The sequence below is a fragment of the Rhodoferax sp. GW821-FHT02C08 genome, from assembly GCF_059421805.1.
Genome location: NZ_JBWKVR010000007.1, coordinates 1 through 55,792, shown reverse-complemented (window position 1 = coordinate 55,792; position 55,792 = coordinate 1). Strand labels below are relative to the sequence as shown.

Annotated in this window: 57 protein-coding genes and 1 pseudogene (1 of these 58 cut by a window edge); 27 read left to right on the top strand and 31 right to left on the bottom strand. The window is 59.2% G+C overall.

All coding sequences use genetic code 11. The annotated features are described in order from the left end of the window. The 21 genes from AC07VY_RS10765 to nagZ all read left to right on the top strand — a co-directional run. Positions 1-44: the final stretch of a YceD family protein gene (locus tag AC07VY_RS10765; RefSeq protein WP_495097503.1), read on the top strand. The gene continues 505 nt to the left of window position 1, outside the view; the window shows 44 of its 549 coding nt (coding positions 506-549); its start codon lies beyond the left edge, outside the window; the stop codon is at positions 42-44. Positions 45-265: 221 nt separating this feature from the next. Next, positions 266-448: a 50S ribosomal protein L32 gene (gene rpmF, locus AC07VY_RS10760; RefSeq protein WP_005794249.1), complete on the top strand. Its 183-nt coding sequence runs from the start codon at positions 266-268 to the stop codon at positions 446-448. A gap of 107 nt (positions 449-555) precedes the next feature. Further along, positions 556-1,608 carry a phosphate acyltransferase PlsX gene (gene plsX, locus AC07VY_RS10755; protein WP_495075387.1) on the top strand — a complete coding sequence of 351 codons (1,053 nt, stop codon included), beginning with the start codon at positions 556-558 and terminating at the stop codon, positions 1,606-1,608. Next, positions 1,605-2,585, top strand: coding sequence for a beta-ketoacyl-ACP synthase III (locus AC07VY_RS10750; RefSeq protein WP_495097504.1), 981 nt, complete (start codon positions 1,605-1,607; stop codon positions 2,583-2,585). Before plsX ends, AC07VY_RS10750 begins: the two co-directional genes overlap by 4 nt. 51 nt (positions 2,586-2,636) lie before the next feature. After that, complete coding sequence (gene fabD, locus AC07VY_RS10745; protein WP_495097505.1) at positions 2,637-3,611, top strand: ACP S-malonyltransferase; 975 nt, start codon at positions 2,637-2,639, stop codon at positions 3,609-3,611. Next, the gene (fabG, locus tag AC07VY_RS10740; protein ID WP_495097506.1) at positions 3,608-4,354 is read left to right on the top strand and encodes a 3-oxoacyl-ACP reductase FabG; all 747 of its coding nucleotides are present in this window, start codon (positions 3,608-3,610) and stop codon (positions 4,352-4,354) included. Before fabD ends, fabG begins: the two co-directional genes overlap by 4 nt. A 117-nt stretch (positions 4,355-4,471) precedes the next feature. After that, the gene (gene acpP, locus AC07VY_RS10735; protein WP_490592454.1) at positions 4,472-4,711 is read left to right on the top strand and encodes an acyl carrier protein; all 240 of its coding nucleotides are present in this window, start codon (positions 4,472-4,474) and stop codon (positions 4,709-4,711) included. A 135-nt stretch (positions 4,712-4,846) separates the two neighbouring features. Continuing rightward, complete coding sequence (gene fabF / locus AC07VY_RS10730) at positions 4,847-6,091, top strand: beta-ketoacyl-ACP synthase II (protein WP_495097507.1); 1,245 nt, start codon at positions 4,847-4,849, stop codon at positions 6,089-6,091. Positions 6,092-6,591: 500 nt separating this feature from the next. Further along, on the top strand, positions 6,592-7,236 hold the full coding sequence (rpoE, locus tag AC07VY_RS10725; protein WP_495075392.1) for an RNA polymerase sigma factor RpoE: 645 nt from the start codon (positions 6,592-6,594) through the stop codon (positions 7,234-7,236). A gap of 42 nt (positions 7,237-7,278) precedes the next feature. Next, positions 7,279-7,947, top strand: coding sequence for a sigma-E factor negative regulatory protein (locus AC07VY_RS10720; RefSeq protein ID WP_495075393.1), 669 nt, complete (start codon positions 7,279-7,281; stop codon positions 7,945-7,947). A 25-nt stretch (positions 7,948-7,972) separates the two neighbouring features. Next, positions 7,973-9,007 carry a MucB/RseB C-terminal domain-containing protein gene (locus AC07VY_RS10715; protein WP_495097508.1) on the top strand — a complete coding sequence of 345 codons (1,035 nt, stop codon included), beginning with the start codon at positions 7,973-7,975 and terminating at the stop codon, positions 9,005-9,007. 54 nt (positions 9,008-9,061) lie between these two features. Then, the gene (locus AC07VY_RS10710) at positions 9,062-10,531 is read left to right on the top strand and encodes a DegQ family serine endoprotease (protein WP_495097549.1); all 1,470 of its coding nucleotides are present in this window, start codon (positions 9,062-9,064) and stop codon (positions 10,529-10,531) included. 506 nt (positions 10,532-11,037) lie between these two features. Further along, positions 11,038-12,846 carry a translation elongation factor 4 gene (lepA, locus tag AC07VY_RS10705; protein ID WP_495097509.1) on the top strand — a complete coding sequence of 603 codons (1,809 nt, stop codon included), beginning with the start codon at positions 11,038-11,040 and terminating at the stop codon, positions 12,844-12,846. Beyond that, positions 12,846-13,811, top strand: a complete 966-nt coding sequence (gene lepB, locus AC07VY_RS10700; protein ID WP_495075397.1) for a signal peptidase I — start codon at positions 12,846-12,848, stop codon at positions 13,809-13,811. Before lepA ends, lepB begins: the two co-directional genes overlap by 1 nt. A gap of 24 nt (positions 13,812-13,835) precedes the next feature. Next, the gene (locus tag AC07VY_RS10695) at positions 13,836-14,192 is read left to right on the top strand and encodes a DUF4845 domain-containing protein (protein WP_495075398.1); all 357 of its coding nucleotides are present in this window, start codon (positions 13,836-13,838) and stop codon (positions 14,190-14,192) included. Position 14,193: 1 nt separating this feature from the next. Continuing rightward, positions 14,194-14,895: a ribonuclease III gene (rnc, locus tag AC07VY_RS10690; RefSeq protein WP_495097510.1), complete on the top strand. Its 702-nt coding sequence runs from the start codon at positions 14,194-14,196 to the stop codon at positions 14,893-14,895. A 68-nt stretch (positions 14,896-14,963) separates the two neighbouring features. Further along, the gene (era, locus tag AC07VY_RS10685; RefSeq protein ID WP_495097511.1) at positions 14,964-15,926 is read left to right on the top strand and encodes a GTPase Era; all 963 of its coding nucleotides are present in this window, start codon (positions 14,964-14,966) and stop codon (positions 15,924-15,926) included. A 3-nt stretch (positions 15,927-15,929) separates the two neighbouring features. Next, complete coding sequence (gene recO, locus AC07VY_RS10680) at positions 15,930-16,679, top strand: DNA repair protein RecO (RefSeq protein WP_495097512.1); 750 nt, start codon at positions 15,930-15,932, stop codon at positions 16,677-16,679. Beyond that, entirely contained in the window at positions 16,676-17,443 is a 768-nt protein-coding gene (locus tag AC07VY_RS10675) for a pyridoxine 5'-phosphate synthase (RefSeq protein ID WP_495097513.1), read from the top strand. The genes recO and AC07VY_RS10675 overlap by 4 nt, the downstream gene beginning before the upstream one ends. Continuing rightward, entirely contained in the window at positions 17,440-17,838 is a 399-nt protein-coding gene (acpS, locus tag AC07VY_RS10670) for a holo-ACP synthase (protein ID WP_495075402.1), read from the top strand. Before AC07VY_RS10675 ends, acpS begins: the two co-directional genes overlap by 4 nt. A 79-nt stretch (positions 17,839-17,917) precedes the next feature. Beyond that, positions 17,918-18,979, top strand: a complete 1,062-nt coding sequence (gene nagZ / locus AC07VY_RS10665; protein WP_495097514.1) for a beta-N-acetylhexosaminidase — start codon at positions 17,918-17,920, stop codon at positions 18,977-18,979. A gap of 105 nt (positions 18,980-19,084) precedes the next feature. Here the strand turns inward: nagZ and AC07VY_RS10660 are convergent, their stop codons facing one another. The 8 genes from AC07VY_RS10660 to AC07VY_RS10625 form a co-directional block, all read right to left on the bottom strand. Next, entirely contained in the window at positions 19,085-19,873 is a 789-nt protein-coding gene (locus AC07VY_RS10660) for an N-acetylmuramoyl-L-alanine amidase family protein (protein ID WP_495097515.1), read from the bottom strand. Between the two features lie 27 nt (positions 19,874-19,900). After that, positions 19,901-20,296: a lysozyme inhibitor LprI family protein gene (locus AC07VY_RS10655; RefSeq protein ID WP_495097516.1), complete on the bottom strand. Its 396-nt coding sequence runs from the start codon at positions 20,294-20,296 to the stop codon at positions 19,901-19,903. A gap of 175 nt (positions 20,297-20,471) precedes the next feature. Further along, complete coding sequence (gene lysS / locus AC07VY_RS10650) at positions 20,472-22,025, bottom strand: lysine--tRNA ligase (RefSeq protein WP_495097517.1); 1,554 nt, start codon at positions 22,023-22,025, stop codon at positions 20,472-20,474. Positions 22,026-22,089: 64 nt separating this feature from the next. Continuing rightward, the gene (locus AC07VY_RS10645) at positions 22,090-22,650 is read right to left on the bottom strand and encodes a sugar transferase (RefSeq protein WP_495097518.1); all 561 of its coding nucleotides are present in this window, start codon (positions 22,648-22,650) and stop codon (positions 22,090-22,092) included. Continuing rightward, on the bottom strand, positions 22,647-23,663 hold the full coding sequence (locus AC07VY_RS10640; RefSeq protein WP_495097519.1) for a UDP-glucose 4-epimerase family protein: 1,017 nt from the start codon (positions 23,661-23,663) through the stop codon (positions 22,647-22,649). Before AC07VY_RS10640 ends, AC07VY_RS10645 begins: the two co-directional genes overlap by 4 nt. Then, the gene (locus AC07VY_RS10635; protein ID WP_495097520.1) at positions 23,588-24,358 is read right to left on the bottom strand and encodes a glycosyltransferase family 2 protein; all 771 of its coding nucleotides are present in this window, start codon (positions 24,356-24,358) and stop codon (positions 23,588-23,590) included. Before AC07VY_RS10635 ends, AC07VY_RS10640 begins: the two co-directional genes overlap by 76 nt. After that, on the bottom strand, positions 24,355-25,251 hold the full coding sequence (locus AC07VY_RS10630; RefSeq protein ID WP_495097521.1) for a glycosyltransferase family 2 protein: 897 nt from the start codon (positions 25,249-25,251) through the stop codon (positions 24,355-24,357). The genes AC07VY_RS10635 and AC07VY_RS10630 overlap by 4 nt, the downstream gene beginning before the upstream one ends. Next, entirely contained in the window at positions 25,248-25,976 is a 729-nt protein-coding gene (locus AC07VY_RS10625) for a class I SAM-dependent methyltransferase (RefSeq protein ID WP_495097522.1), read from the bottom strand. The genes AC07VY_RS10630 and AC07VY_RS10625 overlap by 4 nt, the downstream gene beginning before the upstream one ends. A gap of 123 nt (positions 25,977-26,099) precedes the next feature. On the opposite strand from AC07VY_RS10625, the gene AC07VY_RS10620 reads away from it, so the two are divergent. Beyond that, the gene (locus AC07VY_RS10620; RefSeq protein ID WP_495097523.1) at positions 26,100-26,273 is read left to right on the top strand and encodes a hypothetical protein; all 174 of its coding nucleotides are present in this window, start codon (positions 26,100-26,102) and stop codon (positions 26,271-26,273) included. 74 nt (positions 26,274-26,347) lie between these two features. On the opposite strand, the gene AC07VY_RS10615 is transcribed toward AC07VY_RS10620, so the two are convergent. Genes AC07VY_RS10615 through AC07VY_RS10605 form a run of 3 tightly spaced genes read right to left on the bottom strand, consistent with a single transcriptional unit; the run spans position 26,348 to position 30,467 of the window. Next, on the bottom strand, positions 26,348-27,856 hold the full coding sequence (locus tag AC07VY_RS10615; RefSeq protein ID WP_495097524.1) for a flippase: 1,509 nt from the start codon (positions 27,854-27,856) through the stop codon (positions 26,348-26,350). Further along, positions 27,853-29,838, bottom strand: coding sequence for a polysaccharide biosynthesis protein (locus AC07VY_RS10610; protein WP_495097525.1), 1,986 nt, complete (start codon positions 29,836-29,838; stop codon positions 27,853-27,855). Before AC07VY_RS10610 ends, AC07VY_RS10615 begins: the two co-directional genes overlap by 4 nt. Continuing rightward, positions 29,838-30,467 (bottom strand): LON peptidase substrate-binding domain-containing protein, encoded by a 630-nt coding sequence (locus AC07VY_RS10605; protein ID WP_495097526.1) that lies wholly within the window; start codon positions 30,465-30,467, stop codon positions 29,838-29,840. Before AC07VY_RS10605 ends, AC07VY_RS10610 begins: the two co-directional genes overlap by 1 nt. A gap of 64 nt (positions 30,468-30,531) precedes the next feature. Between AC07VY_RS10605 and AC07VY_RS10600 the strand changes: the two genes are divergently transcribed. Beyond that, positions 30,532-31,086, top strand: a complete 555-nt coding sequence (locus AC07VY_RS10600) for a YggT family protein (RefSeq protein ID WP_495097527.1) — start codon at positions 30,532-30,534, stop codon at positions 31,084-31,086. A 12-nt stretch (positions 31,087-31,098) separates the two neighbouring features. Here the strand turns inward: AC07VY_RS10600 and accD are convergent, their stop codons facing one another. From accD to AC07VY_RS10505, 19 genes are all read right to left on the bottom strand, one after another. After that, on the bottom strand, positions 31,099-31,971 hold the full coding sequence (accD, locus tag AC07VY_RS10595; RefSeq protein ID WP_495075418.1) for an acetyl-CoA carboxylase, carboxyltransferase subunit beta: 873 nt from the start codon (positions 31,969-31,971) through the stop codon (positions 31,099-31,101). 56 nt (positions 31,972-32,027) lie between these two features. After that, complete coding sequence (gene trpA, locus AC07VY_RS10590) at positions 32,028-32,837, bottom strand: tryptophan synthase subunit alpha (RefSeq protein WP_495097528.1); 810 nt, start codon at positions 32,835-32,837, stop codon at positions 32,028-32,030. Continuing rightward, positions 32,834-34,117: a tryptophan synthase subunit beta gene (gene trpB / locus AC07VY_RS10585; RefSeq protein ID WP_495097529.1), complete on the bottom strand. Its 1,284-nt coding sequence runs from the start codon at positions 34,115-34,117 to the stop codon at positions 32,834-32,836. The genes trpA and trpB overlap by 4 nt, the downstream gene beginning before the upstream one ends. Next, entirely contained in the window at positions 34,095-34,805 is a 711-nt protein-coding gene (locus AC07VY_RS10580) for a phosphoribosylanthranilate isomerase (RefSeq protein WP_495097530.1), read from the bottom strand. Before AC07VY_RS10580 ends, trpB begins: the two co-directional genes overlap by 23 nt. Further along, the gene (gene truA, locus AC07VY_RS10575; RefSeq protein WP_495097531.1) at positions 34,802-35,584 is read right to left on the bottom strand and encodes a tRNA pseudouridine(38-40) synthase TruA; all 783 of its coding nucleotides are present in this window, start codon (positions 35,582-35,584) and stop codon (positions 34,802-34,804) included. Before truA ends, AC07VY_RS10580 begins: the two co-directional genes overlap by 4 nt. 33 nt (positions 35,585-35,617) lie before the next feature. Beyond that, complete coding sequence (locus AC07VY_RS10570; protein WP_495097532.1) at positions 35,618-38,155, bottom strand: motility hub landmark protein FimV; 2,538 nt, start codon at positions 38,153-38,155, stop codon at positions 35,618-35,620. Positions 38,156-38,344: 189 nt separating this feature from the next. Further along, positions 38,345-39,481, bottom strand: coding sequence for an aspartate-semialdehyde dehydrogenase (gene asd, locus AC07VY_RS10565; RefSeq protein WP_495075424.1), 1,137 nt, complete (start codon positions 39,479-39,481; stop codon positions 38,345-38,347). Between the two features lie 80 nt (positions 39,482-39,561). Further along, the gene (gene leuB / locus AC07VY_RS10560) at positions 39,562-40,650 is read right to left on the bottom strand and encodes a 3-isopropylmalate dehydrogenase (protein WP_495097533.1); all 1,089 of its coding nucleotides are present in this window, start codon (positions 40,648-40,650) and stop codon (positions 39,562-39,564) included. Between the two features lie 84 nt (positions 40,651-40,734). Further along, positions 40,735-41,391, bottom strand: a complete 657-nt coding sequence (gene leuD, locus AC07VY_RS10555) for a 3-isopropylmalate dehydratase small subunit (RefSeq protein ID WP_495075426.1) — start codon at positions 41,389-41,391, stop codon at positions 40,735-40,737. Between the two features lie 13 nt (positions 41,392-41,404). Then, positions 41,405-41,563: an entericidin EcnAB gene (locus AC07VY_RS10550; protein WP_495075427.1), complete on the bottom strand. Its 159-nt coding sequence runs from the start codon at positions 41,561-41,563 to the stop codon at positions 41,405-41,407. Between the two features lie 23 nt (positions 41,564-41,586). Continuing rightward, complete coding sequence (gene leuC / locus AC07VY_RS10545; RefSeq protein WP_495097534.1) at positions 41,587-43,008, bottom strand: 3-isopropylmalate dehydratase large subunit; 1,422 nt, start codon at positions 43,006-43,008, stop codon at positions 41,587-41,589. Positions 43,009-43,034: 26 nt separating this feature from the next. Next, positions 43,035-43,955, bottom strand: coding sequence for a LysR family transcriptional regulator (locus AC07VY_RS10540; protein ID WP_495097535.1), 921 nt, complete (start codon positions 43,953-43,955; stop codon positions 43,035-43,037). A 235-nt stretch (positions 43,956-44,190) separates the two neighbouring features. Further along, positions 44,191-45,501 carry a citrate synthase gene (locus AC07VY_RS10535; RefSeq protein ID WP_495075430.1) on the bottom strand — a complete coding sequence of 437 codons (1,311 nt, stop codon included), beginning with the start codon at positions 45,499-45,501 and terminating at the stop codon, positions 44,191-44,193. A 10-nt stretch (positions 45,502-45,511) separates the two neighbouring features. Next, positions 45,512-45,829 carry an FAD assembly factor SdhE gene (locus tag AC07VY_RS10530; protein WP_495075431.1) on the bottom strand — a complete coding sequence of 106 codons (318 nt, stop codon included), beginning with the start codon at positions 45,827-45,829 and terminating at the stop codon, positions 45,512-45,514. A gap of 9 nt (positions 45,830-45,838) precedes the next feature. Continuing rightward, complete coding sequence (locus tag AC07VY_RS10525; RefSeq protein WP_495075432.1) at positions 45,839-46,543, bottom strand: succinate dehydrogenase iron-sulfur subunit; 705 nt, start codon at positions 46,541-46,543, stop codon at positions 45,839-45,841. 10 nt (positions 46,544-46,553) lie between these two features. After that, positions 46,554-48,362, bottom strand: coding sequence for a succinate dehydrogenase flavoprotein subunit (sdhA, locus tag AC07VY_RS10520; RefSeq protein ID WP_490592493.1), 1,809 nt, complete (start codon positions 48,360-48,362; stop codon positions 46,554-46,556). A 28-nt stretch (positions 48,363-48,390) separates the two neighbouring features. Further along, a complete protein-coding gene (gene sdhD, locus AC07VY_RS10515) occupies positions 48,391-48,759 on the bottom strand; it encodes a succinate dehydrogenase, hydrophobic membrane anchor protein (RefSeq protein WP_495097536.1) in 369 nt (122 codons plus the stop codon). 21 nt (positions 48,760-48,780) lie between these two features. Beyond that, on the bottom strand, positions 48,781-49,227 hold the full coding sequence (gene sdhC / locus AC07VY_RS10510; protein WP_490592495.1) for a succinate dehydrogenase, cytochrome b556 subunit: 447 nt from the start codon (positions 49,225-49,227) through the stop codon (positions 48,781-48,783). 114 nt (positions 49,228-49,341) lie between these two features. Further along, positions 49,342-50,157: a GntR family transcriptional regulator gene (locus AC07VY_RS10505; RefSeq protein ID WP_495097537.1), complete on the bottom strand. Its 816-nt coding sequence runs from the start codon at positions 50,155-50,157 to the stop codon at positions 49,342-49,344. A 191-nt stretch (positions 50,158-50,348) separates the two neighbouring features. Between AC07VY_RS10505 and AC07VY_RS10500 the strand changes: the two genes are divergently transcribed. Genes AC07VY_RS10500 through acnB form a run of 4 tightly spaced genes read left to right on the top strand, consistent with a single transcriptional unit; the run spans position 50,349 to position 55,549 of the window. After that, positions 50,349-51,335 (top strand): malate dehydrogenase, encoded by a 987-nt coding sequence (locus tag AC07VY_RS10500; protein WP_495097538.1) that lies wholly within the window; start codon positions 50,349-50,351, stop codon positions 51,333-51,335. A gap of 6 nt (positions 51,336-51,341) precedes the next feature. Continuing rightward, on the top strand, positions 51,342-52,361 hold the full coding sequence (locus AC07VY_RS10495) for an HpcH/HpaI aldolase/citrate lyase family protein (RefSeq protein WP_495097539.1): 1,020 nt from the start codon (positions 51,342-51,344) through the stop codon (positions 52,359-52,361). Continuing rightward, positions 52,358-52,897 carry a hypothetical protein gene (locus tag AC07VY_RS10490; RefSeq protein WP_495075437.1) on the top strand — a complete coding sequence of 180 codons (540 nt, stop codon included), beginning with the start codon at positions 52,358-52,360 and terminating at the stop codon, positions 52,895-52,897. The genes AC07VY_RS10495 and AC07VY_RS10490 overlap by 4 nt, the downstream gene beginning before the upstream one ends. Before the next feature lie 48 nt (positions 52,898-52,945). Further along, positions 52,946-55,549, top strand: coding sequence for a bifunctional aconitate hydratase 2/2-methylisocitrate dehydratase (gene acnB / locus AC07VY_RS10485; RefSeq protein ID WP_495097540.1), 2,604 nt, complete (start codon positions 52,946-52,948; stop codon positions 55,547-55,549). 119 nt (positions 55,550-55,668) lie between these two features. Here acnB and AC07VY_RS10480 read toward each other — a convergent pair. Beyond that, a pseudogene (locus AC07VY_RS10480) lies at positions 55,669-55,792 on the bottom strand (IS1595 family transposase); the annotation flags it as partial.

The window sequence follows — 55,792 nt, the reverse complement described above, 5'->3', positions numbered from 1 at the left end:
CGTTTGCCGCCTTGGCCCAGTTGCGCAAGGGCGGCTCCGATTGATCGCTGGTGTCTATATGCTGGCTTGGGCTATAATCTAAGGCTTCGCGCGAAAAAGCCTATGTGCTTTGGTGGTTCGGATGAGTCTCGTATGGGCCATTTTGATCCATCTTTATGGACGGCCGAGGGTGCCTCGGTTTTGACTGTTTCGCGCCTCCTTCCGTTTTCGTGTTTGTAATCTTATTTAAGCGTTTAGATTTAAACGCATTTACCAGGAGCCGACCATGGCCGTCCAACAAAACAAAAAGTCCCCTTCCAAGCGCGGTATGCACCGTTCGCACAACGCACTGAACGTGCCTGGTATCGCTGTGGAGCCCACCACTGGCGAAACCCATCTGCGTCACCACATCAGCCCCAATGGTTTCTACCGTGGTCGCCAGGTGCTGAAGAATAAATCCGAAGCCTGATCTGCGCTTTAAATACAAGGCCCGGCGCTACGTAACCCGTAGCTTCGGGCCTTTGTCTTGATGTTTGTCTCTTTTGATTTCACCGCTGCAGGCGGCACGGGTTCGGCATGATCACTCTGGCTGTTGATTGCATGGGTGGCGACCACGGACCAGGCGTGACATTGCCTGCGTGTCGCCAATTTCTGGATAAACATCCCGAAGCCAAGCTATTGTTGGTCGGTCTGCCCGACCGGCTGGCGGGTTTCAGCCATCCGCGGGCAAGCCTGGTGGCGGCCAGCGAGGTGGTGGGCATGGACGATCCCATCGAAATCGCGCTGCGTAAGAAAAAAGACTCGTCCATGCGGGTGGCGATTGCCCAGGTCAAGCAGGGTGATGCCCAGGCTGCCGTGTCTGCGGGCAATACCGGCGCGCTGATGGCGATTGCACGCTACCTGTTGAAGACTCTGGACGGTATTGACCGTCCGGCGATTGCCGGGCAAATCCCCAATGCCAAGGGCGGCGCCACCACGGTGCTGGACCTGGGCGCCAACGTGGACTGCCAGGCCGAGCATCTGCTGCAGTTTGCTGTCATGGGCTCGGCCCTGGTCTCGGTCCTCAGTGACAATCCCAACCCGTCGGTAGGTCTGCTGAACATTGGTGAAGAAGCCATCAAGGGCAATGAAACCATTAAGCGGACCGGTGAACTGCTGCGCGCGGCTGCCAGTTCGGGTGATCTGAACTTCTACGGCAACGTGGAAGGTAACGATATCTTTGTGGGTACCACCGATATCGTGGTCTGCGACGGCTTTGTCGGCAATGTGGCGCTGAAAACCAGCGAGGGTCTGGCTGCAATGATTGTCGGTTTTTTGCGTGCCGAGTTCTCCCGCGGTATCTTTACTAAATTCACGGCAATTTTGGCGAATCCGGTTCTATCGGCGCTTAAAAAACGTATGGATCACCGGCGCTACAACGGTGCGGCCTTGCTGGGCTTGCGTGGATTGGTGTTCAAGAGCCATGGTTCAGCGGATGCGTTTGCTTTCGAACAGGCCTTGAACCGGGCGTATGATGCAGCCCGAAACAACCTGTTGGACCGGGTCCAGGCACGTATCGCGCACGCAGCACCGCTTTTGGTGGTGGCTGTAGCGCCTGTGCTGGAAGCCGCCGCACCCATGAGCGCATGACGAGAACCTATTCCCGTATTACCGGCACTGGTAGCTACCTGCCCCCCCGCCGTTTGACCAATGCCGACCTCGTCGCCGAGTTGGCAAGCCAAGGCGTAGAAACTTCTGACGATTGGATTGTGGAACGCACCGGCATCCGGGCGCGCCACTTTGCGGACGCCGATGTCTTTACCAGTGATCTCGCCCTGCACGCAGCCCGTCGGGCACTCGAAGCCGCTGGCCTGGAGGCCAAGGATATCGATCTGATCGTTGTGGCTACCTCCACGCCCGACATGGTCTTTCCATCGGCTGCTTGCATTCTGCAAAACAAGCTGGGTATCGCCGGCTGTCCGGCATTTGACGTGCAGGCGGTGTGCAGCGGTTTTGTTTATGCGCTGACTGTGGCCGACGCCATGATCCGAACCGGCACAGCCCGCAAGGCCCTGGTAGTGGGCGCCGAGGTGTTTTCCCGTATTCTGGATTTCTCGGACCGCACGACCTGCGTGCTGTTTGGCGACGGCGCAGGCGCTGTGGTGCTGGAGGCCTCTGAAACGCCGGGCATCCTGGCTAGCGATCTGCACGCCGATGGTAAGCATGTGGGTATTTTGTGCGTGCCCGGCCAGGTGTCGGGTGGCGTAGTGGCCGGCCATGCCATGCTCAAGATGGATGGCCCTGCTGTGTTCAAACTGGCCGTGGGTGTTCTGGAGGAAGCCGCACGTGCCACCCTGGTCAAGGCCGGCAAGACCGAAGCTGATATCGATTGGCTGATTCCGCACCAGGCGAATATCCGCATCATGCAAGGCACCGCCAAGCGCCTGAAGCTGTCGATGGACAAGGTGATCGTCACCGTGGACCAGCATGGCAATACCTCGGCTGCGTCGATTCCGTTGGCTTTGGATGACGGCGTGCGCAGCGGCAAGATCAAAAAGGGTGACACCCTCATGCTGGAAGGCGTGGGTGGCGGTTTCACCTGGGGTGCGGTGCTCTTAAATCTATAGCTGCTTGCGCTGGTGCTATTTGCACTACAGGCAGTTTTGATAGGTAACTCTATGAACAATTTTGCATTTGTATTTCCGGGCCAGGGCTCCCAGTCCGTGGGCATGCTGGACGCCTGGGGTGCCCACCCCGTAGTGGCGCAAACCCTGCAAGAAGCATCCGATGCTTTGGGTGAAGACATCGCCCAGCTGATCCAGCAAGGCCCGAAAGAGGCCCTGGCCCTGACCACCAATACCCAGCCCGTCATGCTGGTGGCTGGCGTGGCCGCCTACCGGGTATGGATGGCCGAGACCGGTGCTGCACCATCCGTGGTGGCTGGCCATTCCCTGGGTGAATATTCCGCCTTGGTTGCCTCTGGCGTGCTGACGCTGGCCCAGGCTGCACCTCTGGTGCGTTTTCGTGCCCAGGCCATGCAGGATGCCGTGCCCGTGGGCATGGGGGCTATGGCGGCAATTTTGGGTATGGATGCTGCGAAAGTAATAGCTGGCTGCTCAGAAGCTACCAGCGCTACACGTGCTTTGGGCTCAGAATTTGCTGCCGAAGTGGTGGAGGCTGTGAACTTCAATGATCCCGGTCAGACCGTGATCGCGGGTAGCAAGGCTGCGGTTGAAAAAGCCTGTGAAATGCTCAAGGCCAATGGTGCCAAGCGCGCTCTGCCTTTGCCGGTGTCGGCGCCGTTCCATTCCAGCCTGATGCGGCCTGCCGCCGACAGGCTGCGTGAGAAGCTGGCGACCACGGCGTTTGCTGCGCCCCAGATTCCGGTGGTCAACAATATTGATGTGTCGGTTGAAACCGATGCAGACCGTATTCGCGACGCCCTGGTGCGCCAGGCCTTTGGTCCGGTGCGCTGGGTCGAGTGCGTCGCCGCCATCCAGGCGCGCGGTGTCTCCACCCTGGTGGAGTGCGGGCCGGGCAAGGTACTGGCCGGCATGGTCAAACGCATTGATGGCAGCCTGACGGGTCTGCCCCTGTTCGACCCGGCCAGCCTGGCTGAGGTCCAATCCACTGTTTTGGGAGCCGCTGCATGAGCGCTGTGGAATTTGCGGGCCAGGTGGCCCTGGTGACCGGCGCTTCGCGCGGTATTGGCGCGTCCATCGCCCTGGAGTTGGCCCAACGCGGCCTGAAGGTCATTGGTACAGCCACCAGCGAAGCCGGTGCTGCTGCCATCGGCCAGGCGTTGGCAGCCTTTCCCGGCAGCGCCGGCAAGAAGCTGGACGTCAACGACGCGGATGAAGTGGCCGCCGTGGTGGATGCCATTGCCAAGGAATATGGCGGCTTGCAGGTGCTGGTCAACAATGCCGGCATCACCCGCGACACCCTGGCGATGCGCATGAAAGATGACGACTGGGATGCGGTGCTGGACACCAATCTCAAGGCTGTATTTCGCATGAGCCGCGCCGTGATGCGGACCATGATGAAACAGCGCTACGGACGCATCATCAGCATCACATCGGTGGTGGGTGCTTCGGGCAACCCTGGTCAGGCCAACTACGCGGCCGCCAAGGCAGGTGTGGCCGGCATGACCCGTGCCCTGGCCCGTGAGCTGGGCTCGCGTGGCATCACCGTGAATTGCGTGGCGCCCGGTTTCATCCAGACCGATATGACCGCCAGCCTGCCGCCCGAACAACAAGCTGCCCTGCTGGGCCAGATTCCGCTGGGCCATCTGGGTGCACCTGCGGACGTGGCGCACGCTGTGGCCTATCTGGCATCGCCACAGGCCAGCTATGTGACGGGGCAGGAGCTGCACGTCAACGGCGGCATGTACATGTAAGCTGCCTCTGCCGCATACGACCAAATCCAACCGTTCTATCCGTACGGTAGCCTGGGCAGGGGATCTTCAGCAGCCCGGCTAAAATCACGGATTCTTTTACAACACTCAGAGGGAACTATGAGCGATATCGAAGCACGCGTTAAAAAAATTATTGCCGAACAACTTGGCGTTGAAGAAGCACAAGTGACCAGCGAAAAGTCTTTTGTGGCTGACCTGGGTGCCGACTCCCTGGACACCGTGGAACTGGTGATGGCACTGGAAGACGAGTTCGGCATCGAGATCCCGGACGAAGACGCGGAAAAAATCACCACGGTGCAAAACGCGATCGACTACGCAACCAGCCACCAAAAAGCCTAAATCAGGCTGCACATGGCCCGTGTGTTGCACACAGACCGGGAATGCGCGGTGTACATCCCCCGTTTCTCGCTGTCTGCCCAGTTCGCGATAGCGCACTGTGCAACTCTTTTGCTGTTAACCAGACCTCTTTAATTTATGTCCCGTCGTCGCGTCGTTGTCACAGGTTTAGGATGCATAAGTCCCGTGGGTAACACGGTGGCTGATTCGTGGTCGGCCTTGCTGGCCGGCCAGTCAGGCATCGACATGATCCGCGCATTTGATGCCAGCCCCTTCTCCTGCAAATTTGCCGGAGAGGTCAAGGGTTTTGATATCACTAGCCTGATTCCCGAGAAGGAAGCGCGCCATATGGACCGCTTTATCCATCTCGGCATTGCTGCGGCTATGGAAGCCGTGGCCGACGCGGGGTTGAGCACGGGTGACGCGTTGACGGAAGAGCAGGCGGCCCGCATAGGCTGCAATATCGGCTCAGGCATTGGCGGTCTGCCCATGATTGAGCAGACGCATACCGAATTGACCAACCGAGGTGCTCGCCGCATCTCGCCGTTTTTCATTCCGGCTTCTATCGTCAACATGATTTCGGGCCATGTTTCCATCAAATTTGGTTTCAAAGGCCCCAATATCGCTGTTGCAACGGCCTGTACCACCGGTCTGCATGCCATAGGGCAGTCAGCGCGGATGATTGAGTACGGTGATTGCGACGTGATGGTTGCAGGCGGCTCTGAAGCAGCTATATCGCCTTTGGGCCTGGGTGGCTTTGCCGCAGCGCGTGCCCTGAGTACGCGCAACGATGACCCCGCCACTGCTTCCCGTCCCTGGGACAAAGACCGTGATGGCTTTGTGCTAGGTGAGGGTGCCGGCGTGATGGTGCTCGAAGAGTACGAGTACGCCAAGGCCCGCGGCGCCAAGATCTACGCTGAAATCGTCGGCTTCGGCATGAGTGGCGATGGGTTCCATATGACCGCTCCGAACGTGGACGGTCCACGCCGCTCCATGCAGATGGCTTTGAAGAACGCGGGTGTGAATGTGGACCAGGTGCACTATCTGAATGCCCATGGCACCTCTACGCCCCTGGGCGATGCGAACGAAACCAATGCCATCAAGCTGGCCTTTGGTGACCATGCCAAGAAGTTGGTGGTGAATTCCACCAAGTCCATGACCGGACACTTGCTCGGTGGCGCTGGCGGTATTGAAAGCGTGTTTACCGTGCTGGCCTTGCACAACCAGAAGAGCCCGCCGACCATCAATATTTTCAACCAGGATCCAGAGTGTGATCTGGACTACTGCGCCAACACTGCACGCGATATGCAGATTGACGTGGCGGTTAAGAATAATTTCGGGTTTGGCGGCACCAACGGCAGCTTGGTTTTCAAGCGCGTCTAAGCCCGTCAATCCTGACGCGATAGCCGATCTGACTTCCGCTGCTTCATGCACAACGCCCCATCGGTGAGCTATCCGGTGGGGCGTTCTCGTATCCAGGGCTGGCTGACACTCAGTTTGTGGCTGTTGGGCTTGGCCACGGTATTGGGCTGGTGCTGGCAGGTAGGTGCTTTGGGCTGGCGGCAGTATCTTGCTTTGGCGGCTGTTCTCGGCGTCGGGGCGGCGGCTGTGCGGGGCTGGCGCCAGATGCCGGTAGGAGTCCTTCGCTGGGATGGGCAGCAGTGGTTCTGGGCCGCTACCGGTGAGCCAATGGCTGTCGCGGTGGCTTGTAGATTGGACTTGCAGCGGCATGTGCTGCTGCAGCTGCGCCCCCAGTCGGGTCGATCTTTGTGGTGTTGGGTGGCACATGCCCAGCATCCAGAACGCTGGCATGGCCTGCGCCGTGCTGTATATTCGCCCGCCAGACCAAAAGCCGATGCGTCGGCTGTGTTCGGGTCTGAACCATGACTTCACTTCCACCGCCTATTTTGACGACACCCCCCACGGCTACCGATAGCGACCTGATGCTGGTGGAGCGCACTGTAGCGGGCGACCAGAAGGCTTATGGCCTGTTGGTCATGAAATACCAGCGTCGCATCCAGCGCCTGATAGGCCGGATGGTGCGGGATGTGGACTTGGTGGAAGACATTGCCCAGGAAACATTCATCCGCGCCTACCGTGCGCTGCCCAAATTCCGCGGCGATGCGCAGTTCTATACCTGGCTGTACCGCATTGCTATCAATACCGCCAAGAAGACCTTGATGGACTTCAAGCGCGATCCCACGGTGTCCGAAGCGGCTATGCGTCCTTCTGACAACGACGATGAAACTTACTACCGGGAAAACGAACCAACCAGTCCAGACACCCCGGATACGGTGCTGGCCGCCAAGCAGATTTCCTCGGCGGTGAACGAGGCCATGGATGCCTTGCCGGCGGATTTGCGGCAAGCCGTGACTTTGCGCGAGATTGAAGGCATGAGCTATGAGGACATTGCCGAAATGATGCAGTGCCCGATAGGCACGGTGCGTTCGCGCATATTCCGGGCCCGTGAGGCGATTTCGGCACGGGTCAAACCCTTGCTGGAAAACCAGTCCGGCAAGCGTTGGTAAGTGAAGCACGATTTTGAAGATGCGCTAACAGGAAACAAGGTGATGCAAATGGGCACGGAACACGCGAACAATCCCCAGGACGCACTGTCGGCACTGGCCGATGGTCAGCTGCGCGGCGCGGCTTTTGCACAGGCTGTCGAACGGGTGGAGCAAGACGCAAACGCGCAAGCAACCTGGCATGCCTACCATGTGGTGGGCGATGTGCTGCGCTCGGGCGACTTGGCGTTCTGTTCCGATGACCAGGCGTTTCTGGCCCGGTTCCAAAGCCGCCTGGCCCTGGAGCCTGCACTGACGTCCACTGTGAGTGCTGCGAATTTGATAGCTATCGACGCATATAAAGCGGGCGCAGAGGCCCATTTATATGCTGAGGCTACAACTCCCAAAGAGGCCAGCAACGAGCGTTTCTTTGGCTGGAAGCTGGTGGCCGGCCTGGCATCCGTGGTGGCGGTTGTGGCGGTCAGTTGGGGTGTGCTCAGTGGTTCTGGTGCTGCGCCCGCGGGACCCCAGTTGGCGCAGGCGGATGCCCAGAGCCAGACCTCTACCCAGGTGCAGCAAGCTGTGACCTTGGCGGATGGCGCTCCCCAGGTCATGCTGCGCGATGCCCGTCTGGACGAGTTGATGGCTGAACACAAGCAATTTGGCGGAACCTCGGCGTTGCAGATGCCGGCCGGTTTTTTACGCAATGCGACCTTTGAAAGTCCGGCCCGTTAAGGGCTGTTGACGGGAAACCAGGGACATGCAAGTGAGGATCTGCAGGAAAGTAGTGTTGGCGGCGGCCTGTGCCTTGGGCGGCCTGTCGTGGGCGGGCGGCGGGCAGACTCCCAACGTAGCGGCGGCGCCGGCAGAGACGGCCGGCAGTGAGCGCACGGTCAACGAATGGCTGATGCGTATGCACGAGGCGTCACGCAAGCGCGCCTATTCGGGGACATTCGTGGTGTCCTCTGGCACGGGCAGTCTGTCCAGTGCACGTATCTGGCATGTGTGTGACGGCGAGCAGCAAATGGAACGCGTGGAATCCTTGACCGGGCCTCCGCGCACCACCTTTCGCCGCAACGACCAGGTGTTGACGCTGTTGCCCGAGAGCAAACTTGCTTACGCGGAAAAGCGCGAGTCCTTGGGACTATTTCCGCATCTGCTGCAAACCGGCGATTCTGCGATAGCGGAGTTTTACGGCGCCAAGCAGGATGGCAGCGAGCGTGTGGCCGGTTTTGATGCCGATATGGTGTTGCTGAGTCCTAAAGACACGCTGCGCTATGGTTACCGGATCTGGAGCGAGAAGAAGACAGGCCTGGTCGTCAAGCTGCAGACACTGGACGCGGACGGCAAGGTGCTGGAGCAGGCTGCGTTCTCTGAGTTGCAGCTGGATGCACCGATAAAGATGGAAAAGCTGGGCCAGATGATGGCCAATACAGCAGGCTACCGTGTGGAGACCAGTTCCATGCTCAAAACCACAGCCTTGTCAGAGGGTTGGGTCTTGAAAAATACGGTGCCGGGCTTTAAATCCATGAGCTGCTTCCGCCGCTCTGTCGCGGGCGCACCGGCCAGTGCCGCCGAAAGTACTTTGCAATGGGTCTTTTCGGACGGATTGGCATCGGTGTCCCTGTTCGTGGAACCCTTTGATGCACAGCGCCACGTCAAGGAGGGTGTGTTGGCCATGGGGGCCACCCAGTCTCTGACGCGTCGCATAGGCGCGTGGTGGTTGACCGTGGTGGGCGAGGTGCCTTTGCAAACCTTGAAGGCTTTTGCCCAAGGGCTGGAACGCAAGAAGTAGCAGTAGTGCCGGTCCTATCGGCTGGCCCTTTGAATTTTGAAAGAAAGCATGACGATGTTGCCGCTCAGTTTGAAAAAAGTACGTTTGCTTGCCGTGACGTGGACCGTGGCAGTGGCATCCACCGTTGCTCTGCTGCCCACCACCCCGGTGTTGGCCCAGACCCGTACCTTGCCCGATTTCACCGATCTGGTGGAGCAGGTTGGGCCCTCTGTGGTGAATATTCGTACCTTGGAAAAGGTGTCCTCCCGTGCCACGGCAAACAACAGTATGGACGAGGAGATGCAGGAGTTTTTCCGGCGCTTTGGTGTGCCGATTCCGAACACGCCACGTCAGACTCCGCGCCAGCAAAAGCCGCAGCAAGATCCGGATGAAGAAACGCCGCGCGGAGTGGGCTCCGGCTTCATTCTCAGTTCGGATGGTTTCATCATGACCAATGCCCATGTGGTTGAGGGTGCCGATGAGGTGATGGTTACTCTGACCGACAAACGGGAGTTCAAGGCCAAGATCATCGGTTATGACAAGCGCAGCGATGTGGCTTTGGTCAAGATCGATGCATCTGGCTTGCCTGCGGTGAAGGTCGGAGATGTGAACCGCCTCAAGGTTGGCGAATGGGTCATGGCGATCGGCTCGCCATTCGGTCTGGAAAACACCGTGACCGCCGGCATTGTCAGTGCCAAGCAACGCGATACCGGTGATTACCTGTCCTTCATCCAGACCGACGTGGCTATCAACCCTGGCAATTCGGGTGGGCCGTTGATCAATATGCGTGGCGAGGTGGTAGGTATCAACAGCCAGATCTACTCGCGCTCTGGCGGTTTTATGGGCATTTCGTTCGCAATACCGATCGATGAAGCGGCCCGCGTGGGCGATCAGCTGCGGGCTTCCGGGCGAGTCTCGCGTGGCCGTATCGGTGTGCAGATTGAACAGGTTTCCAAGGATGTCGCTGAGTCGGTTGGACTGGGTAAAGCGCAAGGTGCGTTTGTGCGGGGTGTGGAGGCGGGCGCTCCGGCGGAAAAGGCCGGCGTGGAGGCGGGCGACATCATTACCAAGTTCGACGGTAAGGCGATTGACAAGTCTTCTGACCTGCCGCGTCTGGTGGGTAATACCAAGCCCGGCACAAAGAGCAGCCTGACAGTATTTCGGCGGGGCGCGTACAAGGACTTGTCCGTGGTGATTGCTGAGATCGAAGACGATAAACCCGCTAAAAAACCCACCGCCAAGGAGGAAAAGCCCAAGGCATCTTCGGCTGGCCAATTGCTCGGCCTGGCCGTGAGTGAATTGAGTGACGCACAGAAGAAGGAGCTGAAGCTCAAAGGCGGCGTCAGAGTAGATAGCGCCACTGATGGTGCAGCCAGGGCCGGGGTGCGTGAGGGAGATGTGATCGTGGCAATCGCCAATGTCGAGGTCAATACGGTCAAGGACTTTGAGGCTGCAGTGGCCAAAATGGACAAATCCAAGCCCGTAAATCTGTTGTTCCGGCGTGGTGAGTGGGCGCAGTACGCACTGATACGTCCTGGTAAATAAGCTTGTAAACCCATAAAAGTCCCCCTTCCCAACTAGGGATTGGGGCTTTTTTTGTCGCTGAAAACCTGTAAATGGGCTGTCACAAAAAATTCTTGTGTGCCTTTCGGGTTCTTTGGATGTTTGTAATTACTAACTTCAAAAAGTGCTAACAACGATTTTGGATAGAATCAGCGACTCGCTCTATGGGTTTTGGACATATCAAAAATGGTGAAAACCACGATGCGGGACGAAGCCTTGTGGAACGCAGGCGATCCACAGATCGCCCACAAGTTGTCCAGAAAACTATCCACCGGCCCTGTTGATAAGTTGTGAATAAGTTGCCTGTTGTGACCTTGCAACGCTTGCATGGTGCTGGTGCGTGGGCTGTGCTGATTCGCCTTTTTACCTACAATGAAGCTCCAGCTATCGCAGTTGCCAAAGATTGTTGGTTCAGGGCGCGTTCGTCATCGACGCGCCCTTTTTTCATTTCTGCGCCTTTTAATTCAATCACTTAAAGCTTCCCGTTGATGAACCACATCAGAAATTTTTCCATCATCGCGCATATTGACCACGGTAAATCAACGTTGGCAGACCGCCTGATTCAACGCTGCGGCGGACTGGCTGAACGCGAAATGGAGGCCCAGGTGCTCGATTCGATGGACATCGAAAAAGAGCGTGGGATAACTATCAAGGCACAGACGGCAGCGCTGCACTACAAGGCCAAGGATGGTCAGATTTACAACCTGAATCTGATCGACACGCCCGGCCATGTGGACTTCTCGTACGAAGTGAGTCGCTCGCTGTCTGCGTGTGAAGGCGCGTTACTGGTGGTCGATGCCAGCCAGGGCGTGGAAGCACAAACCGTGGCCAATTGCTACACCGCGCTCGACCTCGGCGTGGAGGTCATGCCGGTGCTGAACAAGATCGATTTGCCGAATGCAGACCCTGACAACGCACGGGCTGAAATTGAAGACGTGATCGGTATCGATGCGACCGACGCCATCCCTTGCTCGGCGAAAACGGGTTTGGGTATTGATGAGATTCTGGAGGCTATCGTGGCCCGGGTGCCAGCACCCAAGGGCAACCCGGACGCACCCTTGCGCGCCATGATCATCGACAGCTGGTTTGATTCCTATGTGGGCGTGGTGATGCTGGTGCGCGTGGTTGATGGCCGTTTGGGCAAGGGCGAGCGCATCCGCATGATGGCTTCGGGCGCGGTCTATAACGCCGATAACCTGGGCGTGTTCACGCCGGCCACCGAAGTGCGTCAGTCCCTTGAGGCGGGCGAGGTGGGATTCATCATTGCCGGCATCAAGGAGCTGCAAGCTGCGAAGGTGGGCGACACGGTAACCTTGGAGAAGAAGCTACCGAACAACGCCGGCCCAGCGACCGAAGCCTTGCCAGGTTTCAAGGAAATCCAGCCGCAGGTTTTTGCCGGTCTGTATCCGACCGAGGCCAGCGAGTACGACTCGTTGCGCGACGCGCTGGAAAAGCTCAAGCTCAACGATGCATCACTGCACTACGAGCCCGAGGTGTCGCAGGCCTTGGGCTTTGGTTTCCGCTGCGGTTTCCTCGGCCTGCTGCACATGGAAATTGTGCAAGAGCGCCTGGAGCGCGAGTTCGACCAAGATCTGATCACTACCGCACCTAGCGTGGTGTACCAGGTGGCGCGTTCTGACGGCACCGTCACCATGGTGGAGAACCCATCTAAGATGCCCGACTCCAGCCGCATGGAGGAAATACGCGAACCCATCGTGACCGTGCACCTGTACATGCCGCAAGAGTACGTGGGTGTGGTGATGACGCTGGCGAACCAGAAGCGCGGCGTGCAAATGAACATGGCCTACAAGGGCCGCCAGGTCGTTCTGACCTACGAGATGCCGCTGGCCGAGATCGTGCTCGACTTCTTTGACAAACTCAAATCGGTGAGCCGCGGTTATGCCTCGATGGACTACGAGTTCAAGGAGTACCGCGCTGCGGATGTGGTGAAGGTGGACATTTTGCTGAACAGCGAAAAGGTCGATGCCTTGTCGATCATCGTGCACCGCAGCCAGTCGCAGTACCGTGGCCGCGCGGTGGTGGCCAAAATGCGCGAGATCATTTCCCGCCAGCAGTTCGACGTGGCGATCCAGGCGGCCATTGGCTCCGGCATTATTGCGCGTGAGACAATCAAAGCGCTGCGCAAGAACGTGATCGCCAAGTGTTACGGCGGCGATATTTCGCGCAAGAAGAAACTCCTCGAAAAACAAAAGGCCGGTAAAAAACGTATGAAGCAAATCGGCTCGGTAGAAGTCCCGCAAGAGGCTTTTCTGGCAATTCTGCAGGTGGAAGATTGATGCAAGCTCTGACTTCGGTAATTTTGGCGGCCTTTGTGGGCTACTGCGGCGCCTGGTATATGGGTGTGGTGGAAGGCAACTTTGCGTTGCTCTTGTTTTTGGCGACCTTGGTCACCGGTTTGTACTGGTTGGCCGAACGATTTTATTTTCTACCGCAACGCAAGTTGGCCGTGGTGCGCCTGGAAGAGGCTTCCACCCAGCGATTGGCTGAATTGAACAAGATGGGCATCACCCAGGTAGACCAAGTGGTGCCTGATGCCAAGGCCCGTCTGTTGATGCAACCCTGGTGGCTGGACTGGACCGCCGGCTTGTTCCCGGTGATCATTGCGGTCTTTTTGCTGCGTTCGTTTTTGTTCGAACCCTTCAAGATCCCGTCTGGCTCCATGATTCCGACGCTGTTGGTGGGCGACCTGATTCTGGTTAACAAATTCCATTACGGCATTCGCTTGCCGGTACTGAACACCAAGATCACCGCTGGCACACCACCCCAGCGTGGTGATGTCATGGTGTTCCGTTATCCACCCAAGCCCAGCATGGACTACATCAAGCGTGTGGTGGGCGTGCCCGGTGATGAGGTGGCTTATATCAATAAGCGCCTGACTATCAACGGCAAGGAAATTGCGACCAAACCCACCGCAGACTTCTTTGACGAAGACCAGATGCGCTATTTCAAGCAATTCGAAGAAAACCTGGGTGACCGACCCCACCGTTTGCTGAATGACGACAGCCGACCTGCTTTTGTACAGGGTACGGACGATTTCCCCTTCAAGGAAAACTGCAAATACAGTGTTGAAGGCGTGGTGTGCAAAGTCCCCGAAGGCCAGTATTTCATGATGGGCGACAACCGCGACAACTCGGCAGATTCCCGCTATTGGGGCTTTGTGCCGGACAAGAATATCGTCGGCAAGGCCTTCTTCGTATGGATGAATTTCAGTAGTCCTAAGCGCATTGGCTCGTTCCACTAACCGTAATCGATGCAAAGTTACCGTATGAACACATCTGCATTCAAATCCAAGCAACGTGGCCTGTCCTTCATCGGGCTGGTTCTCATGATGGCACTGGTGATTTCGGTATTCATCGTAGGTGCCAAGGTGGTGCCGACCGTGATCGAATACCAGACCATTCTGAAGGCCCTGAACAAGGCCAAAGAGGGCAACACCGTGTCGGAAGTGCGCGTTATTTTTGACAAGGCCGCCAGCATTGATTTGATCTCCTCGGTTACAGCCAAGGACTTGGAAATCAGCAAAAACGGCGACAAGGTTGTCGTCTCGGTGGCCTACAACAAAGAGATCGAACTCTTTGGTCCGGCATATCTATTGATCAAGTACTCTGGCTCCAGCAAATAGCGTGAACGATGGTCTTCTTGCGTTGCAGCAACGTCTGCAACATGTGTTTTCTGATGAAAAACTGCTGGTCCGTGCCACCACGCACCGCAGCTTTTCGGCAGACCACAACGAACGCCTGGAATTTCTGGGCGACTCGGTATTGAATCTGGCCGTTGCCGGCCTGCTATACATCCGTTTGAGTGCCTTGCCCGAGGGTGATCTGTCCCGGGTGCGCGCCAACATGGTCAAGCAGGACACGCTGTACCAGCTGGCTGTGGTGCTGGACCTGCCCGGCGTGCTGCGCCTGGGCGAGGGCGAGGCCCGCTCGGGTGGGCAAAAACGCCCGTCCATTCTGGCCGATGCGCTGGAAGCGGTGATTGGCGCGGTGTTCCTCGATGCCGGCTACGGCGCTGCCGAGGCCTTGGTGCACCGCCTGTTCAAGACGGTAGAAATCAACCCGCAGATGCAGGCGATCGGCAAGGACCCCAAGACCGAGTTGCAGGAGTGGCTGCAAGGCCGCAAAATGAAGTTACCCGCTTACCGCGTGGTCAGCACCTTGGGGGCGGCCCACCGGCAGACCTTTGATGTGGAATGTGAAATTGTTGAGCTTGGCCTGGCCGAGCGCGGCATTGGCGGCTCGCGCCGTGCTGGCGAACAGGCGGCGGCCGCTGCCATGCTGGTCAAACTTGAATCCAAAGCCGTCGCCGTGAAAGCCTCCAAATGACAGCAAGCTCTACCCCCCCCAATCCCCCAGAGTCCTCTACCGAACCTACAGATGCACCAGACGATGCCATGGCGTCCCTGGAAGGTATGCTGGCCGATTTGAAAAAAGCGTCTCCCGATGCGCCCGCGACCGGTCAGCGCTGCGGCCTGGTGGCTATCGTCGGCAAGCCCAACGTGGGCAAGTCCACTTTGCTCAACGCGGTGGTGGGCCAGAAGATCAGCATCACCTCACGCAAGGCGCAGACTACGCGGCACCGAATTACCGGCATCCGTACCCGCGACAACACGCAATTTGTGTTTGTGGATACGCCCGGTTTCCAGACGCTGCACAACAACGCGCTGAACCGCTCTTTGAACAAGACGGTACAGGGTGCTGTGAGCGATGTGGACCTGGTGCTGTTCGTGGTGGAAGCCGGCAGCTTTACCCTGGCCGATGCCAAGGTGCTGTCCCTGCTCAAGCCGAATATTCCGGTGCTGCTGATTGCCAACAAGCTGGACAACGTACACCGCCGTGCCGAGATCGCACCTTGGCTGCAGAGTATGCAGGAGCGCCATCCGTTTGCCGAGTTCGTACCCATGTCGGCCAAGAACGCCAAGGATATCGAGCGCCTGTTCGGCATCTGCGCCAAATACCTGCCCGAGCAGGCCTGGTGGTATGACGAAGACGAGTTGACCGATCGCAGCGAGAAATTCCAGGCCGCTGAAACCGTGCGCGAGAAGCTGTTCCGTTTGACCGGCGACGAGCTGCCCTATACCTCCACCGTCATCATTGACAAGTTCGAGGAAGAGCCGCCTGCGCGCAAGGGCCAGAAGCGCCTGCTGAAGATAGCCGCCACCATTGTGGTCGAACGCGATGGCCACAAGGCCATGGTGATCGGCGACAAGGGCGAACGCATCAAGCGCATCGGCATGGAAACCCGTGTCGAACTCGAAAAACTGATGGACGCCAAGGTATTCATCGAAGTTTGGGTGAAAGTGCGCTCCGGCTGGGCCGACGACGAGGCACGAGTCCGCTCCTTTGGCTACGAGTGATTCGTGGCTCCAAAACGGTTCCATGACGAGCCTGCATATGTTTTGCACCGCTACGACTGGAGCGAGTCCAGCCTGATCCTGGAGGTCTTCACCCGCCACCACGGTCGCATGGCGATTGTGGCCAAGGGGGTGAAGAAGCCGACTTCCAACTTCCGTCCCATCCTGCTGCCGTTGCAGCCTTTGCGCCTGTCGTTTGGCGGTGATGCGGAAATCCGCAACCTCAAGGCGGCCGAATGGGTGGGCGGCCACGTGATGCCGACCGGCGATGCGCTGCTGTCCGGCTACTACCTGAACGAGTTGCTGATGCGCCTGCTGGCGCGCGACGACCCGCACACGGCTTTATTCGACGCCTACGGCGTTGCGGTGCAGGTGCTGGCCTCTGAACATGGCGAAGCGTTGCAACCGGCGCTGCGGGCGTTTGAGCTGCTGTTGCTGCGCGAGATTGGCCTGCTGCCCTTGCTGGACGTGCAGACCATGACCTTCGAGCCCCTGGAGCCCGAGGGCCGCTACAGCCTGGTCGCCGAAGGTGGCCTGCGCCAGAGCCAGGCGGACGACCGGGCCAGCATGAGCGGCGCGCAGTGGCTGTCGCTGCAGCAATCGCTGCAGCCTGGCGCACCGTTCACAGCCACTTTGCGTGCCTGCGCCGAGGTATTGAACGGACTGAAGCCCCAGTTGCGCGCCGTGCTGCACTACCATTGCGGCATGGCAACGCTGCATACGCGGCAATTGATGATGGATCTGCAAGCCCTATGACTTCTCCCCACGCTGCGGTGCGAACCGCCCTCTCGGTCAACGTCAACAAGGTGGCGCTGGTGCGCAACACCCGGCATCTGGGCATCCCCAGCGTAGCCCGTGCCGCCACCCTGTGCCTGGAGGCCGGTGCCCAGGGCATTACCGTACACCCGCGGCCCGACGCGCGGCATATCCGCACCGAAGACGTGTACGAGCTGTCTGACCTGCTGACCGCTTGGCCCGACCGTGAGTTCAACATTGAAGGCAACCCGTTCCAGAACCTGATGGACTTTGTGCGCCGCTGCCGCCCCCACCAGTGCACTTTTGTGCCCGACGGCGAAGACCAGTTCACCAGCGACCATGGCTGGAACCTAGCCCAGGACGGCGACCGCTTGCGGCCACTGATCGCCGAGGCGCAGAGCCTGGGCGTGCGCGTCAGCCTGTTCATGGACCCCGTGCCCGAGGCCATGGCGTTGGCCAAGGCCGTGGGCGCAGACCGCGTCGAGCTCTATACCGAAAGCTACGCCAGCGCCTACGACAAGCCCCAATTCCAAGAGGTTTTAAGCCAGTTCGCGCAGGCAACACAAGCGGCAGCAGCTATCGATTTAGGAGTGAACGCCGGCCACGACCTGAGCCGCGACAACCTCACCGCTTTTCTGCGTGCCTGCCCGCAGGTGCAAGAAGTGTCCATAGGCCACGCGCTGGTGGCCGACGCGCTGGAGCTGGGCTATGCCGCCACGGTGCGTGATTACCTGCGCTGTATCGCCGATGCCGCCCGGCCATGATTTACGGCATAGGTACCGATATTTGCGACGTGCGCCGCATCCGCGCCAGCCTGGAGCGCCATGGTGACCGCTTTGCCGAGAAGGTGCTGAGCGATGCCGAGCTGGAGACCTGGCGCAAGCGCGGCGCGCGCTGGCCCGAGCGGGGCGTGCGCTACCTGGCCACACGCTTCAGCGCCAAGGAGGCGTTCAGCAAAGCCATAGGCATGGGCATGCGCATGCCCATGACCTGGCGCTCCTGCGAGATCGTTAACCTGCCCAGCGGCCAGCCCAGCATTGTTTTGCACGCGGCACTGAAAACCTGGTTTGAAGCGCAGGGGCTGAGCGCCCACGTCACCGTGACCGACGAAACCGACTACGCCGCCAGCTTTGTTGTCGTGGAGCGTTTGCCTGCTTGATTCTCGATTGCTATAGTATTAATAGCTGCTAGCGCAGGTATTGTCTGCGCTAGAGGCACAATTTTTATAAATCTTTCCTATGTCCCAACACGCCCCCCTGATCATTGACATTGCCGGCACCACGCTGACCCGCACCGACCGCCAGCGCCTCAAGCACCCGCTGACCGGCGGCATCATCCTGTTTGCGCGCAATTGGCAAGACCGGGCCCAGCTCACCGCCCTGTGCCGGGACATCAAAAAGGTCCGCAAAGACCTGCTGATCTGCGTGGACCATGAAGGCGGTCGGGTCCAGCGTTTCAAGACCGATGGCTTCACCCACCTGCCGCCCATGCGCGTGTTGGGAGAGATGTGGATGCGCGACGCCCTGCAGGCCACCAATGTCGCCACCGCCTGTGGTTATGTGCTGGCCACCGAGCTGCGCGCCTGCGGCGTGGACTTCAGCTTCACCCCGGTGCTGGACCTGGATTTCGGCGAAAGCAGCGTGATTGGCGACCGCGCCTTCCATAGCGATGCACGTGTGGTCAGCCTGCTGGCCAAGAGCCTGGTGCATGGCCTGTTGCAGGGTGGCATGGCGAACTGCGGCAAGCACTTCCCCGGCCATGGCTTCGTGAAGGCCGATTCGCATACCGAGATCCCGGTGGACAAGCGCAGCCTGAAGGCCATCCTGGCCGAAGACGCCTTGCCCTACGCCAGCCTGAACACCAGCTTGTCCAGCGTCATGCCGGCCCATGTGATCTACCCCAAGGTGGACAGCCGGCCCGCGGGCTTCTCCAGCAAGTGGCTGCAATATGTGTTGCGTGGCCAGCTGGACTTCCATGGCGCGATCTTCAGCGACGATTTGAGCATGGCCGGCGCGCGTCGCATCGACGGTAAGGACGTGAGCTATACCGCAGCCGCCGTGGCTGCGCTGGAGGCTGGTTGCGATATGGTGCTGCTGTGCAATCAAAGCCCGGTCGACAAGGGCCTGGCCGTGGATGCCCTGCTGCAAGGCCTGACCGAGGCCCAGCTCAAGGGTCAGTGGGAACCCAACGAAGCCAGCGAAGACCGCCGCCAAAGCCTGTTGCCCACCACGCCCGCGCTGGACTGGGACAAGCTGATGACCCATCCGGCCTATATGCAGGCGCTCTGGCTGGTGCCTTGAGGTGCTATTTATTTGGTAGCTACTAGCGCTGCTAGTACATGCGCTAGGGGGCTATTGGGTATTGGAATTTGCAGATGGGCAGCTAACGCAGGGAAAAGTGAAGCTCTAGTTTTGGAGTTGGGGTAAGACTGCATGCTGGAATTTTTCGACGGCTGCCACGATCGCCTGCACGATGGCATCTTGCTTGGTGTTGTCGGCCACATACTTTTCATCCCCCGCGTCCACGATCACACCGACCTCCAGCAGCACTGCGGGGACCGTGGTTTTTCGCAAAACCAGCAGCTCGTCAAATTTGTAAATGCCCAACTTGGCATCAAGCAGTTCGCGGTTTTCGCCCGCAATGGGTTCGGCGTGGTGCAGTGTGGGATGGCGACCTAGTCCTAGCAATGCTTGCCCCAGTAGCTTGGCAAACTGCTGGCTCTGTGCAAACTTGGGATTGCGTTGGGACACAAAGATCGAGTAACCGGCAATAGGCTGAACAGTTTGGTAGGCGGGGGTGCCGTTGACCTCAGTTTTGGCCAGGTATTTCAGTTGCGCCGAATCGTGGTGCAACGCTAAAAATAAATCGGCCTGTCGGGCGTTTGCCAGCTCGGCACGTCCGTCCAGGCTGATTTCTTCTGAGGGTGTGCGTGTGAGCACCACCTGCACGCCCGTGGCTTCCAAGGCTTTGGCCAGTTTTGCACTCAGTGCATCGTTGTAGCTGACTTCATAGATGCCCTTGACGCCCAAAGCACCGGGTTGCTTGGGCGTGTGGCCGGGGTCCAGTACGATAACGAATGGTTGGCCTGCGGTGCGCGGTGCGTCAGCCGCATTCGAAGCGGCGGCGCACGTAAAAAAAGCGCACAGACACAAAAGTGCCTGTGCGCTGCGCGTTTTCACATAGCGCGGCAGCATGTGCTTGCGCCTATCCGTTCAAGCTGCTTATTCCCAAGATTTTTTGGCGATGGCGGCGTCGTTGCAAGTGCCGGTTTTGCACTCACGGGCACGGTCGCGCAGGTACTCGGCACGCTCACGGTTGAGTTTGTAGTTGCAGCTTACGTCGATGGAGCCAGAGCGCTCGCAAGACGCATCCCGGTATTTAATCCAGTCGCGCTGTGTTTCGGTTAGTTGCTGTTTGACGTTATCTTTGAGCGGTTTGCGCAGCTCTGTGTACACAGCATTCAGCTCTTTGTCGGATTCTAAAAATAACTTGGCGACGCAATAAGTTTTGTCGTAGCTGGTCTTGAACTTGTCGCAGCTGTCAGTGTTATCTGCGTGGGCAAATTGCGCCGAAAAAAACAAACCTGCAGCCAACGAAGCCAAAGTCAAAAATTTCATAAATTCTCCGAATATGGGATTGGAAATTATGGGCGATTTGCACACTGTAGAAACCAGTCGCTATTGCCCATCCGCCGTATTTTCATGCGGTGGCTAGCACCCACATTTTTACTTCTTTTTTGATAGCTGCTAGCGCAGGTGCTATCTGCGCTGGTGCTCTATCGGATGATGAAAATTAAGCCTCGCGACGCAGCGCCGGGAACAGGATCACGTCACGGATGCTGGCGCTGTCTGTCAGCAGCATCATCAGGCGGTCGATGCCGATACCGCAGCCGCCGGTGGGGGGCATGCCGTATTCGAGGGCGCGCACAAAGTCAGCATCAAAATGCATGGCTTCGTCGTCGCCGCTGTCCTTGGCCGTGACCTGGGCCTGGAAGCGGGCGGCCTGGTCTTCGGCATCGTTCAGCTCGCTGAAGCCGTTGCCGAATTCGCGGCCGGTGATGTACAGCTCGAAGCGCTCGGTGACTTCCGGGCGGTCGTCGTTTGCGCGGGCCAGTGGCGAAATTTCGGTCGGGTGTTCCATGATGAAGGTCGGCTGCCAGAGCTTTTCTTCCACGGTTTCCTCGAAGTACAGCACCTGAAGGCTGGCCAGACTGCGGCCGGCGAGCTTGTTCTTGGCTTCGGTCAGGCCCAGCTTCTTCACTGCATTCGTCAGCCAGGTGGCATCGAACACGTTGTCGCCAGCTTCGGTGTACTTCTGGATGGCTTCGACGATGGTCAGACGCTCAAACGGCTGGCTCAGGTCGACAGGCTTGCCCGCGTACGTCAGCTGCAGTGAGCCGGTGGCGCGCTGGGCCGCGTCGCGGATCAGCTTCTCGGTGTAGTCCATCAGGTCCTGGTAATTCCAGTAGGCCGCGTAGAACTCCATCATGGTGAACTCGGGGTTGTGGCGCACCGAGATACCTTCGTTGCGGTAGCTGCGGTTGATCTCGAACACGCGGTCGAATCCGCCAACGATCAGGCGCTTCAGGTACAGCTCGGGTGCGATGCGCAGGAACATTTCCTGGTCCAGCGCGTTATGGTGCGTCTTGAAGGGCTTGGCATTGGCACCGCCGGGAATGGGGTGCAGCATGGGGGTTTCGACTTCCAGGAAGTCATTGGCCACCATGAATTCGCGCAGTGCGCTGACAGCCTTGCTGCGCGCCATGAAGCGCTGGCGGGCTTCCACGTCGGTCATCAGATCGACGTAGCGCTGGCGGTACTTGGTTTCCTGGTCGGCCATGCCGTGGAACTTGTCGGGCATGGGGCGCAGGCTCTTGGTTAGCAGGCGCACGCTGGTGGCGTGGATCGACAGCTCGCCGGTCTTGGTCTTGAATACCGTGCCCTCGGCGGCCACGATGTCGCCCAGGTCCCAATGCTTGAAGCTGGCATACAGCTCAGCGCCCACGTCTTCGCCCTTGACGTAGATCTGGATACGGCCACCGGTGCCGCCCAGCGACGCATCTTGCAGCGTGCAGAAGCTGGCCTTGCCCATCACGCGCTTGAGCATCATACGGCCGGCAACCTTGGCGGTGGCGCCCAGGGGCAGCAGCTCTTCTGCGGTCTTGTCACCGTAGCTGGCAAACAGGTCGGCAGCGCGGTGGCTGGGCTTGTAGTCATTGGGGAACGCCACACCCTTGCCTTCGGCTTGCTGTTGGCGGATGGCTTTGAGCTTTTCGCGCCGCTCCAGGATCAGCTGGTTTTCGTCTTGGGCCGGAACGGGAGGCAGGGCGGAGGTGTTTTCAGGCATGCTGTTATAGAAAGAGGAGGGCGAAGTTCGCCAAACCTTTGATTTTAAGTCCGGCTCGGTAGGTTCAGTGCGTGATGCCGTCGCGGCGCAAGACTTTGAGAAACGTCAGGACTAGTATCTTGCAGTCCAGCCCCAGCGAGTGGTGCTGCAGGTAATGTGTGTCCAGCGCCACCTTGGTGGGGATGGGTAGTTCATCGCGCCCATTGATCTGGGCCCAGCCAGTGAGGCCAGGCAGCAGCTCATGCACGCCCTGGGCAGTGCGCAGCGCAATCAGGTCCTGCTGGTTGAACAGTGCGGGCCGTGGCCCGACAAAGCTCATGTCGCCACACAGAATGCTCCATAGCTGGGGTAACTCGTCCAGGCTACTTTTGCGCAGAAAGCTGCCAATCGGCGTGAGGTGGGCGCCGGGGTTGCCCAGCAGGTGCGTGGCAACGGCCGGGGTATTGATCTTCATGCTGCGGAATTTGGGCATGGAGAAAATGCTATTGTTTTTACCAACGCGGTTGGACCAATATAAGATCGGGCCAGGCGAAGTCAGTAGTACCGCCAAGGCGACCAGCAACATGGGTATTGCCAAGGCGCACAGCGCCACCAAGCCTAAAATCAAATCGAAACATCGTTTCATGGCTGTATGGCTGTCACCGTACGGCGAAGCCCTTCATCGAGGGTGACGGGCGGTGTCCAGCCCAAAACATCACGCGTGTGTTGGATATCAACTTGCAGATTGCCGCACAGGCGCTGTGCTGCTGCTCCTTGACCTGACATACGAGCCCCTGCTTGCAGCAGCCACGCGGGCACCGGTAGTAGGCGGCTGGGTTGTCCCATGGCATGGGCTATACGACGAACCAGCTCGGTTGTGGATAGATCTTCACCATCGCTGACCAGGAACGTCTGCTGCGCAGCAGCAGGGTGGATGGTACAGGTCAAGATCAGGTCGATTAAGTTGTCTAGTCCCACCAAGCTGCGCAGGTTGTGGATGCAACCCAATGGCAGTGGAAGCTTGTTGGATATAGCTTTCAGCATTGCGGCAAAGTTGGCCTTGACACCTGGGCCGTATACCAAGGGCGGGCGAATGACGACTACCTCCATGCCGGTGTTCTGCGCAATTTGGTGCAAGCCTAGTTCTGCTTCCCATTTGCTGCAGCCGTAGGGATCTGGGGGATGGGGGGCGTCGCTGAACCGGAATGCATGGCCCCGCGTTGTCGCTTCCCCGTTGACTTTGATGGAGCTCAAAAAAATAAAGCGCCGTACGCCCGCTGCTGCAGCCTGCCGGGCCAAATGTAGGGTGCCGTCGGTGTTCACACTTCGATATGCCGCCAAGGGGTCACGCGCCTCTTCGCGCATGACGTGGGCGCGGGCGGCAAGGTGGACGACTGCATCGCAGCTTTGTAGGGCGTTAGACCATAAGGTTTGAGGTCCGATGGAGTTGATGTACACCATTTCTACGTTCGTTAATGCTGTCGCGGGCTGCCTCGCGGCAGCGCGCACACGCACCTGCGCACGATCAAGGGCTGCGCACAAGGCAGTCCCTACAAAGCCGTTGGCACCGGTTACCAGCACTGTCATCGCCGACGCAGCCATAGCGCGCGGATAAACACCCGTGAGCAAAAAAATCGTAGCATGCTGGATAAGTGCCATTGTAGATATTGGCTTTGAACGTGGCTGCTGCGCTGCGCGTCGTGAGTCACCCCCTGGTGTGGCAGCAGTGCAATATGAAGGCCCTGCAAGCGGATCCGAGCGCACAGGTCAACATCTTCGTAGTAGAGAAAAAACTTCTCATCAAAACCGCCCATGCTGCGGTACAGCGCGGTGGATAACACCATGAACATGCCGGCTACCCAATCTGGGTAGAAAACGTCATCTTGGCGGGCATAGGTATGCTTTGGGTACCACTTTCGCATGATGGCCTTGGCTGCAATTCCCCAGGGGGTGGGGAAGCGGCGCGCGTTGTCTTCCAGTTGCCCTCTGGAGCTGTATATGGCGGGAGCCACGAGGCCCATCAAAGGCGTTTCCAGCAGCGTGAGCAAGTCTGGAAACGGATTGTGTTCAATCCTTATATCGGGGTTCAAAATACATACCGTATCGCAGCGGGCCAGAGCAATGGCTTGGTTGTGGTTGGCACTAAAACCCATCGGATGCGGGTTGCGCAGGACACACAAGGGAAAGTCAAAATCATCAGCCGTGCAGGCCATGGTTTCGGGGATGTTCAGCGTCAGGATGACCTCTAGCGGCGTTTGCCCGTGCACACGCTCCAGGTCAAGCAGCAACGGCAGCACCAGCGCCATTTGGCCGTGGCTGACGATGGAGATGGTGAGGGACGGTGTTGGGTTCACTGGTAGGGCCCCGTGCGGCCCCTTAGCCCGTCGAAAACACCCCGTACCATTCTGCGCAGGCGCAGGGCGCGCTGGGGGGCGAATGACAGGAAGTAGCCTGCAAACTGTACGAGCCGGGTTAAAAAATACACTTTCCAACGCCAAGGGGTGGTGGGCAAGGCGCAGAGCAAGATGGAGTTCCTGAACATGTAGTAATCGCGCAGCGGGCTGTGGTGGGCGACCTGGCGGGTACGTAGCCACCAGATTTGACTCACTTTGTCGCCTAGCCGGTGCTGGAGTTGGGCTTGTGCCACGCCCAGCAGGGCCCAACCTTGAGCGCGTATACGTAGACACCATTCGGTGTCTATATGGTCGATGAACCAAGCATCCCACATTGGCACCGCATTATCCACGGCTGTAGATCGCAGCAAAGTGCCAGAGGCAATCAAAAAACCTACCTCTATTGGAGGGGATTTAGAACTGTCTAGAGGCTCCCAGCGGGTAGGCCAAAGGCCGATATCGCGTACAAAAAAAGATCTACGTCCCGTACGTTGGTCTACGGTGCTGGGGCCTGCTGCTGCTGCTTTAGGGTTATCAGTGAGTGCTTGACTGAGTAAGCGCACCATGTCTGGCATCGCTTCGCTGTCTTGGTCAAGCAGCAGAATCCTGTCCACTCCAAAAGCCAGTGCAGCATGTATGCCAATGTTTTGGGCATGGGCGATGCCAGTATTGCTGCCTAGCGGGTATAAGCTTGCACCCATGTCGTCGCAGAGACTGCGCAAGCCATTGAGGAGTTGCTCCGACGATCCGTTATCAATGACCAGCATGTGCTGTACCTGTCCGCACAGGCTTCCTAGTTGCTTGTGCAACATTGCAAGGTCTGGCTGGTAGCTGACGGTAACGGATGCAATCATGGTGCGCGCGTAGCCAGAACGGTGATGAATTCGCCGCGCCGCAGTTGGCGGCCTTGCAGCAGGGCGGGTAGTTTGTATTTCATCCGCAATAGCGTTGCTGGTGATACGGTGGCGGTGGCATCCGTGTAGCTACGCAAAGCTGCGCTGGCGGCATGGATGGACAGGGTCGAGAGGGGCGGAAGGCTGTGGGTTTTGATCTTAAAACCGAGTGCTTTTAGCTTATCGCACAAGCCGTTGAACGTAAAAAGAACCAAATGACGTGGTGGTTCTAGACCCCGCCAGTAGGGGCCGAAATGGGAGTGTCCCCAGCTTTCAATATTCGGTGTTTGCAGCCACAGAGTGCCGCCAGGACGTAATAGTGCATACATATCCTGCAACCATTGCAACGGATCGTGCACGTGTTCAATCACATGGCTACAGCTAATCCAGTCATAGCCACCCGCTTGCTGCGCGACCTGCTCTAGTCCGCCAATGTGTACGTTGAGGCCCTGTTTACGGGCGGCGGCTACCGCTAGTGGGTCGAAATCTACCCCTTCCACAATCCAGCCAGCAGCCTGTGCCAGTGTGAGGAAATTGCCGTTCCCACATCCAACATCTAATAACTGTGCGCCTTCACGTGGAAGACGGCGCGGGAGGTGGCGCATTTGTTGATGAACCAAAGAACGCAAAGGCCATAGACATGGCACCCACCAACGTCCCCAAGCGTTGGTGGGTGTCAGTGCCATGTGCCAATGTGTATTGCGGTAGCTGTTGAGTCCTGCACGGACCCATTGCCGTATCCGCCCAGAGAGTGAGGCGGATGGCGCCATGTTCTGCTTAACCTGGACATGCGAGGAGATCGCATTACCATGGGTGAAGTATTGGCTATAGGCTTTTCCAATGCTTTGGGGATTCGGTCGTGGATCGAGGTAGGCGGTTCCGCAAGATTGGCAGCTATTCAAAGTCCATTCTCCTGGCGCGCATCGAAAGAGCTGGTCGGTGAGATGCGAGTGCAACACACGCCGCTGGGTGCTATTACATAGGGGGCAATGTCCCAAATACTCGATCTCTTCAGGTGGCCAAACGCCCATGGGCATGCCAGTGTCGGGTGAAGGAGTCATTTTTTTCGAAGTAACGGAAGCATTTGGTAACTGCACCATGCTAAGGCACAGGTCAATACCAGTGCCAGCAGTTGCCAAGGCGGTTCAACGGAGGCGGTTGTATAAATAACCATAGGCGATGCGAAGATTCCTATGAGTGTGACTATGGCACCACCCGATGCTGCCCACAGGAGTGCCCTGCGCAGGGCGCTTTGCGATGCAAGAAATTGCTGCATGGCATATGTAAACAGCAGCAATGTGTCGAACACCACACGCATGGTCCAGACCATGGCGGCCCCAACAATGCCCCAGTGGATCAGTGTCCACCACAACGCGATGCCATAGGGTACTAGTTCAACCAAGTGGATTTTTGCAATCAGGTCGGTACGGCCTGCGCTTTGTAGCAAGTTGTACGGAATATGGGCGAATCCGTTGACTAACACACCGACAGCCAACCATTGCCACACCATGCTGCTCTGTTGCGCTATCTCCGGCCCTACCCACCAGTGCAAAAGCCAAGGGCCCAGTACCGTGAGACTGATCAGACTTGGCAGCCAGCATGCCACTAGCATGCGTGTCGCTGAGCGAATCAAATCGGGCAATACTGTCGCGGATGTACCTGAATTGCCTTGGGCATGGGCCAGTAATGGAAACAACACGCCCAGCATCGCGACAGGAATCGCAGGTAGTCGCGAGAGGACATCAAAAGGTACGGTGTAATGTGTCACGGCGGCGGTGGAGAGCAGGGCGGCGACGGCGAAACGGTCAAAGTAAGACAGCAGCGGCCCCACCAAATTGCTCACTGTTAGCCAACCCCCAAAGTGCAATAGTTGGCGAAGTCCATTCGACGGTGGAGTATGTGTTGCGTGGAAAAATTCGGGTTTAGCAAGCCAAGCAAATGCCAACGCAGTGCCAATACGCACTAGTAGTAAGCCTGCCATTACAGCGCGCAAGTCGACCGAATACAGTGCAATCAGCCAAGGTACGCAAAAGCTGGCGATGCCAGAAGGGATGCGTACACTGTTCACTGCGGCAAACCGGCTGCGCGCCTCTAAAACACCCGTGCTGCATGTGGACCACATCAAAAATGGAATGGCAATTGCCAACATGGCCCATGCTATAGGCGCCTCCGTGCGCACCTCTACAGGCATTTGTATGGCTTTATCGATCCATGGCGTACTGACCAACAATAGCAAGGCCCAGGTGGCGCCAAGTCCCCACATAAGTCGGCGGGCCACTCGCGCCATAGCCGCCTGGACCGTCAGTGGCATGCCGGATGCATTGTGTTGGGACAGGTATTGAGTGAGTGCGCGTCCCAGGCCCATGTCCAGTAGGCCAAAGTAGCCGACCAAAGCCCAAGCCAGAGTCAAGGCGCCAAAGCGATCCTGCCCCAGACGGTTGATCAGCCCCGGAACGACTGCAACACCCACGAACATGGGTAGCACCATTCCGCTGACGTTGAGGACAATATGCGTGAAATGGTTTCGGGTGAGCATGTGGCGATCAGGTTCTTTCAGTGCGCTCATCGCGCACTTCTAGCACTTCCGCGGGGGGCTTCTTGAATAGGTTGGGAGGTATTCAGTGCGCAGCCGGGTATCAACTGAGCGAGGTATTTGTGAAGAGCCAATACGTCGTTGTTCTTCGTTGCCGTCTCTAACATTTGCAACTGGCTGGACAGTACCTGCCAGGGGACAAATTCTTCATGGGCTTTCATGATCCGCGGGTGCGGCGTAGAGGTCGGATTACTACCGATCAACAGTTCCTCATAGAGTTTTTCACCGGGACGCAAACCGACAACCTGGATATCGATATCTCCCTCCAAGGTGGTTGGGTCACGTACGGTGAATCCTGATAATGCCACCATGCGTTTGGCCAAATCCAAAACCTTCACGGGGTTACCCATGTCCAACACAAACACATCGCCACCTTGGGCCATCGCGCCGGCTTGCAGTACTAATTGGGCAGCTTCGGGGATGGTCATGAAGTAACGGGTAACCTCGGTATGGGTCACGGTAATGGGCCCCCCACTGGCAATTTGCTGGCGAAACAGTGGTACCACGCTGCCGCTGGAGCCCAAAACATTGCCAAACCGTACCATGGCGAAGCAAGTCGTGTGCGGAGGTGGTGGGGCGTGGTTATCAACGGCAGTGTCAAAAATGGGGCGATGCTCGTTTGTCAGCGCCTGCAAAATCAGTTCAGCTACACGTTTAGTGGCCCCCATGACGCTGGTTGGACGTACGGCCTTGTCAGTGGATATTAGTATGCAATGGGTCACACCATTTTCCAGTGCTGCGCGGGCTACATGCAGGGTGCCAAATACATTGTTTGAGATACCTTCTGAGGGGTTGTCCTCCACTAAGGGCACATGTTTGTACGCGGCTGCGTGATAGACCGTACTCGGACGGTAAGTTTTAAATATTTCCGATATTAGGTCGTAGTTGCGAACACTACCTAGCAGAGGCACCAGTTGTACGGTGAGCGCATGCTCAGTGCAAAGGGTTTGCAGCTCTGCATGGACGGTGTAAAGTCCAAATTCGTTGTGGTCCACCAGCACTAGACGGATCGGGTGTTCCACAATTATCTGACGGCATAGCTCGCTGCCAATGCTGCCACCGGCACCGGTTACTAAAACTGTTTTATTAAAGAGGTTGCGTGCAAGGAGTTCTGGGTGTGGTGGAATTGGTTCGCGGCCGAGCAGATCTTCAATATCCAATTCTCGGATGTCTTGCACGGTAACTCGACCGCTGGCCAAGTCGGACATGGCCGGCAGCGTTCGGACATGTACCGGTAGGTTTTGCAGGTCTTTGAGAATTTCATTGCGACGTTCCCGTGTGGTGCTGGGTAGGGCTAACAAGATATCTGTGACATCATTCTTCTTAACCAGTTCAGGTATTTCCCCGGGTGTATGGACATGCACGCCATTGATACTACGTCCAGCTTTTCCGGGATCGTCATCGATGAAGCCTACGATGGTGTACCTGCGCGTACTGGCAAGCGCTGCTGCAGTTTGGGCGCCGGCTTCGCCCGCGCCATAAATTAATAGACGCGCTTGCAGATGTACCTCCGTAGGACCGAGTCCTGAAAGCCAGAACCGCGCCATGGCGCGACTGGTGCCTACCAACAACAAAAATATCAATGGTTGCAAGATGCCGATGCTGCGTGGAATTACTTCCCAGTGCATCCATTGCATCCATTGCAATGTGGTGAACAAGAAGAGTGCATATATCACCACTGCCGTTGCTGTTGCAGTTAATGCCGCCATGCCGGTATAACGAAAGATGGCGCGGTATAGCCCGAATCGTACAAAAATGGGTACCGCAAGAATAGGCGCCACCAAGTAGACAGCCCATTGAGCGCCCATGGGCCTGTGCAGGCTATCCAGTCTGAGCGTGAAGGCAATCCACATCGCCAGCAGACTCAAGACAATGTCCAGCGAGACGACGACTAGGCGCTTGGTTGAGCGTGGCCAGTTCAGGATGGATGGATGGTTCAGGAAGCGTGCAGGCATCAATGTGGTGGGGTATCTGAAAAGCACGTTTGTGCCAATACGTCGGTGACTAGCTCAAGTCGAAGCAAAGGACTATCGAGGGACATCAGATTGTGCTTGTTCAAGATTGACAAAGGTAGTAGTTCACACCAGCGGTTGGCTACCCAACCGCAATCGTCCAACTGGTATGTTCCAGGTTGTGGTAACCGGTCACTGCCGGCATTTTGGGTGAGCAAAGTCTGTATCAATTGGTCCAGGCTCTTGGCGCTGTGCTGTAGATCTGGTGGAATGGGACTGGCGGTATCTTCAGTTATCAAGGTCACATCGGCCATCCAGAGGCCAAGATGCGATTGGTGCTGTGAGTCTATGCGAAAGCGTTGGCCTCCCTTGCAATCCAGCATGAGCAGTCCTGGCTGCAGCATTTGCAGTTGGGTGATGTGCGCCAGTACACCCACTGGATGGAAACGTTCAACCGGTGCGGTGGGAGTACGCACTTCCGCGCCTTGCGCCAGCGAAACAACGCCAAAAGGCGTTCCCGTGCGATAGCACTCTCCAACCATATGAAGATAGCGGACCTCGAAAATGCGCAGCGGTAGTACACCTCCGGGAAAGAGCACGGTCTGTAGAGGGAAGAGCGGAATGTTTAACAAGACAGGCTATGCCAGCGTATGGTGACAGGCGCTATCATCCCACGAGCTCATATAGGCCCATCGCATGCTGTACCAAATCATCTCGTTTCTGCTGGAGGTCGTTACTGGACTTTTTGGAGGAGCTTGCCTGTTGCGTTTGTATATGCAATACCAGCGCATCCCTTTTCGTAATCCTGTGGGCAGCATGGTTTTTTCTTTGTCCGATTGGATTGTGCTGCCGTTGCGGCGTGTTATCCCTGCATTGGGTCGGTGGGATTTGGCCAGTCTGGTCGCAGCGTTTTTGTTGAAGTTGCTGCAATTCGCGCTGTTGTGGCTGGTGTCAGGCAGTTTTGCGGGTTGGGCAGTTTTACCCTTGCTCGCCTTATTTGGCTTGGTGTCACTGTCGATCTCGGGACTGACGGGATTGCTGTTGGTGTACACCGTCATGTCATGGATGCAGACCCGAACACCCTTGTCGGAAGTGATTGAGCGCTTGTGCGTGCCGCTGCTTGCGCCTATACGGCGTGTTCTTCCGACCATGGGAGGCTTGGATTTGTCTGCACTGGTGCTGTTGGTGCTGCTGCAGGTGGCATCGATTGTCGTGGGCTATGCTTTGCCCGTGGTACTGGCCTATTTCTAGGCCAGTCTTGGATCAGACCACAGCGTCTGCAGGCTGCTTGAGCAGCATAGCCAAGGTGTGGGCGACGGTCTTACGTAGGTCTTTGCGATTGCAGATCAGGTCAATAGCACCTTTTTGCTGCAGAAATTCAGCCCGTTGAAATCCCTCTGGCAGGGTCACTCGCACCGTGGATTCAATCACGCGGGGACCAGCAAAACCGATCAAAGCCTTTGGTTCTGCTATCACCACGTCACCTACAAAGGCAAATCCGGCGCTGACACCGCCCATGGTCGGGTCGGTTAGCACACTGATATACGGCAGTCCTTTTTTGGCTAGACGTGTTAATGCCGCATTGGTCTTGGCCATTTGCATCAGGCTGAGCAGGCCTTCTTGCATGCGCGCACCGCCGGTTGCGGTGAAGCAAATGAACGGTACTTTTTGTTCAATGGCCGCGTGTACGGCACGCACAAAACGCTCACCTACAACGCTGCCCATACTACCGCCCATGAACTCGAATTCAAAGCAGGCGACGACGGCGTTGATGCCGTGGATGGAGCCACCCATGACCACCAGTGCATCGGTTTCGCCGGTGTTTTCCATAGCCTCTTTGATGCGTTCCGTGTATTTGCGGCTGTCCTTGAACTTGAGTGGATCGACGGGAACAACTTCTTGACCCAGTTCATAGCGGCCTTCGGCATCCAGGAATACGTTGAGCCGGGCGCGGGCGCCGATGCGGTGGTGGTGGCCGCAGCTGGGACAAACGTTTTGGTTCTGTTCCAGATCATTCTTGTACAGCACCGTTTCGCAGCTCGGGCATTTGATCCACAGCCCTTCGGGCACGCTGCGGCGGTCGGCCGGGTCAGAGCGCTGGATTTTGGTGGGAAGAAGTTTTTCGAGCCAAGACATAGGTGCAATCCTCAGGGAGGGGCGCCTCGCAGCGCCCCTGGTTCACGGGGGGTGAATTATGCGTCCAACGCAGTGCGGATGTCCCGCAGGAAGTTTTCGGCCACGGGTACGACTTGATCGTGCGGCTGGTTTTCGATCAGCTGGATGATCTTGCTGCCAATCACCACCGCATCGGCTACCTGGCCAATGGCGCGGGCGGTTTGGGCATCCCGGATGCCAAAGCCCACGCCGACCGGGATATGCACATGCTCGCGGATCCGCGGCAACATGGCTTCAACAGCAGCCGTGTCCAGCGTGCCGGCACCGGTGACGCCTTTGAGCGACACGTAATACACATAGCCGCTGGCGACATGGGCTACCTGCTGCATGCGTTTCTCGGTGGAGGTGGGCGCCAGCAGGAAGATCAGGTCCATGTCGTGGGCTTTTAGCTTGGCCGCGAAGTCCACGCATTCCTCGGGTGGATAGTCCACCACCAGCACGCCATCCACACCGGCTTGTGATGCATGCGCAATGAATGCATCTTGGCCGTGTGCCTGGTCATAGCGCTCAACCGGGTTGGCGTAGCCCATTAGCACCACCGGCGTGTGGGCGTTTTGCTTGCGGAATTCCCGCACCATGTCCAGCACCTGTGCCATGCCAATGCCGAAGGACAAAGCGACATCGCCGGCCTTTTGGATCACCGGCCCATCGGCCATCGGGTCGCTGAAGGGCACCCCCAGCTCGATAACGTCGGCCCCAGCAGCGACCATGCCATGCATCAGCGCGGGTGTGATGTCAGCAAACGGGAAGCCCGCGGTAACGTAAGGGATCAGTGCTTTGCGCCCGTCTTTCTTGAGCTGGGCAAAGGTCGTGGTGATACGGCTCATACGGCCTCCTTCAGCGTGGTGCCTGCACCTTTGACGGTGAGGCCGCGCATCGATGGTCGGTCGTAAAAATCAGAACCCGACAGATCGGCTACCGTGCCAATATCCTTGTCGCCCCGGCCGGACAGATTCACCAGAATCGACTGGTCGGGTCGCATGGACTTGGCCAGCTTCATCGCGTAGGCAAAGGCATGGCTGGACTCCAGCGCCGGGATGATGCCTTCGGTACGGCACAAGTAGTGAAAGGCATCCAGTGCTTCCGCATCGGTGATGCCGACGTATTCGGCGCGGCCAATGTCTTTCAGGAAAGCATGCTCCGGGCCGACACCGGGGTAGTCCAGGCCGGCACTGATGCTATGGGTTTCGGTCACCTGGCCGTTCGCGTCCTGCAGCAAATAGGTGCGGTTGCCATGCAGCACGCCAGGGCTGCCTTTTTGCAGTGATGCCGAATGCTTGCCCGACTCCAGGCCTTCGCCGGCGGCTTCCACGCCGATCAGCCGGGTCGCCGCGTGGTCGATGTAGGGGTGGAAAATTCCCATGGCATTGCTGCCGCCACCCACGCAGGCGATAACTGCATCGGGCTGCTCGCCCGTGCAACCGGCCGCTGCCAGCATCTTAGGCATCTGCACCAGGCATTCGTTGCCAATGACGCTCTGGAAGTCGCGCACCATCATCGGGTAGGGGTGTGGACCGGCCACGGTACCGATGATGTAGAAAGTGTTGTCCACATTCGCGACCCAGTCGCGCATGGCTTCGTTCAGCGCATCTTTCAGGGTCTTGCTGCCGCTTTCCACTGGGACGACGGTGGCGCCCAGCAGCTTCATACGGTAGACGTTGGGGCTCTGGCGCTTCACGTCTTCGCTGCCCATGTAGACCACGCATTCCAGGCCGTAGCGGGCGCAGATGGTGGCCGTGGCCACGCCGTGCTGGCCGGCGCCGGTTTCGGCAATGATGCGCGGCTTGCCCATGCGCTTGGCTAGCATGGCCTGGCCGATCACATTGTTGATCTTATGGGCGCCGGTGTGGTTCAGGTCTTCACGCTTCAGGAAGATCTGCGCGCCGCCCATTTCCCGGCTGGTGCGGGCTGCGTGGTAGACCGGCGAGGGGCGACCGACGAAATGCGCCAGTTCCGAGGCGAACTCGGCCAGAAAGGCCGGGTCATGCTGGTACTGGGCGTAAGCCTCTTTCAGTTCTTCGATGGCATGGGTCAGCGTTTCAGAGACGAAACTGCCGCCGTAAATGCCGAAATGGCCTGAAGCATCAGGCTGCTGGTAAGTGGACATGGTGTGACTTTGCAAGTTGGGCGTCTGCCGCGCGCACAGCGGCGACAAACTGGTGGATTTTTTCGGCGTCCTTGATTCCCTTGGAAATCTCGACGCCAGAACTCACATCAACGGACAGCGACAGAGCGCGTGGCCGGACCTGCAAAATACCATCGGTCACGTTTGCAGGCGTGAGTCCACCACTTAAGACGAGGTGAGAGTTGACGCTTGGAGGAAGACGTGACCAATTGAATGTTTTTCCGCCGCCGCCGTATCCATCGACATGGGCGTCGAGCAGGATGGCTTGGGCTTTTGCGTAATCGGACGCGAATTTTACCAAGTCGAAGCTGCCACTGTCACCCAGGGGAATACGCGCCGCGCGCAGGAACGGGCGTCGGCCCTGTGCACTGGCTTCCCAGCACTGCTCTGGCGTTTCTTCACCATGAAATTGGACTGTGGCGCAGGGTATATCTGAGCAGGCAGCTATCACATCTGTAGCAAGTGCATTCACGAACAACAGCACAGGGGTGACGAAGGGCGGCAGTCGTTTGGCCAGTTCCGCCGCGCGCTGCGGTGTCACATAGCGGGGGCTGGGTGGATACAGCACAAAACCGACAGCGTCGGCACCGGCGGCCACAACGGCATCCACGTCTTGTTCACGGGTCAGGCCGCAGATTTTGATGCGCGTGCGCGTTTGGAGGTTTGTCATGGCAGCCAATCAAAGGCAGGGGTACGGTCTGGCAAACCCCAGTGGGCAGGATACACCGGACCCATGAAGTACAGGCCATCAGGGGAAAACGTGGGTGCGGCGGCATTGCGGTTGCGTGCCGCCAGCACCACTTGTATCCATTCCGGTGGCTGCTCCCCTTTGCCGATGACCAGTAGGCAACCCATCAGGTTGCGGATCATATGGTGCAGAAAAGCATTGGCTTCGAATTCGAATCGCCAGTACGCTCCGCGCCGAGAAATATCCAGGCGCATGAGTGTCTTGACCGGCGATAAGGCCTGGCAGCGCGCGGCACGGAAGGATGAAAAATCGTGTTCGCCCAGCAAGTATTGGGCAGCTTGCTGCATGGCGGTTAAATCCAGAGGCCGGAATACCCAGCCCACACGACCACCTTCCACACTGGGGCGCACCGGCGACTCCAGCAGGGCATAGACATATCTGCGGGCAATGGCACTGGCGCGGCAGTGGAAGCTATCGGGAACCTCTTGCGCCCATTGCACAGCGATGTCTCGGGGCAGCAAGGCGTTCACGCCACGCACCCAGGAGGCTGTGGGTCGTTGCAGGCGGGTGTCGAAATGCACTACCTGCATCATGCCGTGTACACCCGCATCGGTGCGGCCCGCGCACAGAGTGGATACACGTTGCTGAGTGAAGCAGGCCAACGCCGCTTCCAGCTTGTCCTGTACCGTGTTACCTGAGGGCTGGCTCTGCCAGCCGTTGTAAGGTTGACCGTTGTAACTGACGGCTAATGCCAGACGCATGAACGGATCAACCCTGCATCACCGACCATGGCATCAAGACAGGCTGGCTAGGAATTGTTGTGCCTTGGCGCGCAGCGCGCCAGTGGCTTCTGCCAGCACTTCTTCGGCCAAGGCCCGGGCGCCATCTTCATCGCCGATGGAGTTGAACTCTTCGGCCAGCGACAGCTTGGTTGCTAATGGATCGCCGGCATCGGGCTCTTCTTCCGGCTCGACAGGACTGGCAGGGGCAGGGGTTTCTTCCAGGTCCAGCGACAGAGATCCCATATCGAATGGGATTTCGTTGCCATGGCTGGCCGGAGGGGCTGCTTCCAGTTCTGCCGTGGGTACCAGGTCGATGTCGAAGTCCAGGGCGTCCATGTCGGCCGGCGCATCAGGTAGGTCGAGCGCGGCAGGGACTGTCAGTGACGACACGGGGTCAAAGTGGTCCGCACTGCTATTGATTTCCGGGAAGGATGCAGCCGGAGGCTGTACCGCATCGGGCGGCAGCGTGCTGGGCGCATCCGTAGCCGCAGGACCGTTCTGCAGAAAGTCCAGATCGAGATCCAGGTTAGAGAACGCGTCCGGCGTGGATGGGGTCTGTGGGGTCTCCATGCGCGGCTCTACCAGACCAGCGGTGGCTGCGAGTGCGGCTACTGCAGCGGCGCCGTGGTACAGGGCATTGTTTGGGTCCAGATTGCGGCCCAGTTCGGCGATATGGTCCCATTCAGGACCCATACCACCGGTCAAACCATGCGCCTGGGTGGCCAGGGCAGTGAAGCTGCTCAAGTCCCGACGCTTGGCGTAGATGTCTTGCAGCTTGGCGTGGATGGCGACACGGCCCGGGTTGCTGCGCAAAGCTTCTTTGAGGATTTCTTCAGCTTGCAGGTCCCGGCCATAGGCCAGATAGACATCTGCTTCGGCGACCGGGTCCACGTCGCCCGCGGCGTCCAACTGGCTGGGCGAATAGGACATGGACGACGCAGGCGCATCCGCTGCGTTGGTGTCAATCCGTTGGCCGCCGCTGGCACCGAAGAAGGAGTCGGGCTGCAGCCGGCTTTCCAGAAAGGAGCTGTCAGCACTGGAGGCATTTTTACGTTTGCGTGAAAAGTACAGGCCAGCACCAGCAAGCAAGACGACTATGCCGGCCCCTAGGGGGGCTAGCGGGTTGTCCAGAAGGGCATTGAACCAGCCGTCCTCTTCTACAACGGCTGGGGCGGGCGGTGCACTAGCGGTTACGGCAGGCGCGGGCGCAGAGGCGGCAGGGGCAGTCGGAGCGGGTGCGGGTGCTGGCGTAGACACCGGCGTGCCTGGCTCAGAGGCTGCTGGTGCGGCCGACGCGGCGGGTGGAGCCGCTACCGGCACGGGCACGGTTACCGCGGGCATTTCTGCTGCTGCCTTGGCGGCACTGGCTGGCGGGGCTGCCGGTGTGGCTGGCGCAGGTGCGCTGGCGGAAGAAGCGCCCAGCTTGTTCAGATCGGTGATGTTTTTGGACAGTTCGGCAACCCGTGCTGCGGCTTCTTTGGCAGCCTTTTCCTGGGCGATGGCGTCTTCCGTGCCTTTGCTGTTTTTCAGTGCACCTTTGGATAGCGTCAGCTTGTCGGGGACGGCGACGGAGGGCTTTTTCTCGCTGACTTCCGCCTGTACACGGCCACTGGCTTTGCGGTCGGCTTCTGCCGTCTGCACGGCGGGCACACCACCGGCCAGCTTGCTGCGGAACTCGTTGAAGTCCCGGCTTTGTGCGTTGATGATTTGAGTGGCTTCCGGCGCGGGAGTCGCGGCGGCCTGGTCGCTGTCTGGCAGCTTGATGACTGCACCGGCCTTGACGCGGTTGACGTTGCCGTTGATGAATGCGCTCGGGTTGGCGCGCAACATGGCCACCAACATCTGGTCCAGCGACACATTGGCGGGTTTGGAACTACCTGCAATCTTGCTGGCGGTGTCGCCCGCCTTGACCACTACCTGCTTTGCCTCGCTGGGAGCCGGCGCGGGCTTGGGGGCTGCGGCTACGGGTGGACGCGGCGTGACCGGGCGTACAGCTTCTGAGTTGGCTGAAGGCGCCACTGCGGGTGCGCTGGGTGCAGCAACAGGCGCTGGTGTGGTGACTTGTGGAGCGGTTGCGGCAGTCGCGGGTGCTTGGCGCTGCGAAGGCGGGTCCAACAAAATGGTGTAGTCACGCACGATCCGGCCCGAGGCCCAGTTCACCTGCAGGATCAGGTCCACAAACGGGTCGTTGACAGCACGGTTGCTGTTCAGGCGTAACACCGAGCGGCCATCGGGGCGGCGCTGCAGTTGTATTTTCAGGTCGGTTAGCGCCGGGCTGTATTCCAGACCTGCCGCACGAAAGGCTTCTGGGGGGGCGATTTCGGGCCGAAGGCTGCTGGCTTCGTCGGTGGAGATATCCGGTAGCTCGATTTCCGCGCGTAGGGGCTCACCCAGGCCTGACAAGACGGTCATGCGTCCCAGTGACAAGGCGGCGGCATGATTGGCAAAACCCAGCAAAGTGGCTGCAGCTGCAGCTGCAATTGCAGAGGCTCTCCAGCCGCGCAATGGCAGATTTTGGCCAGAGGGGCTAAAAGCGCGTTCAACCGACATATTCTTGTTCATCATTCGGGCATGTACTACGATACAAAAAAAGAAAAAGTACCATAGCATCAATGTCTTACGCAGACAAGTTGATGTGGGCTTTTACGGTTGAAGCATCGCGCGGCAGCGATGTTGCAATACCTTACATGTTACCAAACACGCGTGGCCTGCCCTAGACGAGCAGGCCATGTGTTGTGTTTACGCTTCCAGCAGGATACGCAGCATGCGGCGCAGGGGCTCGGCAGCACCCCACAGCAGCTGGTCGCCGATGGTGAAGGCGCCCAGGTATTCGGGGCCCATGGCCAGCTTGCGCAGGCGACCGACCGGGATGCCCATGGTGCCGGTGACGGACACCGGCGTCAGGTCTTTCACCGTGGCTTCGCGGGTATTCGGCACCACGCGCACCCACTCGTTGTCCTGGGCGATCATGGCTTCGATGTCGGCCAGCGGCACGTCTTTCTTCAGCTTGAAGGTCAGCGCCTGGCTGTGGCAGCGCATTGCGCCCACGCGCACGCAGAAGCCGTCGACTGGCGTGATGGCGGTGCCGAAGCCCGGGCCTTGGCCCAGGATCTTGTTGGTTTCGGCGCCGCCCTTCCATTCTTCCTTGCTGGAGCCGTCGCCCAGGTCCTTGTCGATCCAGGGGATCAGCGAGCCGCCCAGCGGCGCGCCAAAGTTGGCGATCTCGGCCGCGCTCAGGTTCTGCTGCTTGGCCAGTACCTTGCGGTCGATTTCCAGGATGGCCGACTTGGGGTCGTCCAGCAGCGTGCGAACTTCGGCGTTCAGCGTGCCGAACTGCGTCAGCAGCTCGCGCATGTGCTGGGCGCCACCGCCGGAGGCAGCCTGGTAGGTCATGCTGGTCATCCACTCGACCAGGCCGGCCTTGTACAGCGCGCCCACGCCCATCAGCATGCAGCTGACGGTGCAGTTGCCGCCGATCCAGTTCTTGCCGCCCTTGGCCAAGGCGTTCTTGATCACCGGCAGGTTCACCGGGTCCAGCACGATGATGGCGTCGTCGTTCATGCGCAGGGTGGAGGCCGCGTCGATCCAGTGGCCGTTCCAGCCGGCAGCGCGCAGCTTGGGGTAGACCTCGGAGGTGTAGTCGCCGCCCTGGGCGGTCAGAATGATGTCGCAGCGCTTGAGCGCGTCGAGGTTGTACGCGTCTTGCAGCGTGGTTTCGTTCTTGGCCTGCGCGGGGGCTTTGCCACCGGCGTTGGATGTCGAGAAGAACATCGGCTCGATCAGGCCGAAATCGCCCTCGGCCTGCATGCGGTCCATCAGCACCGAGCCGACCATGCCGCGCCAGCCCACCAAACCTACGAGATTACCTACCTTCATCACATTGCCCTTTCAGAAAAATTGATTTCTCTTCTCCCGGCTCGTCGGGCCGGGAGGGGCGTGACGAACCGGGCTAAGTCTTAGCCTTTAATGGTCGTCTTGGTAATGGCAGCCACGACGGCATCGCCCATTTGCTGGGTGCCGACCTTGGTCGTGCCTGCCGAGTAGATGTCCGGTGTTCTCAGGCCCGCAGCCAGCACGGATTGCACTGCGGACTCGATACGGTCGGCAGCGTCGGCTTGTTGGAGGGAGAAACGTAACATCATGGCGGCGGACAGTATTGTAGCCAATGGATTGGCCACGCCCTTGCCGGCGATATCCGGCGCGCTGCCGTGGCTGGGTTCGTACAGGCCCTGGTTCTGTGCATTCAGGCTGGCCGAGGGCAGCATGCCGATGGAGCCGGTGAGCATGGAGGCTTCGTCGGACAGGATGTCGCCGAACATATTGCCGGTGACGATCACGTCGAAGCTCTTCGGGGCCTTGACCAGCTGCATGGCGGCGTTGTCGACCAGCATGTGGTCCAGCGCCACGTCAGGGTACTGCGTGCCGATCTCCACCATCACGTCTTTCCACAGCTGCGAGGTTTCCAGCACATTGTTTTTGTCCACGCTGGTCACGCGCTTGTTGCGCTTGCGGGCGGCCTGGAAGGCGACGTGGGCGATGCGCTCGATTTCCGGGCGGCTGTAGCGCATGGTGTCGAAGGCTTCTTCCGCACCGGGGAAGTGCCCGTCGACCGCGATGCGGCGCCCGCGCGGCTGGCCGAAGTAAATGTCGCCGGTGAGTTCGCGGATGATCAGAATGTCCAGGCCGGACACCAGCTCAGGCTTGAGGCTGGAGGCGCTTACCAGTTGCTCGTAGCAAATGGCCGGGCGGAAGTTGGCGAACAGGCCCAGGTTCTTGCGCAGGCCCAGGATGGCCTGCTCGGGGCGGAACTGGCGCTCCAGCTTGTCGTACTTCCAGTCGCCGACGGCGCCGAACAGCACGGCGTCAGCTTCCTTGGCCAGCTTCAGCGTGGCTTCGGGCAGCGGGTGGCCATGGGCGTCATAGGCGGTGCCGCCGACCAGGGCCGATTCCATTTCGAACGGCAGGTCGAGTACGTTCAGTACCTTGATGGCCTCGGCGACGATTTCGGTGCCGATGCCATCACCGGGGAGTACTGCGATTTTCATAGAGCTCATTGGAATTTATAAAAAATAGGCTGCCAGCGCAGATATCTCCTGCGCTGGCAGCTATGGATTTGATAGTGGGCGGGCTTAGGCGCCAGCTACCGTGGTGTGGGCCAACCAGGGCTTGGTGGCCAGGCGTTCGGCTTCAAATGCCTTGATCTTGTCGGATTGCCGCAGGGTCAGGCCGATGTCGTCAAAACCGTTCAGCAGGCAGTATTTGCGGAAGGCCTGCACCTCGAAAGGCAACTCTTCGCCCTGCGGCTTGACGATGACTTGGCGCTCCAGGTCCACCGTCAGCTGGTAGCCGGGGAAGGCCTGGCAGGCGTCGAACAGTTCGGCCACTTGCGCTTCGGGCAGCACGATGGGCAGCAGGCCGTTCTTGAAGCAGTTGTTGAAGAAGATGTCGGCATAGCTGGGCGCGATGATGGCGCGGAAGCCGTATTGGTCGATGGCCCAGGGCGCATGTTCGCGCGACGAGCCACAGCCGAAGTTCTTGCGCGCCAGCAGGATGGAAGCGCCTGCATAGCGTGGCTGGTTCAGCACAAAGTCGGGATTCGGCTTGCGGCTGGCCGGGTCTTGGCCGGGGAAGCCCGGGTCCAGGTAGCGCCATTCGTCGAACAGGTTCTGGCCGAAGCCGGTCTTGCGGATGGACTTCAAAAACTGCTTGGGGATGATTGCGTCGGTATCGACGTTCTCGCGGTCCATGGGGGCCACCAGGCCCTTGAGTACGGTAAATTTCTGCATGGTGAGGTGCGCCTTATTTGGAGATGTCTCGAATTTTTTCGCCAGCTTTCTCGACACCTTTGCCAGCGGCCGTACCGACCTCCTTAGCGTCTTGCTTGACGCCGGACCAAGTGTTGCAGCCAGACAGGAGCAGCAGGGCAGAAGTAGCAATCAGGGCGATGAATGTTTTCATGATGAAAAGCTCCAGAGAAGGGGTCAGCTGAATTTGCGGATATCGACGAAATGGCCGTGCACGGCGGCGGCGGCGGCCATGGCCGGGCTGACCAGATGCGTGCGGCCACCCGCGCCCTGGCGGCCTTCGAAGTTGCGGTTGCTGGTGGAGGCGCAGCGCTCGCCGGGCTCCAGCTTGTCTGCATTCATGGCCAGGCACATGGAGCAGCCGGGTTCGCGCCATTCGAAACCGGCGGCCTTGAAGATCAGGTCCAGGCCTTCGCGCTCGGCCTGCTCTTTCACCAGGCCGGAGCCGGGTACGACCATGGCCAGCTTGATGTTCTTGGCGACCTTCTGACCCAGCTTCTTCACCACGGCGGCGGCTTCGCGCATGTCTTCGATGCGGCTGTTGGTGCAGGAGCCGATGAACACCTTGTCGACGAAGATGTCGTTCAGCGCCTTGCCGGGTTCCAGGTTCATGTAGGTCAGCGCGCGCTCGATGGCGCCGCGCTTGTTGCTGTCTTTTTCCTTTTCAGGATCGGGCACGCGGCCGTCGATGCCCAGCACCATCTCGGGCGAGGTGCCCCAGGTGACCTGCGGAATGATCTGGCTGGCGTCCAGCTCGACCACGGCGTCGAAATGCGCGCCGGGGTCGCTGTGCAGGGTGCGCCAGTAGGCGGCAGCGGCATCGAATTCGACGCCCGTGGGGGCCAGCAAACGGCCTTTGACGTAATTGACGGTCTTCTCGTCCACCGCCACCAGGCCGGCGCGGGCGCCGGCTTCGATGGCCATGTTGCAGACCGTCATGCGGCCTTCCATGCTGAGTGTGCGGATGGCCGAGCCGGCGAATTCGATGGTGTAGCCGGTGCCGCCGGCAGTGCCGATTTTTCCAATGATGGCCAGCACGATGTCCTTGCCGCCGCAACCCTTGGGCAGCGTGCCTTCCACCTTGACCAGCATGTTCTTGGCCTTCTTGGCGAGCAGGGTTTGCGTGGCCATCACGTGCTCGACCTCGCTGGTGCCGATGCCGTGCGCCAGCGCGCCAAATGCGCCGTGTGTGGAGGTGTGCGAGTCGCCGCAAACCACGGTCATGCCAGGCAGGGTGGCGCCGTTTTCTGGGCCGATGACATGCACAATGCCCTGGCGTTTGGACATGAACGGGAAGTAGGCGGCCGAGCCTGATTCGGCGATGTTGGCGTCCAGCGTGGTGATCTGCTCTTTGCTGATCGGGTCGGTGATGCCGTCGTAGCCCAGCTCCCAGCCGGTGGTTGGGGTGTTGTGGTCGGCGGTGGCGACGATGGAGCTGATGCGCCAGACCTTGCGGCCGGCCTGGCGCAGGCCTTCGAAGGCCTGCGGGCTGGTCACTTCATGGACCAGATGGCGGTCGATGTAGAGGATGGTCGTGCCATCGTCTTCGGTGTGGACGACGTGTTCGTCCCAGATCTTGTCGTACAGAGTGCGTGCCATTTGTGCTTCTTTCGTGGAACTTAATTTTATGCTTCTGGCCGGGGGCTGAGGTGGTCCAGCAGCAGGCGGGCGGTGACGGGCAGGGTGGAGAAATCGCGCGCCACCAGCTCGATCTGGCGCGTAGCCCAGCTGTCGTTCAGGGGCACTGCGACCAGCTGGCCGGTGCCGCGCATCAGCTCGAACGCGCGCTGCGGCATCACGCCAATGCCGAGACCATTGGCGATCATGCGGCACATGGCGTCTAGTCCGGCGACGTGGATGCGCAGCTTGATGCTGCGGCCCTGGGCGGCGGCGGCGCGGTGCATGGCCAGGTAGATCGAGCTGGTGGCATGCAGGCCGACGTGGTCGAAATCCAGGGTGTCTTCAAAATTGATAGCGGCCTGTGCAGATAAAACGTGCGCTGCAGGCACTATCAAGGCCAAATTGTCTTGCCGGTAGGCGCGGGTTTGCAATGTACCCACGCCGTCGGCGGTGTTGCAGATGCCCAGGTCGGCCGCGCCTTCCTGCACCGCGCGAATCACTTCGGAGCTGAGGTGTTCCTCCAGGTCGATTTTTACCTGGGCATGCTCGCGCACAAAAGCGCCCAAATCTTCGGGCAGGAACTGCACCACGGCGGAGATGCTGGCGTGGATACGCACATGGCCGCGCACGCCGAACGCGTACTCGCTGAGCTCACCCTGCATCTTCTCCAGGCTGTAGAGCATGGAGCGCGCGTGGTGCAGCAGGCTTTCACCGGCGGGCGTGAGGTCCACGCCGCGTGCGTGACGCACCAGCAGGGGTGTGCCCAGCGTGGCTTCCAGGTCGCTCAGGCGCTTGCTGACGGCGGAGGCGGCGATGAATTCCCGTTCCGCCGCGCGGCCTATGCTGCCGAGCTCACAGACCGCTACAAACAGCTGTAGCGAGGTGAGGTCCATGCGGCGGGCAAAGTTGCGTTCGGTGGGTTGCATCGGGGTTGGGCATCGCTGTGGGCGATGGCTAGCTATTTTCCTGCTTTTGAATTGGCTTTGCCTTCTGTATTGGCGATGGCTGCCATCGCGTGCATGCGACACGGAATTTATATGTTTTATGGCTCTAGCACACGTATTACATGCGCTGGCAGCTATCTAAAGTGTAGCAATCTCGGCAGGCATGAAAAAACCCGCCGGCATTGCTGCAAGGCGGGTTTCTGAGGGGCTGCGTGGATTAACGCGAAGCGATGGGCTTGACGTTGCGAGCTACCGAGCCGGTGAACAGCTGGCGTGGGCGGCCGATCTTGTACTCGGGGTCGCCGATCATTTCATTCAGCTGGGCGATCCAGCCGGAGGTGCGGGCCAGGGCGAACACGGCGGTGAACAGCGGCGTGGGGATGCCGATGGCGCGCTGCACGATGCCGGAGTAGAAGTCCACATTCGGATAGAGCTTGCGCTGTACGAAATAGTCGTCTTCCAGGGCGATCTTTTCCAGGGCCATGGCCAGCTTGAACAGCGGGTCGTTTTCCAGGCCCAGCTCGGCCAGCACTTCCTTGCAGGTCTCTTGCATCAGCTTGGCGCGCGGGTCGTAGTTTTTGTACACGCGGTGGCCAAAGCCCATCAGCTTGACGCCGGAGCTCTTGTCCTTGACCTTTTCCATGAACTCGCCGACCTTGGCCACGCCGCCCATTTTCTGGATGTCTTCCAGCATGTTCAGGCATGCTTCGTTGGCGCCGCCGTGGGCGGGGCCCCACAGGCAGGCCACACCGGCCGCAATGGCTGCGAACGGGTTGGTGCCGGAGGAGCCGCACAGGCGCACGGTGGAGGTGGAGGCGTTTTGTTCGTGGTCGGCGTGCAGCGTGAAGATACGGTCCAAGGCGCGTTCCAGCACGGGGCTGACCTTGTATTCTTCGCAGGGCGTGGCGAACATCATGTGCAGGAAGTTGCCGGCGTAGCTCAGCTCGTTCTTGGGGTACATGTAAGGTTGGCCAATGGTGTACTTATAGGCCATGGCGACCAGCGTTGGCATCTTGGCGATCAGGCGGATCGCGGCGATTTCGCGGTGCTGCGGATTCGTGATGTCGGTGCTGTCGTGGTAGAAGGCCGACAGGGCGCCGACCAGGCCGGTCATGATGGCCATGGGGTGGGCATCACGGCGGAAGCCGCGCAGGAAGAACTGCATCTGCTCGTTGACCATGGTGTGGTTGGTCACGAGCTTGGTGAAGTCGGCTTTTTGGGTGGGGTTGGGCAGCTCACCGTACAGCAGCAGGTGGCAGGTTTCCAGGAAGTCGCAGTTGGTGGCGAGTTGCTCAATGGGATAGCCGCGGTATAGCAGCTCGCCCTTGTCGCCGTCGATGTAGGTGATGGCCGACTGACAGGATGCGGTGGACAGGAAGCCCGGGTCGTAAGTGAACATGCCGGTTTGGGCATACAGCTTACGGATATCGATCACGTCGGGACCCACGTTGCCGTGGTACACCGGGAGGTCCACACTCGGGCTGCCGTTACTGAACGACAGGGTGGCTTTATTGTCAGCTAGTTTCATTTTTACCCTTTCAGCGGTTTCTCAACATACTCAAAACTTCGTGCACGTCGCTGCGGTCCAGCGCGGGCTCTACCTGGTCAAGTGGCTTACGCGCCAAATGCAGATCCAGCAGATCGTTGTCACTCAGCTCCATTAGATCGCTCAAGGCTTTCCCTTGACTGACGGTCAGGCTATCGGCGTATTTTTGGAAAAACTGGTCGATATAGAGATCGTTCTCCAGCAGACCACGCCGGCAGCGCCAGCGTAGTTTGCTCAAGGCACGCTCGTCGAGCAACTCCGAGCCGGCGGCCAGGGCCGCAGGCGGGGTGGAGTGGGAAAGTGGTTGCACCAATAAGCCTTAGACGGCGCGGCGGACCATCAGTTCCTTGATCTTGCCAATCGCTTTGGTAGGGTTCAAGCCTTTGGGGCAGACGTCCACGCAGTTCATGATGGTGTGGCAGCGGAACAGGCGGTATGGGTCTTCCAGGTTGTCCAGGCGGGCAGCGGTGCTGTCGTCGCGGCTGTCGGCGATGAAGCGGTAGGCTTGCAGCAGGCCGGCTGGGCCGACGAACTTGTCTGGGTTCCACCAGAAGCTGGGGCAGCTGGTTGAGCAGCTGGCGCACAAGATGCACTCGTACAGGCCGTTCAACTCTTCGCGTTCTTCCGGGCTTTGCAGGCGCTCGCGCTCGGGCGCCAGGCTCTCGTTCACCAGGTAGGGCTTGATCGAGTTGTACTGCTTGAAGAAGTCAGTCATGTCCACGATCAGGTCGCGGATGACAGGCAAGCCGGGCAGCGGCTTGAGCACGATAGTGCCTGGCAGCGTCAGCATATTGGTCAGGCAGGCCAGACCGTTCTTGCCGTTGATGTTCATGGCGTCCGAGCCGCACACGCCTTCACGGCAGGAGCGGCGGAACGACAGCGTGGGGTCTTGTTGCTTCAGCTTGACCAGTGCGTCCAGCAGCATGCGTTCATGGCCGTCGAGTTCGATCTCGATGGTCTGCATGTAGGGCTTGGCATCGGTGTCCGGATCGTAGCGGTAGATTTGGAATGTACGTTTTGTCATTTTTCTATCCTTAGAAGGTACGGACCTTGGGTGGCACGCTGTCCACGGTCAAAGGCTTGAGGTTCACCGGCTTGTAGTCCAGGCGACTGCCTTCGCTGTACCACAGGGTGTGTTTCATCCATTCCTTGTCGTTGCGGCCGAGTGGGAATTCGGCGTGGTCGGCCGGGTGTTCGTAGTCGTACACCGTATGGGCGCCACGGCATTCACGACGGGCGGCGGCGGAGACGATGGTGGCTTGCGCGACTTCGATCAGGTTGTCTACTTCCAGCGCTTCGATGCGCGCCGTGTTGAAGATCTTGGACTTGTCTTTCAGCGTGATGCTGGCGACTTGTTTGCGGATTTCGGCAATCTTGGCCACGCCTTCGTCCATGCTGGCCTGGGTGCGGAACACGCCGGCGTGCAGCTGCATCGCTGCGCGGATGTTGCCTGCCACGTCTTGCGAGTAGGTGCCGTCGGTCGAGGCTTCAAGCTGGTTTAGGCGCTCCAGAGTGCGGTCGGCCGCGTTTTCCGGCAGGGGCTTGTGCTCCTTGCTGTTCTTGGCGAATTCCACGATGTGGCGGCCAGCGGCCTTGCCGAAGACCAGCAGATCAAGCAGCGAGTTCGTGCCCAAGCGGTTGGCGCCGTGTACGCTGACGCAGGCGCATTCGCCCACGGCGTAGAGGCCATTGACCACGGAGTTGTTGATGCCGTCTTTTTGCTCCACGACCTGGCCGTGGATATTGGTTGGCACGCCACCCATTTGGTAATGGATGGTGGGCACCACGGGAATCGGTTCCTTGGTGATATCCACGTTAGCGAAGTTGACACCGATCTCGTACACCGAGGGCAGGCGCTTGTGGATGGTGTCGGCACCCAGATGGTCCAGCTTGAGCAGGATGTAGTCTTTGTTCGGACCGCAGCCACGGCCTTCCTTGATTTCCTGGTCCATGCAGCGCGATACGAAGTCGCGCGGTGCCAGGTCCTTCAGGGTGGGCGCGTAGCGCTCCATGAAGCGTTCGCCATTGCTGTTCAGCAAGATCGCGCCTTCGCCACGGCAGCCTTCGGTCAGCAGCACGCCGGCACCGGCCACGCCGGTGGGGTGGAACTGCCAGAACTCCATGTCTTGCAAGGCAATGCCGGCACGTGCCGCCATGCCCAGGCCGTCGCCGGTGTTGATGAAGGCATTGGTGGAGGCACCGAAGATGCGGCCTGCACCACCGGTGGCCAGCAGCACGGTCTTGGCTTGCAGGATGTGCAGGTCGCCGGTTTCCATTTCCAGGGCAGTTACGCCAACCACATCGCCCGCGGCATCGCGGATGATGTCCAGGGCCATCCATTCAACGAAGAAATTGGTCTTGGCCTTGACGTTTTGTTGGTACAGCGTATGCAGCATGGCGTGGCCGGTGCGGTCGGCCGCGGCGCAGGCGCGTTGCACGGGCTTTTCACCGTAGTTGGCGGTGTGGCCGCCGAACGGACGCTGGTAAATCGTGCCATCGGGGTTGCGGTCGAACGGCATGCCGAAGTGTTCCAGCTCGTACACCACCTTGGGGGCTTCGCGGCACATGAATTCGATGGCGTCCTGGTCGCCGAGCCAGTCGGATCCCTTAATGGTGTCGTAGAAGTGGTAGTGCCAGTTATCTTCCGACATATTGCCCAGCGAGGCGCTAACGCCGCCTTGGGCGGCCACGGTGTGGCTGCGGGTGGGGAAGACTTTGGACAGCGAGGCCACGTTCAGGCCGGCTTTGGACAATTCGAGGGCTGCGCGCATACCGGAACCGCCGGCACCGACGATCACGACATCAAATTTGCGCTTGGAAATGTGGGCTTTGGTATAGGTCATTTTTATTTCTGCGTGGATCAAACGGGTATCACAGACGCCAGAGCACTTGGATGGCCCAGCCAGCGCAGCCAACCAGCCAGACGATGGTGAAAATTTGCAGCAATAGGCGCAGGCCGACATGGGCGGTCACATAGTCCATAAAGACGTCACGCATGCCTACCCACACGTGGTAGAGCAGGGCGATGATGACCGAGAATGTGACGATCTTCATCCATTGCGCTGCAAAGATGCCGGCCCACAGGTCGTAACCGATAGGGCCTTTGGCGATCAACAGCTGGGCCAACACGGCCACGGTGAACAGGGCCATGATGCCCGCAGTGACGCGCTGTGCCAGCCAGTCGCGCAAGCCATAGTGCGCGCCGACGACAACGCGTTTAGATCCGTATTTAACCGACATGGTGGAGTGCTCCGGGGTGAATTAATACAGGCCGAACAGCTTGGCTGCCAGCACGACGGTTAGCCCCAGGCTGATGGCGAGGGTGAACTTGGCGGACTTGGCGCCAAACTCCTTGGTGACCGCGTCATGGTGGGTGTCCATCCACAGATGGCGCAGACCGGCAGTGAAATGGTGCAGGTAGGCCCAGATCAGCGCCAATGCCACCAGTTTGAAGATGAAGCCTGGTACGAATCCTGCTCCGATATTGAACACGGCTTTGAATTTTGCAAACGAGATTTCGCTGGAAACCGAGGTGTCAAACATCCAAATGATGAAGGGCATCAACAGGAACATGATGACGCCGCTGACGCGGTGCAGGATGGATACCCAGGCTGCCGGTGCCATGCGATAGGTCGGCAGGTCCGTGAGGGCGTTGATGTTGCGAAATTCAGGTCGTTTTGTTTTCAGGGGGGAGGCAAGCTCGGACATAAATGCGCTTTCGTGGAGGTAACAGGCTGTAATTATTCGAACAAGTGCAACCTAAAATTCTATTGCAATGCAGCATAAGAACCTTTGCTGTATCGGAATAGGCTTCAACTTGCTTCAACTTAACTCATTGCGGTAGTGGTGCGATTCCGTGTTGTAGAGGCCGCGCCGTAACTCCATGGGAACATCGTTGTAGGTGTAAGCGACCCGCTCCACGCACAGCAAGGGGGCGGCAGGCCCCACTTTGAGCAGGCGGGCCTGGTCGATCTCCGGGTTGACCGCGCGTATTTTTTCCTCGGCCCGTACCATGCGCACGCCAAATTCGGTTTCAAACAATGCGTACATCGGGCCACGGTAGCCGGCCAGGCGCTCCATGGTCAAGCCCTTGAACGGTACACCCGGCAGCCACAAGTCGTCCAGGATTGTCGGTACAAACTCGCCATTGCGCTTGAAGGACAACATGCGGCGCACATGCAGCACGGCGTCGCCGCTGCGCAGGCCCAATGCTTTGGCCACGTCGGCGGAGGCACGCTGGCGTTTGCAGTCGATGATGTCGCGCTGGGCCGGGCCTTCGCTCTGGATGTCGCCCTGGTCGGGCATCAGTTTCAAGAAGCGGTACTGCACATGCTGTTCGGCATGGGTGGCGACAAAAGTACCCTTGCCCTGGCGGCGCACCAGCAGGTTATCGGCCGCCAATTCGTCAATGGCTTTGCGCACCGTACCTTGGCTGACGCGATAGCGTGCCGCCAATTCCATTTCGCTGGGAATGGCTTCGCCCGGTTTCCATTCGCCGGCCTGCAGACTTTGCAGAATGAGTCCCTTGATCTGCTGGTAGAGCGGGCTGAATGCTGGTGTCAGCGTTGGTGCAATGCTGGCACTGGCGTCACTGGCCGCCGGTGCTGGATCGACGGCGATGGCGGGTGTGTGGGTCATTGGCAAACTGGGGTGGTGTGAGCAAATGCGTAGGGATGAAACAATCCGAATCATATCTTATATAAGACATAAGACAAATTGACGTTTGCGGGTTTTCGAGAGTAAACTCCATGGCTGTTTGTGTCGCACCCGGCGACTGGCATGGGTGTGCGGTCCAACCTCGTTTTTCAACACTTCCTGGAGTCTTTCCCATGAGCAAAAAGCCTGTTCGCGTTGCCGTCACCGGTGCCGCCGGTCAAATCGGTTACGCCATTCTGTTCCGCATCGCCTCCGGCGAAATGCTGGGTAAAGACCAGCCTGTGGTGTTGAGTCTGCTGGAAGTGCCTGTGGAGAAGGCCCAGCAAGCGCTGCAAGGCGTGATCATGGAATTGCAAGACTGCGCCTTCCCCTTGCTGGTGGGCATCGAAGCGCACAGCGACCCCCTGGCTGCATTCAAGGACGTGGACTACGCATTGCTGATCGGTTCGCGCCCCCGCGGCCCAGGCATGGAGCGTGCCGAACTGCTGGCCGTGAACGCCGAAATCTTCACCGCCCAAGGCAAGGCCTTGAACGCTGTAGCCAGCCGCAATGTCAAGGTGCTGGTGGTCGGCAACCCAGCCAACACCAATGCCTACATCGCCATGAAGAGCGCGCCAGATCTGCCACGTAAGAACTTCACCGCCATGCTGCGCCTGGACCACAACCGTGCGCTGAGCCAGATCGCCGCCAAAACCGGCAAGGCCGTGGCCGATATTGAAAAACTCACCGTCTGGGGCAACCACTCGCCCACGATGTACGCCGACTACCGTTTCGCCACCATCAACGGCGAAAGCGTCAAGACCATGATCAACGACGAAGTCTGGAACAAGGATACCTTCCTGCCCACCGTGGGCAAGCGCGGCGCGGCCATCATCGCCGCCCGTGGCGTGTCTTCGGCCGCCTCGGCCGCCAACGCAGCCATCGACCACATGCGCGACTGGGCGCTGGGTACGAATGGCAAGTGGGTCACCATGGGCATCCCATCGGACGGCCAGTACGGCATCCCCAAGGACACCATGTTCGGCTTCGCCGTGACCTGCGAAGGTGGCGAATACAAGGTTGTGGAAGGTCTGGAAGTTGACGCGTTCTCGCAAGAGCGTATCAACATCACCCTCAAAGAGCTGCAAGACGAGCAAGCCGGCGTCGCCCACCTGCTCTAAGTCAGCATGCTGCATCCGCGTCAAGTTCTGCTGGGTGCCCAGGCTGCGGAGGCTTTCCTCTCGGTCTGTGACCACTACAGCGGTGTTGAAGCGCGGATGCGCAAAAGCCTGCAACTGCAGGCCGAAATGACGGAAGAGTTCGGCGCCTGCGTTTTCGACGTGACGCTGGACTGCGAAGATGGCGCGCCCGCTGGTGGCGAGGCCGAGCATGCTGCCATGGTGGTGGAGTTGGCTTTGGCTGCACCGGTGTCTGCCCGGGTGGCGGTGCGTGTGCATGCGGTGGACCATCCGTCGTTCGCCCAGGACATGGCCCTGATTGCTGGCCAGGCCGGCCACCGCTTGTGCCATGTGATGGTGCCCAAGATCGAATCCGTGCACGATATCGACGTGGTCGAAAAGGCACTCCAGCGCACATCTCCTGTGCATGTGCCGCTACAAGTTTTGATTGAATCTCCGGCGGCGGTGCAACGCGCCTTCGAGATTGCAGCGCATCCGCGGGTGCAGTCCCTGAGTTTTGGCCTGATGGATTTTGTGTCCAGCCATGGCGGAGCCATTCCCGCGGATGCGATGGGGGTCGAGGGTCAATTTACCCATCCGCTGGTGGTGCGGGCCAAGCTGGAAATTGCATCCGCCTGCCATGCGTATGGCAAAGTGCCGTCGCATTGTGTGGTGACCGAATTCAATGACACCCGGGCGCTGCAGGCTGCAGCCCGGCGCGCGGCACAAACACTGGGTTTCACCCGTATGTGGAGCATCCATCCTGGCCAGATTCGCCCCATCCTGGAGGCGTTTTCGCCATCGGAGTCTGAAGTGGACAAAGCCGCTCGCATCATCGAGGCGGCCGTGCGTGCCGAATGGGCGCCTATTTCCTTTGCCGGGCAACTGCACGACCGTGCAAGCTACCGATATTTTTGGCAGGTACTAGAGCGCGCCCATAAAACCGGCCGCCACCTGCCTTCCGAAATGGCTGGATATTTCCAGCCATCCTCCTCTCCTGTCCATCCTGTTCAATTGGAAAACGTATGAAATTAGTTCTGTCTGCGGCTGCGTGCCTGCTCTCCGTCAGTTTGGTCTGGGCGCAAGACGTGCCCAAATCCACCAAGGCTGCACCCAAGCCCACCAGCAGCCGCCAGCAGCTCAAGTCGGCGGCCAAGAATGTCGCTGCCGGTATTGAAGCTGCTGAAGCTGCCCTGACGCCTGCGGAAATGGCGATTGCCGAACGTGTGCAAGTCGGGGCTGTGCCTTGTGAGTTGGGCACCGTCGTGAACCTGGTGGCCGATCCCAAATACCCGGGTTACTTCAATGTCCAGGTCAAGTCGCTGAAGTACCGGATGTTCCCAGTGGAAACCAGCACCGGCGCGATCCGCCTGGAAGACAAGAAGGCTGGTGCCGTGTGGCTGCAGTTGGCCAATAAGTCCATGCTGATGAATCAGAAACTGGGCCAGCGCTTGGCTGACGAATGCATGAGCCCCGAACAGGTGGCTGTGGCCGAGGCCTTGAAGAAGCTGCCGGCGCAAAGCATGTTTGCGCCAGCGGCACCCGTAGAGACGGCCACCAAATAAATCGAAATTTCTAGTTTTACCCCACGATTTTTGAACCAGGAGAAAACCATGTTGCAAGCCTATGCCGCCCATGTAGCTGAGCGCGCCGCCCTCGGCATTCCCCCGCTCCCCCTGTCTGCCAAGCAGACCGGCGAGTTGATCGAACTGCTGAAGAACCCACCCGCAGGCGAAGAAGCCAATCTGCTGAATCTGATCACACACCGCGTTCCAGCTGGCGTGGACGATGCCGCCAAAGTGAAGGCCAGCTACCTGGCAGCCGTGGCCCATGGCACTGAAAAATGCCCGCTGATCTCGCGTGAAAAAGCTACTGAACTGCTGGGCACCATGCTGGGCGGCTACAACATCAGCCCGATGATCGACCTGCTGGACGACTCCGCCGCCTCGGTGGCCGCGGCCGCCGCCGATGGTCTGAAGAAAACCCTGCTGATGTTCGACCAGTTCCATGACGTGCAGGAAAAGGCCGAGAAGGGCAATGCCCACGCCAAGGCTGTGCTGCAAAGCTGGGCCGATGCCGAATGGTTCACCAGCCGCCCCGAAGTGCCCAAGAGCATCACCGTCAGCATCTTCAAGGTGGCCGGCGAAATCAACACCGACGACCTGTCGCCCGCGCCCGATGCCTGGAGCCGCCCCGACATTCCGCTGCACGCTTTGGCGATGCACAAGAATGCCCGCCCCGGCATCACCCCCGAAGAGGATGGCAAGCGCGGCCCGGTCAAGTTCCTGGAAGACCTGCGCGCCAAGGGCAACCTGGTCGCCTATGTGGGCGACGTGGTCGGTACCGGCTCCAGCCGCAAGTCCGCCACCAACTCGGTGCTGTGGTTTACCGGTGAAGACATCCCATTTGTGCCTAACAAGCGTTTCGGTGGCGTCTGCCTGGGCGCCAAGATCGCTCCGATTTTCTACAACACCATGGAAGACTCGGGCGCACTGCCGATCGAGCTGGACGTGAGCCAGATGGCCATGGGCGACGTGGTCGAACTGCTGCCCTATGAAGGCAAGGCCCTGAAAGACGGCAAGGTGATTGCCGAGTTCAAGTTGAAGAGCGAAGTGCTGTTCGACGAAGTGCGCGCCGGTGGCCGCATTCCGTTGATCATCGGCCGCGGCCTGACCGCCAAGGCGCGCGAAGCCCTGGGTCTGCCCGTCAGCACCCTGTTCCGTCTGCCGCAAAACCCGGCCGACACCAAGAAGGGTTTCACCCTGGCCCAGAAGATGGTCGGCCGCGCCTGTGGCCTGCCGGCTGGCCAAGGCGTGCGCCCTGGTACCTACTGCGAACCCAAGATGACCTCGGTCGGTTCGCAAGACACCACCGGCCCGATGACCCGCGACGAGCTGAAAGACCTGGCCTGCCTGGGTTTTAGCGCCGACCTGGTGATGCAATCCTTCTGCCACACGGCCGCTTACCCCAAGCCCGTGGACGTGAAGATGCACCACGAACTGCCCGACTTCATGAGCACCCGTGGCGGCGTGCCCTTGCGCCCGGGTGACGGCATCATCCACAGCTGGTTGAACCGCATGCTGTTGCCTGACACCGTCGGCACCGGCGGCGACAGCCACACCCGCTTCCCCATCGGCATCAGCTTCCCCGCCGGCTCCGGCCTGGTGGCGTTTGGCGCGGCTACGGGCGTGATGCCGCTGGACATGCCAGAGAGCGTGCTGGTGCGTTTCAAGGGCGAAATGCAGCCTGGCATCACCCTGCGTGACCTGGTGAACGCGATTCCGCTGTACGCCATCAAGGCCGGTCTGTTGACCGTGGCCAAGCAAGGCAAGAAGAACATCTTCTCGGGCCGCATCCTGGAAATCGAAGGCCTGCCGAACCTGAAGGTTGAGCAAGCATTTGAATTGAGCGATGCCTCGGCCGAGCGCTCTGCTGGCGGCTGCACCGTGCACCTGAACAAAGAGCCGATCATCGAGTACATCAACAGCAACATCACCATGCTGAAGTGGATGATTGCCACCGGGTATTCCGACGTGCGCACCATCAACCGCCGCATCAAGGCGATGGAAGCCTGGCTGGCCAACCCCGAGCTGATGCACGGCGATGCCGATGCCGAGTACGCCGCCGTGATCGAGATCGACCTGGCCGACATCCACGAGCCTATCGTGGCCTGCCCGAATGATCCGGACGACGTGAAGACCCTGGCCGAAGTCGAAGGCAGCAAGATCGATGAAGTCTTCATCGGCTCCTGCATGACCAACATCGGCCACTTCCGCGCCGCCTCCAAGCTGCTGGAAAACAAGCGTGACATCCCCGTCAAGCTCTGGATGGCACCGCCCACCAAGATGGACGCCAAGCAGTTGTCCGAAGAAGGCCATTACGGCGTGCTCGGCTCGGCCGGCGCGCGCATGGAAATGCCAGGCTGCAGCCTGTGCATGGGCAACCAGGCGCAGGTGAAAGAGGGCGCAACCGTGTTCTCCACCTCGACCCGCAACTTCCCGAACCGCCTGGGCAAGAACAGCAATGTCTACCTGGGTTCGGCCGAGTTGGCTGCCATCTGCTCCAAGCTGGGCCGCATTCCCACCAAGGCCGAATACATGGCTGATATGGGCGTGCTGAACAAAGACAGCAGCAAGATTTACCAGTACCTGAACTTTGACCAAGTGAAGGATTACACCGATCTGGCCGATACCGTGAAAGACACCGCCGCCGCGTAAGTGTCTGGTGGAGGAGGGCTGGTGACGGCTCTCCAGTTGAAATTGCGCCAGGGCCTGTAGCTATTATTTATGTAGCTACAGGCCCTTGTTGTATCTGCGCTAGAGGCATATTTTCCTGATTAGCTACTTGCCTCAGAGTATCGAAGAACAGTCAATGGAAGTGGCTGGGTCGTCACAGCCGCGCGCAGCAGACGCGGCAGCATGGCGGCCAAGTCAAATCTGCGGTTGAAGCGGTACGCAAAC

What these genes read in the sequence shown, in the direction of transcription:
- AC07VY_RS10620 (WP_495097523.1), top strand. Translation starts at nt 26,100, where the DNA reads ATGGGTGAAGTATTGGCTATAGGCTTTTCCAATGCTTTGGGGATTCGG.
- AC07VY_RS10490 (WP_495075437.1), top strand. Translation starts at nt 52,358, where the DNA reads ATGAAATTAGTTCTGTCTGCGGCTGCGTGCCTGCTCTCCGTCAGTTTG.
- sdhD (WP_495097536.1), bottom strand. Translation starts at nt 48,759, where the DNA reads ATGTCGGTTAAATACGGATCTAAACGCGTTGTCGTCGGCGCGCACTAT.
- asd (WP_495075424.1), bottom strand. Translation starts at nt 39,481, where the DNA reads ATGAAGGTAGGTAATCTCGTAGGTTTGGTGGGCTGGCGCGGCATGGTC.
- fabD (WP_495097505.1), top strand. Translation starts at nt 2,637, where the DNA reads ATGAACAATTTTGCATTTGTATTTCCGGGCCAGGGCTCCCAGTCCGTG.
- rpoE (WP_495075392.1), top strand. Translation starts at nt 6,592, where the DNA reads ATGACTTCACTTCCACCGCCTATTTTGACGACACCCCCCACGGCTACC.
- AC07VY_RS10535 (WP_495075430.1), bottom strand. Translation starts at nt 45,501, where the DNA reads ATGAAACTAGCTGACAATAAAGCCACCCTGTCGTTCAGTAACGGCAGC.
- AC07VY_RS10550 (WP_495075427.1), bottom strand. Translation starts at nt 41,563, where the DNA reads ATGAAAACATTCATCGCCCTGATTGCTACTTCTGCCCTGCTGCTCCTG.
- AC07VY_RS10580 (WP_495097530.1), bottom strand. Translation starts at nt 34,805, where the DNA reads ATGACAAACCTCCAAACGCGCACGCGCATCAAAATCTGCGGCCTGACC.
- AC07VY_RS10660 (WP_495097515.1), bottom strand. Translation starts at nt 19,873, where the DNA reads ATGCTGCCGCGCTATGTGAAAACGCGCAGCGCACAGGCACTTTTGTGT.
- sdhC (WP_490592495.1), bottom strand. Translation starts at nt 49,227, where the DNA reads ATGTCCGAGCTTGCCTCCCCCCTGAAAACAAAACGACCTGAATTTCGC.
- AC07VY_RS10720 (WP_495075393.1), top strand. Translation starts at nt 7,279, where the DNA reads ATGCAAATGGGCACGGAACACGCGAACAATCCCCAGGACGCACTGTCG.
- AC07VY_RS10695 (WP_495075398.1), top strand. Translation starts at nt 13,836, where the DNA reads ATGAACACATCTGCATTCAAATCCAAGCAACGTGGCCTGTCCTTCATC.
- AC07VY_RS10610 (WP_495097525.1), bottom strand. Translation starts at nt 29,838, where the DNA reads ATGCCTGCACGCTTCCTGAACCATCCATCCATCCTGAACTGGCCACGC.
- rpmF (WP_005794249.1), top strand. Translation starts at nt 266, where the DNA reads ATGGCCGTCCAACAAAACAAAAAGTCCCCTTCCAAGCGCGGTATGCAC.
- AC07VY_RS10750 (WP_495097504.1), top strand. Translation starts at nt 1,605, where the DNA reads ATGACGAGAACCTATTCCCGTATTACCGGCACTGGTAGCTACCTGCCC.
- truA (WP_495097531.1), bottom strand. Translation starts at nt 35,584, where the DNA reads ATGCGTCTGGCATTAGCCGTCAGTTACAACGGTCAACCTTACAACGGC.
- AC07VY_RS10570 (WP_495097532.1), bottom strand. Translation starts at nt 38,155, where the DNA reads ATGTCGGTTGAACGCGCTTTTAGCCCCTCTGGCCAAAATCTGCCATTG.
- acpP (WP_490592454.1), top strand. Translation starts at nt 4,472, where the DNA reads ATGAGCGATATCGAAGCACGCGTTAAAAAAATTATTGCCGAACAACTT.
- AC07VY_RS10630 (WP_495097521.1), bottom strand. Translation starts at nt 25,251, where the DNA reads ATGATTGCATCCGTTACCGTCAGCTACCAGCCAGACCTTGCAATGTTG.
- accD (WP_495075418.1), bottom strand. Translation starts at nt 31,971, where the DNA reads ATGTCTTGGCTCGAAAAACTTCTTCCCACCAAAATCCAGCGCTCTGAC.
- AC07VY_RS10625 (WP_495097522.1), bottom strand. Translation starts at nt 25,976, where the DNA reads ATGGCACTGACACCCACCAACGCTTGGGGACGTTGGTGGGTGCCATGT.
- AC07VY_RS10640 (WP_495097519.1), bottom strand. Translation starts at nt 23,663, where the DNA reads ATGGCACTTATCCAGCATGCTACGATTTTTTTGCTCACGGGTGTTTAT.
- AC07VY_RS10655 (WP_495097516.1), bottom strand. Translation starts at nt 20,296, where the DNA reads ATGAAATTTTTGACTTTGGCTTCGTTGGCTGCAGGTTTGTTTTTTTCG.
- fabG (WP_495097506.1), top strand. Translation starts at nt 3,608, where the DNA reads ATGAGCGCTGTGGAATTTGCGGGCCAGGTGGCCCTGGTGACCGGCGCT.
- lysS (WP_495097517.1), bottom strand. Translation starts at nt 22,025, where the DNA reads ATGCCTGAAAACACCTCCGCCCTGCCTCCCGTTCCGGCCCAAGACGAA.
- acpS (WP_495075402.1), top strand. Translation starts at nt 17,440, where the DNA reads ATGATTTACGGCATAGGTACCGATATTTGCGACGTGCGCCGCATCCGC.
- AC07VY_RS10615 (WP_495097524.1), bottom strand. Translation starts at nt 27,856, where the DNA reads ATGAGCGCACTGAAAGAACCTGATCGCCACATGCTCACCCGAAACCAT.
- sdhA (WP_490592493.1), bottom strand. Translation starts at nt 48,362, where the DNA reads ATGACCTATACCAAAGCCCACATTTCCAAGCGCAAATTTGATGTCGTG.
- lepB (WP_495075397.1), top strand. Translation starts at nt 12,846, where the DNA reads ATGCAAGCTCTGACTTCGGTAATTTTGGCGGCCTTTGTGGGCTACTGC.
- trpA (WP_495097528.1), bottom strand. Translation starts at nt 32,837, where the DNA reads ATGAGCCGTATCACCACGACCTTTGCCCAGCTCAAGAAAGACGGGCGC.
- plsX (WP_495075387.1), top strand. Translation starts at nt 556, where the DNA reads ATGATCACTCTGGCTGTTGATTGCATGGGTGGCGACCACGGACCAGGC.
- leuD (WP_495075426.1), bottom strand. Translation starts at nt 41,391, where the DNA reads ATGCAGAAATTTACCGTACTCAAGGGCCTGGTGGCCCCCATGGACCGC.
- AC07VY_RS10645 (WP_495097518.1), bottom strand. Translation starts at nt 22,650, where the DNA reads ATGAAACGATGTTTCGATTTGATTTTAGGCTTGGTGGCGCTGTGCGCC.
- nagZ (WP_495097514.1), top strand. Translation starts at nt 17,918, where the DNA reads ATGTCCCAACACGCCCCCCTGATCATTGACATTGCCGGCACCACGCTG.
- AC07VY_RS10505 (WP_495097537.1), bottom strand. Translation starts at nt 50,157, where the DNA reads ATGACCCACACACCCGCCATCGCCGTCGATCCAGCACCGGCGGCCAGT.
- acnB (WP_495097540.1), top strand. Translation starts at nt 52,946, where the DNA reads ATGTTGCAAGCCTATGCCGCCCATGTAGCTGAGCGCGCCGCCCTCGGC.
- AC07VY_RS10495 (WP_495097539.1), top strand. Translation starts at nt 51,342, where the DNA reads ATGCTGCATCCGCGTCAAGTTCTGCTGGGTGCCCAGGCTGCGGAGGCT.
- AC07VY_RS10715 (WP_495097508.1), top strand. Translation starts at nt 7,973, where the DNA reads ATGCAAGTGAGGATCTGCAGGAAAGTAGTGTTGGCGGCGGCCTGTGCC.
- leuB (WP_495097533.1), bottom strand. Translation starts at nt 40,650, where the DNA reads ATGAAAATCGCAGTACTCCCCGGTGATGGCATCGGCACCGAAATCGTC.
- AC07VY_RS10675 (WP_495097513.1), top strand. Translation starts at nt 16,676, where the DNA reads ATGACTTCTCCCCACGCTGCGGTGCGAACCGCCCTCTCGGTCAACGTC.
- AC07VY_RS10600 (WP_495097527.1), top strand. Translation starts at nt 30,532, where the DNA reads ATGCTGTACCAAATCATCTCGTTTCTGCTGGAGGTCGTTACTGGACTT.
- trpB (WP_495097529.1), bottom strand. Translation starts at nt 34,117, where the DNA reads ATGTCCACTTACCAGCAGCCTGATGCTTCAGGCCATTTCGGCATTTAC.
- AC07VY_RS10525 (WP_495075432.1), bottom strand. Translation starts at nt 46,543, where the DNA reads ATGACAAAACGTACATTCCAAATCTACCGCTACGATCCGGACACCGAT.
- AC07VY_RS10540 (WP_495097535.1), bottom strand. Translation starts at nt 43,955, where the DNA reads ATGCAACCCACCGAACGCAACTTTGCCCGCCGCATGGACCTCACCTCG.
- AC07VY_RS10710 (WP_495097549.1), top strand. Translation starts at nt 9,062, where the DNA reads ATGTTGCCGCTCAGTTTGAAAAAAGTACGTTTGCTTGCCGTGACGTGG.
- AC07VY_RS10500 (WP_495097538.1), top strand. Translation starts at nt 50,349, where the DNA reads ATGAGCAAAAAGCCTGTTCGCGTTGCCGTCACCGGTGCCGCCGGTCAA.
- era (WP_495097511.1), top strand. Translation starts at nt 14,964, where the DNA reads ATGGCGTCCCTGGAAGGTATGCTGGCCGATTTGAAAAAAGCGTCTCCC.
- lepA (WP_495097509.1), top strand. Translation starts at nt 11,038, where the DNA reads ATGAACCACATCAGAAATTTTTCCATCATCGCGCATATTGACCACGGT.
- leuC (WP_495097534.1), bottom strand. Translation starts at nt 43,008, where the DNA reads ATGGCACGCACTCTGTACGACAAGATCTGGGACGAACACGTCGTCCAC.
- fabF (WP_495097507.1), top strand. Translation starts at nt 4,847, where the DNA reads ATGTCCCGTCGTCGCGTCGTTGTCACAGGTTTAGGATGCATAAGTCCC.